Source organism: Vibrio harveyi NBRC 15634 = ATCC 14126 = KCTC 12724 (genome assembly GCF_001591145.1).
In the GTDB taxonomy this organism is placed as follows: Bacteria; Pseudomonadota; Gammaproteobacteria; order Enterobacterales; family Vibrionaceae; genus Vibrio; species Vibrio harveyi.
This window is the reverse complement of record NZ_BCUF01000029.1, coordinates 1-57,377: the sequence shown is the minus strand read 5'-3', so window position 1 is coordinate 57,377 and position 57,377 is coordinate 1. Positions and strand designations below refer to the sequence as shown.

Genomic DNA, 57,377 nt, shown 5'->3' with positions numbered 1-57,377 from the left:
TGATGGGTGAACCAACAGAGACTCGCCATATTTTGGTTCACAACGAGCAAGCGATTATCTCACCGAGTTGGTCTATCCACTCTGGCGTGGGGACCAAAAACTACAGCTTTATTTGGGGAATGGTTGGTGAGAACCAAACGTTCGACGACATGGACCACATTAAAACCACGGATCTTCGCTAGGAGCAATACATGGAATTTAAACTGACAGATAAAGTCGCGATTGTGACAGGTTGCGATACAGGCTTAGGGCAAGGCATGGCTTTAGGGCTAGCCCAAGCGGGGTGTGACATTGTTGGTGTGAATATTGTTGAGCCGACAGAAACCATCGAAAAAATCCAAACAACAGGTCGCCGATTCATCGATATCCGAGCGAACTTGATGAAAACGGATGACATTAGCTCGATTGTGGATCGTGCTGTGACAGAGTTTGGTCGTGTCGATATCTTGGTTAACAATGCAGGCATTATTCGTCGCAATGACGCGTTGGAATTCTCTGAGCAAGATTGGGACGACGTAATGGACATTAACGTTAAGTCGGTGTTCTTCTTGTCTCAAGCGGTTGCGAAACAATTTATCGCACAAGGCACCGGCGGGAAGATCATCAACGTGGCGTCTATGCTCTCTTTCCAAGGCGGTATTCGAGTGCCTTCTTATACAGCATCGAAAAGTGGCGTTATGGGGATTACCCGCTTAATGGCGAACGAGTGGGCAGCACACAACATTAATGTGAATGCGATTGCCCCAGGCTACATGGCGACCAATAACACCGCTGCATTGCGCGCCGATGCAGATCGAAACCAAGCGATCTTAGAGCGTATCCCTGCACAACGTTGGGGTTTGCCTGAAGACTTGGCGGGTCCTGTGATTTTCCTTGCGTCACCAGCGTCTGATTACGTGAACGGTTATACGTTAGCTGTCGATGGTGGCTGGCTCGCTCGCTAATACCGATACTCCCAAAATGCCTGCATTCGCAGGCATTTTCTTTCTGATTTTATTCCCGAGCTTCTTTCGGAATTGTTACGTTACTTTCGGTGTTTTCGATGAAAAAAATAGCCTTGATCGGCGAATGTATGATCGAGCTCAGTGGGCAGCCTTTTGGGCAAATGACTCAGAGCTATGGTGGTGACACATTAAATACTGCGGTTTATCTCAGTCGCCTAAATCCTGATTTAAAGCCAGCCTATATCACGGCGCTAGGTGAAGATTCGATTTCTCAACACATGGCAGAAAAATGGCAAGTAGAAGGGATTGATACTCAATATGTATTGATTGACCCAGCACATCCAACCGGGCTTTACATGATCCAATTAGATGATGCTGGAGAGCGCAGTTTCGCTTATTGGCGACATCAATCGGCGGCGTCTCAATTACTCAAGCATGAGCAATTTTCAAAGATTGAACAAGCGCTTATGTCCTTTGATTTTCTTTATCTATCGGGCATTTCTCTTGCCATTTTAGATGACGAGGACCGCGCCAAACTTATCTCGATTTTGACAGATGCTCGCCACCGTGGGGCTCGAGTTATTTTCGATAGCAATTATCGTCCGAGTTTATGGAGCAGTAGGCTCGATGCTCAACATTGGTATCAAGCCATCGTCAACATCAGCGATTACTTATTGCTAACCAGCGATGATGAACAGGCACTGTGGGGCGATAAAAGCCTCGAGAGCACCATTCAACGACTCAATCAGCAAAGCAAAGCGGTCGTCGTTATCAAGCAAGGAGCGGACGGTTGCAGTGTCGGATCTTTAGCAAACTGGAACAATTCTGTGATCCATCATCCTGCTAGCTCGGTGGAAAAAGTGATTGATACCACCTCAGCTGGTGACTCGTTCAATGCAGGCTTTATTTGGGGAATAAGCGAAGGTTTAGAGCTCGGCACGTCATGTCAAATTGGCAACTTATTGGCTAGCAAAGTCATTCAATATAAAGGTGCCATTGTACCGTCACCAATAACTGATCTATTAAGAGACAAATTGTATGAATAATTTAGGTGCAAAACTTGCGTCTTATAAAGTAATTCCTGTAGTCGCGATTGAGCGCGCTGAAGATGTACTCTCGTTAGGCAAAGCCTTATCTGACAATGGCTTGAACGTCATTGAAATCACGTTTAGAACCCCAGCTGCGGCGGAGGCTATTGCACTACTGAGCGTTGCTCAGCCTGATATGTATATTGGTGCTGGTACAGTTTTGGATGCAGAGCAAGTCGAGCAAGCGACTCTAGCTGGGGCGTCATTTATTGTAGCGCCGGGCTTTAACCCAGATACTTTGCAAGCGTGTGCTGCTAAAGGCATTCCATTTATTCCAGGCGTTTGTACTCCGAGCGAGTTGGAGCAAGCACGACAGCAAGGCGTTCGTTTAATGAAGTTTTTCCCTGCAGAGGCTGCAGGTGGTGTTGCCATGCTCAAAGCCCTTTCTGGTCCTTATAAAGATGTGCAGTTCATGCCAACTGGCGGGGTGAACGAAGGCAATATCAATCAGTACTTAACGTTACCGAATACGGTGGCATGTGGTGGTACATGGATGGTGCCCCAATCATTAATTGAAAACCAAGACTGGGAAGAAATAGGGCGCTTAACGAGAGAAGCCGTGAAGGTGGTTAATCAACAGGAGAAGCAGTAATGGCGGAGACTAAACGTGTTGCCGTTTTATTAGCGGATGGTTTTGAAGAGGCAGAAGCGGTGGTCTTTATTGATATTATGCGCCGACTCAAAATTGAAGTGGACGTATTATCAATCCACGATCGCAAACCATTGAGCTCCTATTTCAAAACGTTGATTTCTGCAGACTACTTGCTGTCAGAAAAAAGTGCAGAGCTGTACGATGCGGTGATGATGCCGGGCGGTCCAATGGGCACGGACAATTTGACGTGCAGCAGCAAAGTGATTGAGTTTCTAAAAATACATATCGCAGAAGATAAGTGGATCTGTGCACTGTGTTCATCCGGTGCCAAAGTACTGGCAGCAAACAAGCTTCTAGGGCAGCACCATTACACAACGGGTGGTGGTCTAGAGAAGAACTTTTCTGATGGCGTATATGTTGATCAGCCTGTGGTTGTCGACGCTCCTTTCATCAGTGCGAAAGGGTTAGGGGTGAGCTTTGAGTTTGCTTTTACGGTTGCTGCGAAGCTGTTCCAAGACAACAAAGACGTTGATTGGCAAGCGGATCATATTTATTTCTCAAACTGGCCACTAAACCATTAGTGTCTGTTGACCTTTCGAATAGCCCCTAGTCATCCACGGTTAAGAGCTTAATACTCCACAAAACCTTTGCCCATCAGACTTCGTTTGCTTTTGATGGGCAAACACCAAACTGTTTTTTAAACGCGCGACTGAAATGGAAACTGTCGTTGAAGCCGAGTTCGAAAGCGACGCGTTTTACATTGGTTCCGGAGCGTTTGAGCATCATCATGCTCGCGTCGAGTTTCAGCTTCAGGTAGTACTGCTTTGGGGTCACGTTGAGGTATTTTAGGAAGAGTTTTCTTAAGTACTGTTCTGTATAGCCTGCTTCCTGCGCAAACTGCTTTATCGCAATATTCTCACCGATATTTTCACTCATTTTTGCCACGATTTCATGGACCGTTTTTTCTTGACTGGTCATAGATTTCGATTGGTCAATTAAGGTGAGCCATTTATAGAAAACAAACCCAAAGCCTGCGACTGCGGCATTGAGTTTTATCGGTGACTTAGAGGCAATAAGCGCTTTCACTTCCGAAAGAATGCTTGGGTAATCGTCGTTCTTTAATGCGATAGGCTCTTCAAAAGGAATCGGGGTTACGCCCTGCATCAAAAACTCGAACCAGTTTAGATTCCAAACGATTCCATTTGTCCAGTAACTATCGATGTTTCTACTGTCGATGAAGGTCACACTTGGTGCAGAAACCGTGAGAATTTTTCCGCTCTTCATCTTGATGCATCCACTGCCTTGGATGGTGTATACCGCCACAATAGCATTCGGAAGCATAGGCAACATACGGTCTCTTGGCCATTTGATGTGGTAGTTCATGTCGGCATGTACATCCCACATTGAGCGCAGCGTAATGCCACATGAATCTGCAGATTGTTCGATAAGGAGCGGCTGATTTTTCATTGTTTCGCTTTTTACATTCAACAGGGATTTTTACTATGGTTTATAGTACCAATCACGACTAACTTTAGGAATCAGTAGTCCGTGATAAGGCTTGAATAATAGAGCTCTATCACCTTTGCATATTTTTGAGGCCTAGATGATTTCTGATTTCTTAAACCCAAAAGAAAGAAAGGGCGCTTTCTATAGAAACGACCAACAACAGCCCAATATCGTGTTCATTACTGTCGATATGATTTCTGCGGATTGTTATCACCCCCAACGTCCGCTTTCTGGCGTGATCAATACGCCAAACATCGAGTCCATTGCCACGGAAGGTACTTCATTTAGTTCGGCATTTACTCCCAGCCCTTTATGCGGCCCGGCAAGGGCCGCTATTTTTACTGGCATGCACCCTCCCTATCTTTCAAACGGTGAACGTACCCCGGTAGGAATGAAGGTGGATCTCGAACTCGATGACATCATTTTCCAAGATTACCTAAAACGTGTCGGTTACTCCCTCAAACACTCAGGTAAATGTCACGTAGGTGTAGAGAAATTCGTTCGCACCTTTGGTGAAAACGTGCATGCTTGGGATCGCTGGGGACCACCAGTAGAAGACGATGATCGCTACCTAGCATACCTCGCGAATATGGGCGTACAGTTACCAAGATACCGCAAAGAGCTCCGTGGTTTACAGATTGATAAGTTGTCTCCTGCAAATTCATTTGGCGGTTGGATTGAACAGCAAGATGGCAGCGATTTCCCGTTAGATGCGCATTACTCAGTGTTCTTGGCGAAGTTGGCTGTGGAGCAAATAAAAGCATCGAAAATCCAAGCGCCAGCTAAGCCAATTTTCACTCAATTAGAATTCTTCGACCCTCATCAGCCTTATTCTGTGCCAAGTGGTTTAGAGGCGCGTTACGAGCAAATCAAAGCCGCCATTACCTTGCCTGACAGCTTTACCATGCAAGAAGAGGGCAACCCAATTTATGCACTCTACCAGCAATATTGGGGCATGTATGATGCTGAAGTGGCGAAGGACTATATTGCTTGTCATTTATTGCAAGTTGAGGTGGTGGATCACGCTATCGGTCACTTAACACGCTTCCTCAAAGAAGAAGGGCTATGGGATGAAACTGCAATTGTGTTCTCTGCTGATCATGGTGATATGAATGGTCGTATGGCGATGGCGGATAAAGGCTCGTATTTTCAGCCAGATATCTTCCGTATTCCATTGATGATTAAGCCACCTAAATCTCAGCAAACCATGTTGAAGCAATCCGATGAGACTGTTTCTGCGATTGATGTTGCGCCAACTATCCTCGGATTTGCAGGTATTGAAATTCCATCACAAATGGAAGGAGATAACTTGCTGAACGTGATGCAAGGTAAGGCTCGCCGTCCATTAACGCAGGTTTACCAAACGGGTGTACATGTCGGGTGTAATTACGGCTTCGGTTTTCAGGTAATGCTAGAAGGTAAACCTTATTTCTACGGTTATAACGCAACCACGGGTTTTGAAGAATTGCATCATTTGGATAAAGATGATCAGTCCAACTTGTTCGATTTGGATGAGTATCAAATCCATAAAGAAGCGATTGTGTTGCAAGCGGCTCAGTTGTTGCAATCTGACCCTCGTTGGTCTGGCTACTGGTCGTCATATCGTCTGCATAACGCCCGTTACCTGCCATCAGCTGGTGGCGATATGCAAATGCTGAAACCACAATAAATAACTAAATGAGTGAGAGAGTGAGGAGGTACTCACTCTCTCTGATGCTTTGAGTATGTCTTGGAAAAAACAGGGGGAAGACCCCGACTATCGTTTTACACTTGCCAATGAGCGAACGTTTTTGGCTTGGGTACGCACCGCACTTGGCTTTTTTACCGCAGCTATTGCCGTAGACCAACTAGCCACAAGCCTTAACGATACCCTGTATAAGCCACTAATTTGCTTATCTTTATTGACGATTTCTATTCTTTGCTCAATTTTCGCTTACGCAAATTGGCGAGGGAATGAAATCGCCATGCGGCTAAATAATAACCTGTCTTATTCTCATGCCATTAAAGTAATACCGATCTTAATGGTGGTGGTGATTACCTTCTTGCTGAGCAGTATCTATCACGATGTCTTTGTTGGATGAGACCCAATTAAAAAGCGATGCCGGCCTGCAAGTTGAAAGAACGGTTTTATCTTGGCTGCGCACTTTGTTTGTGTCGGCTTTGATCGTGTTGTCGATCGCTAAGATATTGCATGGCTCAATTTCTTGGTTATTGGCAGTTTCTTTGGTTTGTGCCTGTTTAGCTTGCCGTTATGTCTATGCATCTGGTCTTTGCGTCGCGACTAGAGGAACTATTTGGAAAGCGGGAAAGCATAAAGTGATTGCCACTTCTTTAGTTTTATCGGCGTTTTTCTATGGGCTCCATTTGCTTGAATTGATCTAACCTTTGCTGTCCTTTCAATGTTGAAAACAATCAAAAATGCCACTCGATGTTGAGTGGCACTCTTTAACGGGTATTCTTGAGGTACTTATTCCAGTGTGACTGCCTCGGCATCATGTGCACTATTTCGTTGAGCATGACAGCAATGGGCGTGGTGTTCCTCATAACCATCATAAGCGCATTCACCGATACTGTTTCTCGGACACACAGAATATTGGCTTCGACCAATGAGCTCTGTTTGACATATTGGACAGTACTTTTCCATAGCAACCTCCCACAACTAACGATTGAAAATTTCGTTCGTAGACACGAGTACAAGAGTAATTTTAGACCCTAGATTATGACCGTGATGTGAAGGTTTTGTGTGCGGATGAGAGAGTATTCGCTGTCCTGACAGCACTCTGACAGAGTGCTGCGTAAGGTAAATTTTCATTTTTTGCCCAGGATTCTGATTTCAAAAGAGAAAAGGCAATTTGAACTATGCTTATATACTTGATGCTTGGCTGTATGCCGCTCTATTTTTGCAGTGACTTTTAGAAGCCATATCACAAACATAATTATCCTCGTTCTGAACCAACCAGTTGGGTTATTTTCGCTGCTTATACTTAAGCTTCAATCCGTTGGTTGAACTAGTGAATATGGAGATAATAATATGCCAATGAAGGTACCTAAAAACGCGACATTTAAGAAACACGGTATTGGTAATCACCTTTACTTATGGTCAAAAGAGAAGGGAAAGCCAACCTCGGAACATTTGATCATTAGTGCCCATGGACGCACCTTTAGTAAGAGCCCAATCAAATTAGCCGCCAATGAGAATCTCCAGTTCTACTGTGAACATGGATACACGCAAGGCGGCAGCATGGATATTCGCAGGCTCGCTTCGGGTTATGTGAAGCCAAGGCAAATTATTACCAGCACTGATCTGGATAAAGATTATGACCTGACCAAGTATCAAAGTGCGGACGAGGCGGAAACTTACGCTTACATTGCGCAAGGCATGCATGACCTTGAATCGTATTATCGTGACGTGTTAAAGCTGAACGATGAGGTCGTTGAGCAATTTCTGATGCAGCACAAAGGCACCGTTCAAATGGATGTATTGACCATTCGTAACCGTAGCTGCGGCACTCCACCAACCTTATTTGAAGCTCTCAAATTGCTCCAAGATAATGACATCAAATACAGCACCATCCATTGCTCGTTTTGTCGTGGATTACAAAACGGAACCAATTTTGGGCAGCAAAACCCTGTTCCTTTGGGTAAGTCGATCTTTGATTAGAGCCAAACAAGGTTTTGATAAACGTAAGGTCAGCTGTAGAGCTGACCTTTTTTCTGGATAATTTTATGAGGCTCAGTAGCTAAGCTCTTCTTTTGGAAATGTGCCTTCACCATTAGAAACGATCGCGTCTATTTGGATAGAAGCGTCCATAAAGATTTCTGATACACCGATAACAGTGCACGCTGGAAGCTCTTTATCAAAGTAGCTTGCTAAAATATCCTCCACGACTTGCAAGTCGTTGATATCTTTTAGCTGAATATTCAGCTTCACGATGTCGTCCATTATATGGTGTACGCTTTTGATGATGGCTTTGATGTTGTCTAAGCATTGCATGGTTTGCTCGCCTACGTCATTAGCAATGACTTCGCCACTCGACGGATGGATTGGCAGTTGTGCAGAAACGTTATTGTAATGCGAGAAAGCGACAGTTTGAGTTGAGAACTTGCTGATTGGTGCCGTCTCTGTGTTGTGGGCGCGAATCACAATCCCATGTCGATCTTCAACGGCTTGTGGTGGCGTTCCGTCTCCATGAGAAACCGTCGCGTCTATTTGCACTAAGGCGTCCATTGGTAACCCATCAGCTTTGATGATAGTACGAGCGGGCACGTAGGCTACGCTTCTTGCTATCGCCGAGTCTGGAAAAAATGTGCTGTAGACTTGATTGACAGCAAAGGCGTCGTCGAGACTTCTCAGATGGATATTGAGTTTAACAATGTCATCAAAAGGGACATCAATACTGTTCAGTATGCTCTTGATGTTTTTTAAACATTGTCGAGTTTGCGCTTTGATCCCGCCTTCAGCAATATTGCCTGTTTCTGGTTCAATCGGCAGTTGGGCTGAAATGTGGTTGTAATGTGAGAACGAAACACTTTGGCTCGACAGCAAACTGGCAGGGGCTTTTGCTGTGTTTCTTACCAGCTTGATCAGCTCGCAAGGTTCTTGAGGGTGTGTTCCTTCACCGTTCGAAATGAGCGCGTCGATTTGAACTAAAGCGCCTTCCAAAGGCAGTGCAGCAACGGCAATTACGGTTCGAGTTGGAAGGTGGCTGATGAAGTATTGTTTATAAACTTCATCGACAGCATCTAGATCGGTCATAGATTTAAGATAAATCGTGATTTTAACGACGTCATTTAAGCTGTGCTCGATGCTATCCACGATTGATCTAATATTGCTTAAGCATTGCTTAGTTTGCTCTTTGATGCCCCCTTCCACTAACTTTTGGCTTTCTGGGTTAATCGGCAGTTGCGCTGAGATATTGTTGTAATGGGAGAAAGCCACCGATTGAGTTGAGCCGTCGTTGATTGGTGCTTTTTCTGTATTTCTAGATACTTTGATGATTTCGCCGTGCATTTCGAATGTTCTCCAATTCTGGCTGCTATAGGACCGCTATGGGTGCATTCCTATAGGCAATAGATAGCCAGACCAACCGCTCAAAACAGAGGCAAGTCTGGCTATGTGTGCCGAATAAAAACGTTAGTTAGTGAATGAGATCGTTATAGGGTGCTGAGGAAGGTCAGGATTTTGTCTTCGTGACGCTTGATGGTTTCTTCGCTTGGTGTGATGGCATCTTTATGAGTGAAGTAAACCAAGATGGCCATTTGCGCCGTTAGACGGTTCTCTGCTTCGTCGAATGCCACAGAGTATTCACTTTCTAGCGCACCGCGAGTGACTTCCTCTTTGTCGTTTGCTGGTAAGCAGTGCAGAAGCATTGCACCTGGCTTCGCTTTTGCCATAAGTTCTTCCGTGATCACGTAATCAGGCATGAAGGCAGCTAAGCGCTCTTCTTTCTCATCCATTTGAGTGACCCAGTAGAAGCTGTCGCCGTAGACCACATCACAATCACTGATTCGCTCTACGTCATCGGTGATCTCAATATGACCGCCAGACTCTTTGCAGAACGATTCTGCAAGCTCGACCCATTCTGGTTCCATGTGGTATTTAACTGGCCCAATTTGTTTAAAGCCCATGCCGTATTTCGCACAAGTTAGCATCAATGAACGGCATACATCGGTAGCGTCACCCATGAATGCCAAAGTCAGTTCATTAAGCTGACGACCATCAGTGATGTGCTCGCGAATGGTAAATAAGTCAGCCAGCATTTGCGTTGGATGGAAACGGGTATCTAGGCCGTTGATTACCGGTACGGTAGACATGTTTAACAAACCATCTAGCGTTTCAGGGCTGTTAGTGCGAGCCATGATCACATCACACATGCGTGACAAAACACGTGAGGTATCATCAATCGATTCTTTGCCGCCAAGATGGATGTCTTTTGGCGATAGGAACAAAGCGTGACCACCAAGTAGCGTTGCGGCAACTTCAAATGAAACGCGTGTGCGAGTCGAGCCGGCTTCGAAAATCATCCCTACTGACTTTCCTTTGAACAGTTGTGGGACAGCATTGTCTTTTCGCGCTTGTTTTAGGTAGCTCATCAACTCCATCATGTTGTCCATTTCTCGGACTGAGAAATCTTTCATAGACACCATATGCTCAATGTTTGCTTTGTGTAGGTCAGTTGCACTTGAAGAAGGTAATTTCATAATCATTTTCCTATTTTCATTTGGGGCTTACTTAAGCTCGCCCCTTTTATTTTGAGTCGTTGGATTCGTATGGATTTAAACTTGAGGTACTTGTTGAGTAATGCAGTGGATATTGCCGCCACCGAGCAAAATCTCACGAGCAGGAACACCGTTTACTTCATAGCCTGGGTAGAGCTCCTCTAGGAGCGCAATCACCTCTGCGTCGTATCGCTTATCGAGTAGAGGTAGAACAATCTGGTTGTTCGTGATGAGATAGTTCGCGTACGAGGCGGCTAGACGCTCACCGGCTTCACGCTCCATCCCTTCTGCAATATCAATCCCTGCCGCTTCCTCTTTTGCCATGTACAAAGGTCCCGGCATTGGTAGCTTATGGACCTTGATTTTCCGGTCTTTCGCATCCCTTTGATTTGTTAGGCAGTCGTAGGCTTCGCGACTGATTTCGTACTGAGGGTCATTCGGGTCATCACACCAAGTCAAAACCACTTCTCCGGGTTTGACGATGTGGAGAATGTTATCGACGTGACCATTGGTTTCATCGTTGTATAAGCCACGAGGTAACCAAACTATTTTCTCCACATTAAGGTGCTCACGGAGAATTTTGCTCAGTTCTTCCTTACTTAGATCTGGGTTACGGCTCTCGTCCAGTAGGCATTCTTCTGTGGTGTACAAGGTGCCTTCACCATCGATGTGAATTGAGCCGCCTTCAAGAATTATCGGTGCTCTGTAACGTGAATCAGCCGTAATTTCACACATCTTCTGAGCCACTTGATCATCGCGCTTCCATGGCCAATACAGACCATCAACAAACCCACCCCAAGCATTAAACTCCCAGTCGACACCGCGACGCTCACCGTTGTCATTTACGACGTAGCTTGCGCCGATATCCCGCATCCAAGAGTCATCGGTCGACACTTCCAAAACGCGAATATCATCAGGTAAGCGTGATACGGCATTATCATATTGCTCTGCGCTTACCAACATGGTGACAGGTGTGGTTTTGTTGATTTGCTTGGCTACTTCGGCAAACACTTTTTGGGCGGGCTTCGCACCGTTACGCCAGTTATCCGTGCGCTCTGGCCAAGCCATCCAAATTTCACTTTGGGGTTCGTGCTCACCAGGCATTCTGAACCCGTCTTGTTTTGGTGTGGTTTCTAATAGCTTTTTCATTGTCTATCTCCTGAACTAAGCCTCAGCTTTTTGTTCCACTTGTTGATTTTTGCGTTTCAAGGCACCGAGTAAGATCCACTCGCCAATTAATATCGTGGTGATGACGCCGATTAATACCGGAGCTGTGTAGTTCCAATCGGCAACGGTTAGGTCAAGTGCTTCTGGGAAGATGAAAAGCACCACCGCTTGTAAAATCACGAAGAAGCACACAATGGACATCACAAACTGCAACCCCATGCCGCCAGGGACTTTAAATGGGCGTTCGCGTTCACCATCTACCAAGCGCAGTTTCAGATAAGCAGGGAACATAAACAGATAAGGCAATAAGAAAATGCAGCTTGAAAAGGCAAAGATGGACCAAAACAAGTCGTCATTACCTTGAGCAAATAGGGCGTAAGACAAGATCACCACGGTAGAAACCGTGCCAGTAATATTGTTTGCACCTACTGGAGAGCCTTTATCCGATACCTTTGCAACAACTGCCGGTAGTTCGCCTTCTTGCGCTGCTTCTGCGGCGGCACGGCTTGCGCCCATTGTCCAACTCACCATGTTGCCGATGAGCGTTAATAGAGCGCAGACACCAAAGAAATACACCATGGCATTGCCCAGCGGACCATCACCAAACAGGGTTTTGAAGGTATCGATTAAGCCTGCAACCAAGCCGATGCTCTCAACAGGTAACGCCATCAGAATGCCAATGGTGCCGAAGATGTAGAGGAATGCAGTGATACCAATAGAAAGGAATACGGCTTTTGGCATATCGCGTACGTCTTTCATCTCTTTGGTCATAGTTGCAACCAATTCGAATCCCATTAGGTTGAATACAATGGCAGGAAGAAATGCCACTGCTGAATCAAGCGTAGGAACCATTGCTGCAAGCGTGAATTCATTCGCCACGCCGTGTTTCATCGCATAGATAAAACCGCCTACACCCAATGTGCCAATCACCAAGATTTTTAGAATTGCACCGATGTTGGTGACCCAAACCCCAATGTCTGCTGAGACGTTACAGATCCAAACGGTAAGCCATGTGAGCGCAATACAAATCGCAATTTGTCCCCACAATGAAAGGCCGGGCATAAACAGCTCGGCGAACATACCTGCGAACATGATGTATACCGCTGGCATCCAGAGACCGACGTTGATCCAATAGAACCAAGTGGTACGAACTGCCCATTTAAAATTGAACGCCTCTTTTACCCAGTCATAAATACCGCCGTCACCAGGGTAGGTAGTGCTTAGTTCCGAGGTGATGAATCCATAGGGAATGACAAAAAAGATCAGCATTACAACCCACCACCCGATTGAGCTGACCCCGATACTGGCGGATGCCGTAAGTGTGTCGACCACAAGTACTGCACATAAAGTAAATAGTGCAATACTCATGACCCCCATTTTTCCTTGAGTTTCGTTGCTCATTGTTTCGCTCCTTAACTACCGAATATGGCAATTATTAAAAGTGAAATTTATGTAACGAACCTTGATGCGAATTTAATATCGGCTTTGGAGAGGTTAATTGCGTTGTAAATTAAAAGAAGTTAGGCATTTTTAGGGAAAAAAAACGTAATTATCGAAATACTTGTTCTTGATCAATTTATGAAATTCAGATTTTTCTTACTTAGCTAAGCACAAAAATATATACGAGATCACATATCGAGTTTCAGTGCGCTAGTAATAATGAGTTCGTGATATCAATAAGGTTTTCTAAGCCAAAATTTGGATAGGAATCGAATTGTGATTTTTATCTCCAATCCTTTGCTGTGAATTCAATACAGTGAATTGAGTCTATTCTGACGTCACTTATTTGGAGATTTAGATATGTCAAAACCTATTATTGTTGTAGCTGTTGGGGGTAATGCTCTATTGCAACGTGGAGAGGTGATGAGTTGTGAAAACCAACAGAAAAGTATCGCGCAAACCGCGACCTCATTGGCTGAGCTGAGTAAAAACTACCGTTTAGTCATTGTGCATGGCAATGGCCCTCAAGTCGGTCTGCTTTCTTTGCAAAATAACGCTTACAAAGATTGTCCTCCTTATCCTTTCGATGTTCTTGGAGCAGAGACGCAAGGCATGATTGGGTATTTGATTCAACAAGGTCTTAATGCTGCGATTGAAGACCGCTATACCACGACAATACTGACGCGAATTGTCGTCGATGAAAACGATCCTGCCGTTGCTGACCCTTCTAAGTTCATTGGTCCAGTTTATACCGAGGAGCAAGCGAAACAACTTGCTGAGGCAAATCATTGGGTTGTGAAACCTGATGGCTCGCATTGGCGCCGTGTCGTCCCTTCTCCTAAACCACAAGAGATCTTAGAAATCAAAGCAATCAAAGACTTACTTGAGAAAGAACACCTGATTATTTGTGGTGGCGGTGGGGGTGCTCCAGTGATCGAAAAAGACGGGGCATATGTCGGTTTTGAAGCGGTTATTGATAAGGACATGACAGCCGCATTAATTGCAGAACAAATTGGGGCGGAGCATTTACTGATTCTGACTGATGGCACCCACGTTTGTCTTAACTGGGGAACACCACAAGAGCAAAGGCTAGAGAATGTGACTATTGAGCAAATGAAGCAATATTCTTTCCCAGCAGGATCGATGGGACCGAAAGTCGATGCATGCTGCCAGTTTGTTGAAAAAACAGGACAAAGTGGTCATATTGGCGATTTATCTTTTGCGTTAGAAATCATTGAAGGGAAGTCTGGTACACATATACAGCCATAATATGCAAATACGTTAATTCACAAATCAATAAGGTCGCATGTCAAAGTTACGGTCGCTTTTGGCGGACATTGATAGTGTGACCTTATATATTAGGTTTCAATTAAAATTTGGAAGGACAACATCACGATGCGAAAAGTTAGTACGGAAACAAAATTGTTGAAAATTAACAAAGCAGTTGTCCGCTTGATGGAAAGGCGAGAAGCGACAGATATTTCGATGTACGACGTTGCTAAAGAGTGCGGAATGGCAACTTCAACGGTTTATCATCATTATCCGAATATAGAAAACTTATTTCATAGCTTATTGGAGAATGTTTTTGTCGATTTTGACTTACTATTAAAGCAATGTATTGATGAAGAACAAGTTCTACATTGGACCGATATTAATCGAATGATAGAAACCGCTTATGTGAATTATTACAATAACAATCCAATTGCCAAAAAGTTGATATTGGGACGCCACACGTTTGCAGAGTTAGGTCATGCAGATACAGAGCATGATCTTGAGTTAGGACATCAAGTTGAGATGATTTATCGCCAGTTCTTCGATATTCCTCAGCTACCTCAACCGATTAATATTTTTGCTATATCCCTGCAAGTTGCCGACAAAATCTATTCTCTCTCTTACCGCAAATATGGCTACATCACCCCAGAACTGGCAAAAGAAGCCCTTCGCCTGTCTGAGTCCTATCTTCAACTCTACATCCCCCCAATTTGTCAGAAGGTCAATTTTCATTCGGCGTAAGTTGGTTAGCTCTTGTGAATTAGCATATTTAACAAGTTTCATTCTGATTCGTCTTAGTTTGATACAAGCGATATATGGTCAGTAAGTTGGTGATGATAAATGTACTCTCGACCAATGAACCTCCGATAGAACCAAGCCAAATATTGTGGCTGACCCAGCAGAAGGAATTAAACAAAATTAGGCTGCGTAGAGTGATGCCTTGTTTGGAAAAGAGCGCCCAAGTGGCGACGGACGATCCGATTACCGTGAGTAGCTCAAAAAAGTGGGTGATGTTTGGTAGGGTCATCAGCCACATAAGTGCAATGAAGAACCACATTACTCTACGTGATTGAGTTTTGATTGAGGCGAAACTGCGAATGCCATTAGTGATCACGCCAATGGCAGCAACGGTTGCGCCCATTAGGGTAAAGTGAATACCCATGATGAAACAAAACGCCATCATCTGATAGCGAAAGCGCATGTCGTCTTTTTGCCAGAATGCCATCACGCCAACCATAAACGCGATGCCACCAATGCCTTGTGCTAACCAGTTTTCCATTTATTTCCCTAGAGTGTTGCAAAGTCATCTCGTTAAGTGAGTAAGCTAATGAGCATCCTTCAAAGTTGCCGCCCTTATAGAGTTTGGTTCGCTCTGTGAGTAGATCCTGAATCACGCTCGTGCCTCGCTTTTCAGGATGACGAATAGGGAGATATTTGTCATATCGTCATTCCGACGAGCCTAGGCGAGATCAGGAATCTACTTACCGTGATAACCCAATCAATTGAGCCATGCTTTGAATGAATCAGCCCTCCACAAAGGGAGGGCTGGGCACTTTATCTAAATTGCTAAGGGGTAACCCAAGAGCCTTGAGATTACTAACCAATCATTACTCATTCACAAGCGCTACTGCTTCGCGAGTTAGGCGAGCAAGCTCTTCCCAGTTGCCCGCTTCGATCAGTTTCTTATCTACCATCCACGTACCGCCACATGCTAATACGCGTGGGATAGCTAAGTAATCTTTGATGTTCGCAGGGTTAATGCCACCAGTAGGCATCAGTTCGATGTCGGTGTATGGCGCGAGCAGTGATTTCACCATGTTGATGCCGCCAGAAGCTTCGGCAGGGAAGAACTTCAAGGTGGTTAATCCCATTTCCAGTGCGGCTTCAACTGTGCTTGGGTTGTTCACACCCGGTACGATATCAATCCCGATTTCTTGGCACGCTTTAACGGTATTTGGGTTAAAGCCAGGCGATACGATAAAGGTTGCGCCTGCTTCTTTTGCTGCAATTGCTTGCTCGCGGTTCAGCACCGTACCTGCACCAATCAGCATGTCTGGCTGGGTTTCACGCAATAGGCGAATTGCTTCTGCAGCCGCTGCTGAACGGAAGGTGATTTCAGCTGCTGGTAGTCCGTTCTCTGCCAGTACTTTACCCAATGGGATAATGTCTTCTGCTTTATCAATGGCGATAACAGGGATGACTTTCAGAGCTTTCAATTGTTCTTTAATACTAGACATGAGTGTTCCTTAAACGACGCCAAGCGCCGGTTGTGTGAATGCTTTGGGAATGATGGCACCGCGATGTTGAATCACAGCACCTGCCAGTGCGTTACCTCTTTGACATGAGGTCGCGAGATCGGCACCAGCAAGGTATGCTGATAAAAAGCCACCATTGAATGAGTCGCCCGCCGATGTGGTGTCCACCACTTGAGCGACAGGTTGGGTTGGCACGGCTTGTGGAGCCAGAGCCGCGCTCGACCCCTGATTTGTTGAGTCTTGAACCAAGCAGCCATCTGCGCCGAGCTTGACGATGCATTTGCCTACGCCAAGAGAGGTAAGGCGTTCAATGGTTTGCTCTGGTGTTTCGTCACCCCAGATCAATTGCTCATCATCAAAAGTCACCAAGGCAACGTCCGTCAGTTGATAGATGGCTTGGTAAACGTTTTTGACGGTTTGATTATTGTCTTGAGGCCATAGTGCTGGGCGGAAGTTACTATCAAAAGCGATTTCAACACCTTGGGCTTTAAGTTCGACCAATAAGTTGAGCAGTGAAATTCGGTCTTCTTCTGGCAAGATGGCTAAAGAGATACCGCTGAGAAACACCGCATCCACTTGAGTTAATGCTTGCTTAACCAGGCCAAAGTTAGGATGTTGAAGTAAGTAACGTGCTGCTGATTGATTGCGCCAATATAGAAACGTACGCTCGCCTTGGTCATCAAGTTGAATCAAATATAAACCCGGCGTGCGAGTCTCATCGCGCAGCACTAAATCTGTTGAGACGCCTTCGTCTTCCCAGCGAGTCAGCATGCCTGTACTGATCGGGTCATTGCCAAGCGCCGTAACGTAAGAGACTTTAACTTCATCAGGTTTGCTATTGGCTTCGCAGCCGCGGCTCAAATAAACCGCAGCGTTGAGCGTATCCCCACCAAATGTTTGATGCATTGAGCCGAACGGTTTGCCATTCAGCTCAATCATACATTCACCAATAATGGCGATGTGCTTCATTGGTTACGCCCTCTCTTCAAAGTAGCGTTTTGCGTTACCAAAACAGATGTCTTCGACCATAGGACCAAGCAACGATAGGTCATTTGGAACTTCGCCGTTCTCTGCCCAACGACCGACCATGTCACACAAGATGCGGCGGAAGTATTCGTGACGAGTGTAAGACAAGAAGCTGCGCGAGTCCGTTAACATGCCGACGAATTGGCTGAGCAAACCAAGTTGAGAAAGCTGTTCCATTTGGCGTTGCATGCCATCTTTCTGATCGTTGAACCACCAACCCGAGCCAAACTGCACTTTGCCCGCGATGCCGCCACCTTGGAAGTTGCCAATCATGGTCGCCATCATTTCGTTATCACGAGGGTTCAAACAGTAAAGGATGGTGCGAGGCAGCTCATTGGTTTGGTCCATTTCATCCAATAGATGTGCTAGTTCAAAAGCAAATGGGCGATCGCCAATCGAATCAAAGCCAGCATCAGCACCTAGTAGTTGGAACATGCGTGTGCTGTTGTTGCGTTGTGCGCCAATATGAAGCTGCATGACCCAGCCCAATTGTGCGTAGCGTTTGCCGAGCCAAACTTGAACTGCGGTAGAGAATTGCGCACATTCAAGCTCTGACAGTACTTCGCCACTCAAACGACGGGTCAGCAACGCATCTAAATCAGCTTCGCTTGGAATTGGCGCGTAACGGACGATCTCAATGCCGTGGTCTGCCGCACGACAGCCATGTGCATCGAAGTGTGCCAAACGTTTATCAAGCGCACTCAATAAATCATCAAAGCGGCGAATTTCAATGTCTGCTACTTCGCCCAGTTTGTGCATGTAATCCGCAAACACGTCCAATTCAATCTTGAACGCTTTATCCGGACGCCAACTCGGCAGTACTTTAACGTTAAAGGTGTCGTCTTCTGCGATCGCTTTGTGGTGTTCTAGTGAATCGATAGGGTCATCGGTCGTGCCCGCCATTACGACGTTCATTTGCTGCATGATGCCGCGAGCTGTGAACTCAGGTGTCGCAAGCAGCTCATTACATTGATGCCAAATTTGGTCTGCTGTGTCTGGGCTAAACAGCGTATTGGTAATGCCGAATGGGCGACGCAGTTCTAGGTGCGTCCAGTGGTAAAGCGGGTTGCCCAAGGTTTGAGGAACCGTCTTCGCCCACGCCATGTATTTGTCGTAATCGCTCGCATCACCCGTAATCAAGCGCTCTTCAATGCCTGCCGAGCGCATGCCACGCCATTTGTAGTGATCGCCTTCAAGCCAGATTTGACCCAAGTTATCGAACTGACGATTTTGCGCCACTTCCGCTGGGTTTAGGTGGCAGTGGTAATCATAAATTGGCTGGTGGAACGCATGCTCATGGTACAAGCGACGTGCAGTTTCGTTTGAGAGTAAAAAGTCTTCACACAAGAAATTCTTCATCGTTAACTCCTATTACAACGCAGCGACAGTGGCACGAGCACCGTTATCGATTAGCGATTGGTAAGCACTGCTCACTGCATCAATCACTTGTGGGTTTTGACCAAGCTCTGCAGGGAAGATGGCTTCAACCGCGAGCAATGCAGGCACAACAGAAACGTTCAAGCCGTGCTGGTCGCAGATCTGACGTAGTGTCTCTGCCATCGGATCGCGAACATCAATATCGTTGCCTTGCTCGTCCACGCCAGATACGTAGCGCATCCAACCTGCAATTGCTGTTGCCAACCAAGAGTAGTTAGAGCCTTGAGCAAGATGGAATCGTAAGCTGCCGCCCATGCGTTGTGGGATCTTCTGGCTGCCATCCATCGCGATTTGCCATGTTTTGTGTTTCAAGCTCGGGTTAGTGAAGCGCTCGATAAGCAGCTTGGCGTAGCCTTCTAAATCGGTGCCTTCTGGCATGGTCAGCGAAGGGGCTTGCGCTTGCATCATCATGTCGAATGCCGCTTTGCGGTAGCCTTCATCTGTCATGGTGTCAGAGATGTGCGCGTAACCGCCAAGGTAACCTAGGTAGGCTAGGAACGAGTGGCTACCATTTAGCATGCGCAGCTTCATTTCTTCGTAAGGCACAACGTCGGCAACGAATTCTGCGCCAGCCACGTTCCAATCCGGGCGACCTGCCACGAAGTTATCCTCGATAACCCATTGGCGGAAAGGTTCACAAGCGATGCCACACGGGTCTTCACAGCCAAGTAGCTCAGCGATTTCAGTCAGTGTCTCTTCGGTTGCTGCTGGCACAATGCGGTCAACCATGGTGCAAGGGAAGGTAACGTTGGTTTCAATCCAGTCACACAATTCTGGGTCGAGCAGTTGAGCGAACTCAAGTACCGCTGCTTTTGCTACGTGACCGTTCTCTTGCACGTTATCGCAAGACATCACGGTAAATGGCGTCAGACCGCGTTCACGGCGCATCTTCAGTGCTTGCACGATGTAACCCAATGCTGATTTTGGCTCAGTTGGGTTGGCAAGGTCAGCAATGACTAGCGGATTGTTTTTATCAAGCGTGCCCGTCGCTGGGTCAGCGCAGTAGCCTTTCTCGGTAATCGTCATTGAAACGATCGCCACTTGTGGCTCTGTCATTTTTTCTAACACCGCTTGAATGCTGTCGAGGCTTGGGTGGAGTGATTCGGTCACTGAGCCAATCACTTTTACCTCAGTCGATCCTGCGCCTTTTTCTGCCACTGTATAGAGGTGGTCTTGTGCGCGCAGCGATTGAATTAACTCTTCACCACCAAATAGGTTGATTTCGCAAATGCCCCAATCCGAGTCTGTTTTGCTTAGCATTTCATTAGTGAATAGAGCTTGGTGCGCTCGGTGGAATGCACCAAAACCAAGGTGAACAATACGGCTTTTAAGCGTTGAGCGGTCGTAGTCCGGAAGCAGAACGTGGTCATTCAGAGTGGAATTCGAAATAGTCTTCATTTTGGTATCCCTTTTCCCGCAGGCGAACCTGCGGGATGGTTTATTTTAATCATTCGAATCTAGAGATCGTAACTCTAGAGCTTGTCACTAAGCGCTTAGTAGCCAAGAACAAGGTTAGGCAAGAACAGGCTTAGTTCAGGAATAAAGGTCACTGCCATTAGTGCCGCAATCAGTGCAACGTAGAATGGAAGTAGAGGCTTAATCACTTTGTCGATGGCAACGTTCGCCACAGAACAACCGATGAACAACGCGCTACCTACTGGTGGGGTACAGATGCCGATAGCCAAGTTGAACGTCATCATGATGCCGAAGTGCACTGGGTCGATGCCCATATCCAGCGCGATTGGTAGGAAAATTGGCGTAAAGATCAGTACCGCTGGTGTCATATCCATGAAGATACCAACAATCAGCAGAATGATGTTGATGATCAGAAGAATCATCAGTGGGTTATCTGAAATAGCCAGTAGAGCGTCCGCGATCATGTAAGGAATATCAGCGTTTGCCATTGCCCAAGACATACCCATAGATGCGCCAACCAACAGCAATACGATAGAGGTGGTGACTGCAGATTCTAGGATGATCTTAGGAAGGTCTCGCCATTTCACTTCACGGTAAATCAGTACTGCAAGAGCGAAGGTGTACACCACCGCGATAGCTGAGGCTTCTGTTGCGGTGAAGATACCGCCGATAATGCCACCCATGATGATCACAATCAGTGCCAGAGATGGGGCTGCTTTTAAGAACGTATCCCAAACCATTGCAAGAGAAGGGCGTGCTGCGATTGGGTAACCACGACGTTTCGCAATAATGCCTGCCACTACCATGATGCTCAGACCCATCAAGATGCCAGGAATGTAACCTGCTAGGAACAATGCTGCGATAGACGTACCACCAGACACTAATGAGAACACGATCAGTGTGTTACTTGGTGGGATCAACAAACCAGAAGGACAAGACGTAATGTTTACTGCGGCAGAGAAGTTTTCATCGTAACCGTCTTTCTTTTGCAGGGGAGACATAGTACCGCCAACCGCTGCAGCAGACGCAACCGCTGAGCCAGAAATAGAGCCAAACATCATGTTCGCCATCACGTTTACGTGCGCTAGAGAACCAGGAAGACGACCACCTAAAACTTTAGCAAAGTTAATCAGGCGAAGTGCGATACCGCCTTGGTTCATGATGTTGCCCGCCAAGATAAAGAACGGGATTGCCAATAGGGCGAAGTTATCAAGACCCGCCGCCATACGCTGCGCCACAACGGCGATAGCAGGCTCTAACGGTAAGCTCATTAAAATGGTCGCTAACGACGACAAACCGATAGCAAAAGAGACCGGTACACCAATCGCAAGCAGGACTGCGAAGCTACCGAATAGGGTAAGAATTAATTGCCATTCCATTGTGGAACCCTCTATTGATCAAGTTGGGTGTCGGTGAGTAGGGCTTTACCAGACGTCAATTGTTTGATGCGGTCAAAAGCAAATACCGCCGAGTAGAAGATCATCAGTGCGCCACTAATTGGAAGGCAGAAGTAGATGTAGCCCATTTCCAAGCCTAGTGCTGGCGTTAACTGACCCGTAGCCAGTGTTTTCATCGCCAGTTGAGTACCGCCGTGAACCAATACCACGTAAGAGAACAGGGCAATGGCAATTTGGATGACGATTTCATTGATGAGTTTGCGTTTGCCTTGCAGCTTCATTGTCAGCAAGTCGATAGCAAGGTGACGTTTCAGACCAGTGGTGTATGCGGCACCAATAAGGGCTACCCACATAAAGAGATAACGAGCAAGTTCATCGGTCACGGTACTTGGTCTACCAATAACGTAACGAGATAGCACTTGCCAGACCACGCAAAAAACGAGGAAGGTCGACAGAGAGATGGTAAAGGCGGCCAACCCTCTATTTATGTATTTGACCAATTTATTCATTTTAGTTTCCTTTCAGTAAATACGCGTATCTCATAACAATTGGTTTACCAATGTAAGAATGTGTTTCTGTGTAGGGCAGTAACATACGCTAATCTTTCTGGTCGGATTATAAGTTAGCCGATTTGGTTGTCACGTGAGCAGGTTCACAAATGGATTGGTTGACCAATTTAAGGGTTCTTATTGTGATTTTGGTCAATCAATTTGCTTTTTTGTTTTGACGATAGGTTTTTCGATCGCCAATAATGACCTCGAAACAAGAAATACCGTGAAAAATTAAAACTACCCTACATATTGGACAACCAATCCAAGGAGAATAGAACAATGATGACGCGTAAGACTCTTTTAAGCGCTGTAGTAGGTGCTGCAATGACCTTCGGCGCCACTGCTTCTGCTTATGCTGCGACCACTTTGAAGCTAAGTCACAACCACCCTCGTGACCATGCAGTACATAAAGCAATGGACTTTATGGCAAAAGAAGTTCGTGAAATGACAGACGGTGAAGTTCGTATCCGTATCTACCCTGATGCGCAGCTAGGCACTCAGCGTGAATCGATGGAGCTAATGCAAAACGGTGCTCTGGATATGGTGAAGAGTAACGCGGCAGAATTGGAAGCTTTCTCCCCAGCTTATGCGGCATTCAACATGCCTTACTTGTTCCGCGATAAAGACCACTACTACAAAGTGACCGACGGTGAAGTAGGTCGTGAAATCCTGAATTCTTCAGCAGACAGCGGCTTTATTGGTGTGACTTACTACGATGCTGGTGCTCGTAGCTTTTACACCAACAAGCCAATCAATACGCCTGAAGATCTAAAAGGTCTGAAAGTGCGTGTACAGCCGAGCCCATCTGCGATTGCGATGGTAAAAGCGTTAGGTGGTAACCCAACACCATTGGCATACGGTGAGCTATACACTGCATTACAACAAGGCGTGGTGGATGCAGCGGAAAACAACATCCCATCATTTAGCTTGAGCCGTCACAGTGAGGTATCGAAATACTTCAGCCTAGACGAGCACACCATGGTGCCAGACGTATTGGTTATTTCGACTAAAACGTACGACAAGCTAACTCCTGAGCAGCAAAAAGCACTGATGAAAGCAGCTGCAGACTCTTCTGAATACATGAAGAAATTGTGGGCTGAGTCAGAAGCAAAAGAGCGTACAAAAGCTGAAAAGATGGGCGTAACTTTTGTTGAACCAAATAAAGCGGCATTCGTTGAAGCGGTTCAACCAATGTACGCGGACTTAGAAAAGACAAATCCTGAATTAAATGAACTGGTTGAGAAGATCAAAGCAGTTAAGTAATTCACAAAGTAATTAGTAATAAACAATCGAAAACAAGGTGTTACCACATTCTGGTACATAGAGGTTGACCAATTGTTATTGGTCGTTATGATGGCGTGAGAAGTTAGATGGAATATAGTGATAATATCATCATGATGCCTTTTGAACCGAAAAGACCGTATCAAGAGATCGGTTTAGTCCTTAGACAAGAACTTATCAATGGCCGTTACGTGGTCGGAGATAGGCTGCCGCCTGAGCGCGATATCGCAGAACGTCTCGACGTTAGCCGCACAGTAGTGCGTGAAGCGATCATCATGCTGGAGCTGGAAAACCTTGTCGAAGTGAAGAAAGGTTCTGGGGTGTATGTTATCAATATTCCATCTCAACCGAACTCCCGTGAGAACGTGATCAGCGATGATGCCGGTCCGTTTGAAATGCTCCAAGCTCGCCAGTTACTTGAAAGTAACATTGCGGAATTTGCAGCGATGCAAGTAACGCCAGGCGATATCGTGAAAATGCGTGCAGCCCTTGAGTTAGAACGAGAAGAACTCGCCAGCGGTACCGCAGATTGTAACGGTGATGAGAAGTTTCATATGTGCATTGCAGAGGCAACTCAAAACTCTGTGCTGGTGGACATGCTGAAGCAATCTTGGGAGCGACGTGAGAGCAGCCCAATGTGGAATAAACTTCATTCTCACATTGCTGGTCAAGACTACCGTGAAGAGTGGTTAGACGATCACGCCAAAATCCTTGCCGCATTGCAGCGTAAAGATCCAATCGCTGCAAAAAATGCCATGTGGCAACACCTTGAAAACGTTAAACAGCGCCTGTTGGAGCTGTCTGACATCGATGACCCGAATTTTGATGGTTACTTATTCAGTTCCAACCCTGTTGTTCTGCAGGGCGCTGAAAACGGTTAACCACATTGCCGGCTTCGGTCGGCTCTAGTCAGCGCAGCTGCATTATCGTGGCTGCATATTAAGAAGTCGTTGTGCACTTAGCTTGATAAATTCGAGCGGGCTGAGTGCGTCTTAAAAAAGGTGAGTGTCATGGAACAAACTTGGCGTTGGTACGGTCCGAATGACCCTGTGTCGCTAGACGATATTCGTCAAGCAGGCGCAACAGGCATTGTGAATGCCTTGCATCACATTCCAAATGGTGAAGTGTGGTCTAAAGAAGAGATTTTAAAACGTAAAGCCATCATCGAAGAGAAAGGCTTAACGTGGTCGGTGGTTGAAAGTGTTCCTGTTCACGAAGAAATCAAAACTCAGACGGGCAACTTCCAACAATGGATCGACAACTACAAACAAACGCTGCGTAATCTTGCTGAGTGCGGCGTAGATACGGTCTGCTACAACTTTATGCCAGTACTCGACTGGACGCGTACAGACCTCGAATTTGAAATGCCGGATGGCTCTAAAGCACTACGTTTTGACCAAATCGCTTTTGCGGCATTTGAGCTGCATATCCTTAAGCGTCCGGGCGCAGAAGCGGATTACACCGAATCTGAACAAGCGCAAGCCCTTGAATACTTCAACAGCATGACGGCGGATCAAATTCAACAGCTGACAAGCAACATCATTGCTGGTTTGCCGGGCGCAGAAGAAGGTTACACGCTAGAAGAGTTCCAAGCACAATTGGACCGTTACTCGGGCATCAGCAAAGACAAACTCCGTGAGCACATGGCGCACTTCTTGGCAGAACTCATGCCAGTGTGTGAAGCGCATGGTTTGAAATTGGCGGTACACCCAGACGATCCACCGCGCCCAATTCTTGGTCTGCCACGCATTGTGTCAACCATCGAAGATATTGATTGGTTGACTGAAAAAGTACCAAGCAAAATGAATGGTTTAACCATGTGTACCGGCTCTTACGGTGTTCGTGGTGACAACGACCTAGTGAAAATGATTAAAAAGCACGGTGACCGTGTTTACTTCACTCACTTGCGTTCAACCAAACGTGAAGAAAGCAACCCGATGACATTCCACGAAGCGGCGCACCTTGATGGCGATGTAGATATGTACAATGTGGTGATGGCAATTTTGGATGAAGAACAACGCCGCGCAGAAGTGGGCGATCACCGTTTAATTCCTATGCGTCCTGACCATGGTCACCAAATGCTGGATGATTTGAAGAAGAAGACCAACCCAGGCTACTCAGCCATCGGTCGCTTGAAAGGTCTTGCGGAAGTGCGTGGACTAGAGATGGCACTAAAACGCGCTTTCTACACTAAGTAATTGAATTTATTAAGCACACCAGAGAGTGTCATCAAACCATATAAATAAAAGCAAAAAACCGAAGCGTAATGCTTCGGTTTTTATTTAAGTTGATTAGGGATGAAGGGTGTTAATCGTCGTCATCCGGCACAAACTCTAAAATATCACCTGGTTGGCAATTTAAATGTGTACATATGGCTTCCAAAGTGGCTAACTTAACCGCCTTAGCACGACCATTTTTGAGTACCGATAAGTTTTGTTCAGTAATACCAATGAGCTTCGCTAGTTCATTAGAGCGCATCTTCCGTTTTGCCAGCATTACATCCAAGTTGATTACAATCGCCATATACCATTCACTTAAATTGTCAGCTCACTTTCTTCTTGTAGCTCGACTGCTCTATCCATCACTACAGCGATGACTCGGACAATAAAACCGATGACCATCATAGTAATGTCGCTGTCGTCTACTTCCGCTGACACATTCCAATTCCCGTCATTGTACGACAAAGCCAAGCTAAGAAGCACGTCCATCGTGACTTCAATAAACGGTGTTGCGATCAGTAAGTAGCTGAGTTTCTTGAAACACTCCGTATTTTGGCGTTCAAAAATCTGCCCTTTCTCATACAAACGGAAAAGGACGATGAGCTGCCACAGTAAGGCCACTGTCAGTAGTGTTGAGATCATGCTTGGGAAGTAGCCAATTATAGAACGCGTAACGGAAAGAGGGAGCGCCACTTCAATAGGAAAGGTGGCGTGAAACCACTCCGCATCAAACATAGTTGCCCCAAACCAAAAGACGGTATTGAGCACAACCGTGAAGATCATAGAAAACCAAAATAGGATAAGTAGCTTACGACTAAAGTTGCTTATGGAATGTTGAGACATGACAAACCTCATATCAGATTTAATTTTCGCTCATCCTAATCAGTTAAAAATAATATCGCAATAAAAACTTATCGTTTTACGATAATTTTTTATTGCTTTTCTTAATGCAAGTATTTAATGTTGCCAAGTGGATTTATAAAATTGATGAATAAAGGTATGGGGAATGAATAAGGCGATTTTTTTTACAACGACGTTGCTAACGGTATCTGCTCCTAGCTTAGCTGAGGGTATTTTTTTGGATGATGTGGGCAAAGACTACAATCTCGAAGAGAGCAATACATGGGAGAGTTCTCCATACGCGCTGGATACAACGCCAAAACATGACGCGTTTACCGATGATAAATGTACGCGAGGGACAGAAGAGCAATTCACATCTCTTGCCGATGCGAACAAAAAGAAAAACGTCGAGTGCTACATCACGCATTTTCCAAACAGCAACATTAAAACTCGCATGCAGTCGAACGACGATGGCGATGTTAGTGTTGGCTTCTCATGGGACTTTGATTAACCACAGTTATTTATTGTGAATTTTTGCTCTTTAACACTATGATTCTTGGCGTAAAAAGTGATCGAAAGTCACTTTTATAATGAAGAGTTGCAAATAATCTGCGTCTTTTTCTTTGCGATGTCGTCTTATTAGACACAACTATTTTGACCGGAGAATTCCATGTTCAAGCCGCAACCAACGCGTTCAGACATTAAAGATAAATTCATCAAGCACGATAGCCAAATGCTCAACCAAGTGTACGGAACAGACCAAGTCGTACCGTATTGGATTGCGGATATGGACTTTCCTATTGCATCACCTATTTCGCAAGCGATGCAGCAACTTGTCAGCCGTGAAACCTTCTCATACGAGTTTGATAGCAAGACGGTCTTTCAGTCCATTGCTGATTGGAATAAGGATTTGCATGGTCTTGAGCTTAGCACTGATAACTTTGTTCAAGTGCCGGGCGTACTGAGTGCGATTGCGCTACTGATTCGCGAGTTCACCAAAGAAGGTGAGGGCGTTCTGATCCAGACACCGGTTTATCATCAATTCCGACGTTTAATTGAATCTGCGGGTCGTACTGTTGTGGGCAACACAATGAAAATTGAAAACGACTACTACGTGATGGACTTTGAGCTGCTTGAAAATCAGTTGAAAAGTGGTGAAGTGCAAATGATTTTGCTGTGCAACCCTCATAACCCAGTGGGGCGTGTTTGGACGAAAGCAGAACTAGAGCGCATGGTGGCGTTAGCTGAGAAATACAAGGTGATGATCATCAGCGATGAAGTGCATGCCGACATTGTGTTTGAAGGTTCCACCTTTACCAGTATGACTTCATTAGGTTATGAAAACAGCCTGACGATCATTGGCTCGCCGGCGAAAAATTTTGGTTTGAACAGCATCTCTAACGGTTATATTTACAGCGATAACCAAGCACTTTTCGAGAAAATCAAAGCGACGTCAGCTTCACTGTCTATCGATCATGGCAATGCGTTTACCACTTACGCGACGATTGCGGGTTACCAACAAGGTAAAGAGTGGTTTGAAGGTTTTCATGCCTACACGCAAAACAATCGTAACTGGATTATTGAGTTTATTGAGCACAACTTGCCACTGGTGAAAGCGTTCCCGCCACAAGGAACCAACCAAATTTGGTTGGATTTTTCTGGTTTAGAATTAGAACCTTCTCAGTTAAAAACCTTGCTGACAGAAGAAGCCAAAATGGCGCTAACGCCAGGTACTTGGTTTGGTGAACCCAATGAAAACTACTACCGCATGAACTTCGCTTGTTCTTTAGAGCAAATTCAAACCTCGTTTGAGTTGCTTAAAGCCGCTGTCGATAAACGTAAATAAGTGAAGTGGTAGGAGAATAAAACGATGACACAAACCATCACTAAAGGTATCAAAGCGCTAGCAGATGGCGTGGTTGAGTCTGAGTCTTAGCGGTCTATGTCATACTTGCCATACGGTTATATTTCGATTAATATCGAATTATCTTTTTATGTATAGAGACCGTCGTATGTTAGCAGAGTGGTTGACGCACAAAGAGCAGCTCAAAAACTACATTGTCAAACAGACCAGTGATCCAGATTTAGCCGATGACATTTTGCAAGAGGTGTACATCAAGGCGAGTCAAAAGATCGACCAGTTAGAAGCGCGAAGTAAAATTAAAAGTTGGTTATATCGCATCACGCACAACGCGATCATGGATCACTATCGTACGCAGCAAAGTTATGAAGAGCTGATAGACAATCAGATTGAAGAGGAAATGCCGATAGAGCTGGAGAATCTACAAACCATGGGGCATTGTTTGCGCCCAATGTTTGAGTGCCTACCAGAGAAATATCGCCAAGCCATGATTTTGTCTGAACTCGATGGTTTGCCTCAACAAACGGTAGCGGATCAGTTGGGGCTTTCGCTTTCTGCGACGAAAAGCCGAATTCAGCGCGGTCGAGTTAAGCTCAAAGCCTTGTTAGTTGAGTACTGCAATGTTGAAGCCGGGCGAGGAGGTATCGTTGATTTCTCACCAGAACCGCAGTGCCTTCACATGGCTCAAATGTATAGTTCTGAAGTGGCATAAAGCTAAAATATCCGCTCGATTTACAATGTAAAAGCGCAGAGTTTTGGTTCTGCGTTCACATTTTTAAAAGTTGTGGTTATTGAACGTATTAATTCTGACAAATGTAACGAATACATTCGATGATAACTCCGGTCTCTTGATTAGGGCGCGACATGTGAGGGCAGCAATGCCCTCCACTCCAACCTGTGTCGCGCCCGCTTTACCGTGAACAATGTGAAGTAAATAGGACTGAATAATGACAACGACGAAATTTACCGCAGGTGATTTGTTTCCCTCTATCACTCTACCAACGTTAAATGGCGATACAATCGAGCTAGGTAAGCCTTCAGAGAATGTCGATTGGCGTTTAGTGGTGGTTTACCGTGGCAAACATTGCCCTTTGTGTACTCGCTATCTCAACCAACTAGAGACACTAAAAGCGCGATTCTTACAACTCGGGATGGATATCGTGGCGGTGTCCGCAGATAGCCAAGCACAGCTAGAGCAGCATATGGAGCAACTTACCGTCACGTTCCCAGTCGCTTATGGTCTGACAGTAGAGCAGATGCAAACGCTAGGTTTGTATATCTCGGAGCCTCGCTCAGAAAAAGAGACAGACCATCTCTTTGCAGAGCCAGGTTTGTTTGTGGTGAACAGTAAAGGACAAGTTCAGTTAGTCGATATTTCCAACGGTCCATTCGCTCGACCTGACCTAGAAGTCTTGCTCTCAGGGTTGGCGTTTATCCGTAACCCAGAAAATGATTACCCTATTCGTGGTACCTACCAAGCGGCAATCTAATCACTGTTTTGGTTTGAGGCATTAAAAACCAACAACGTTCGCAGACTTCCTCTTCTAAAATTGGATTGTTCGTCTCCTAGATTGTGGTAAAGTCCGCGCCTGCGATTTACCGCATCTTTTACTGCCTCTTCAATCAAAAGCACAAGGTTAAGCTAATGCCATTTTCTACTCTCTCTTTGAGTTCTGAGCTGATTCACGCACTGCCAAAAGACTTTAAGAAGCCAACTGATATTCAGGCTTTGGCTATTCCTGAGCTACTCAGTGGTAAAGATGTGTTGGCATTGGCAAATACAGGTAGTGGTAAAACCCTTGCGTATGGTTTGCCTTTGTTGGAAAAGCTAAGTGTAAATCCAGAGCAAAAAGCGCTGATTCTAGTACCTACACGTGAACTGGCGACACAAGTGAGCGAGGCGATTAACCAAGTTGGTCAATCTATTGGTCTCAACGCAGTGTGTTTGTGTGGTGGCGTTGACAAAGAGCAGCAACTACAAGCACTTGCGTCAAATCCCCACATTCTTGTGGCGACAACCGGTCGTTTAGTTGATCTGGCGAACAACGGTTTGGTCCTGGGTAATATCCATTATCTAGTGTTGGATGAAGCGGATCGTTTGCTGGATATGGGCTTTTGGCCAGACGTGCAAAATATTGCAGGGCAGATTTCAAACCAGCGTCAAACCGCGATGTTCTCAGCAACGTTTTCTGATGAGTTGAAGGGCAAAACCAAGCAGCTCATGCACGCACCAAAACAGGTAGCAGCGCATCAAGAAAACAGCACCAATCAAGATATTGCCGAAACGTTGTATCTCGTCAACAAAGGCAGCAAAACCAAAGCGTTGGTTGAACTGATCAAGCAAAATGCATGGGCGCAGGTATTGGTATTTATTGGTGCTAAAGAGAACGCTGATGGTTTGGCGAAGAAATTGAACAAAGCTGGAATTACAACCAATGCGCTGCACGGTAATAAGAGCCAAGCAGAGCGAGAAGAAGCGTTGGCGCAGTTTAAGTCCGGGCAAACACAGGTGTTGATCGCTACCGATCTATTAGCTCGCGGTATTCACATCGAGCAACTACCAGTAGTAATTAACTTTGAATTGCCAATGCATGCGGAAACATACGTTCACCGAGTTGGGCGCACAGCGCGTGCTGGCGAGCAAGGTGTCGCAATGTCGCTGGTCTGCCATGGAGAAACCGAAGCGCTTACAGCGATCCGTAACTTGACGCAACGTGAATTGCCAACGCAAGACCTTGAAGGTTTCCCTGTAACGGATAAGCCATCAACAGGCGAAAGCAAGCGTGCTCCACGTGATAAAAAAGCCAATCGCCGAACCAATGCCAAAAAGAGCATTAAGCAGTTTCAAGGTAAGCCGAAACGCCAAGCGCCTAAAGCTAAATGAGCAAAACCAAATAAAAAAAAGCCATCGTAATGATGGCTTTTTAATTAAATGGAGTGTGTGTCTAAATAGGGGGAGTGCTTAGAAGTTGTAAGAAACTGTCGCGCCTACTGCCCATTGGTTTGCACTGTCTACGATAGAAGAATCGCTGATGCCACTACCTAGACGAGTGTATTGTGATACTTGGCTGATTTGCCAGTGCTCAGTGATTGGCACTACCAGTTTGTAACCTAAACCGTAGTTTACGGTTGCATCGCCTTTGTATGCTTTGCGGTTTGCACGTGCTTCTTTGTCTGTTACACCGAAGTAGTAATCAACGTAATCTTTGCTTTGGTAAGACACGCTCGCAAATGGTACGAAATCAACATTACCGATATTCATGATATGGAAGTAAGTAGCACCACCTTGGAAGCCTTTGTAAGCACCTGATACATCATGTTGTAGGTAAGTTGAGATCACGTTGTTTGGATCAAGTCTGAAATCTGCGTTCAAACCTAGATCGATCGCAATATCACGTCGTTTCGTACCTTTTAGGCTTTTCGCTACATCGCTATCACGAGGTACACCGCTACCTACTACGTAAGCACTCATGTTAAGTAGTTCATCGTTGTCACCTAGGAAACGGTAGTTAATACCGCCTAAATCAGCGTTGAAGTCTTCACCATGGTAGCCACCGTTTAGAACTGGCGCAGTGTTGTGTTTTTGGTCTTTGAAAAGATCGCTCGCTTGTACTACGCCAGCTTCGACCATCCAGCCACCTTCGTTGTTGTAGATGTTACCGTTACGAATATAAGTATCACCCGCTGTTGCCGTGCCTGCAGCCGTCAACGTTAATAATGCAATAATTGTCTTGTTCATTGTTCTGTCCCAGTTGTTTGGTTTTGAACACTGTACAAAATAAAATTGTAACTCTCTATCAGCAGAGCGTATGGAAGTGTAATGATGACTTTAAGAAATGTATGGTTTCGCCTAAAAAAACGCTAAGAAGTAGAACCATGCCCGCTGTGAAGGCATGGTTGAGACATTGGTATAGATGATCTCTATTGCCGTTGAGATGGTTTAACTGGGTTTGCGGTGAAGGTACTTCATGACTTTCCCTTGCTTCCACATCATAACGCCTGTGATAGCAACGACGGGAACAAGTACAAATAACGTTAAAGTCATGAACATTTCATTTGCTTTCAGCGGTGAATAAAGCGCTGCACTCACCAACAGCGCACACAATATATGCATCCATCTTAAAACCAATCTTACTAACTGTCCGCTCATTGCCTTTCTCCTTTGCTTTGTTTCAATACACGATACAGAGCAAAGTGATGACGGTTTTGGCTTTGAGATAAAACGCCTAATAGCGTTCTAAGTGAACGTATAGGGTGATGAATGGTTTTTTAGGCTGAGCAGACAACTTTCGGAATGTATCTAAGACCCAACATAGAGCACCCATCTTCCAAGTAGCTATCGGTGACAACATCGAAGCCGAACTTGCCGTAGTAGTCTTTCAAGTGTGCTTGTGCGGATATAAAAATGCTGTCGGTCGGGTAGATCTTTCTTGTGGCATCGAAACTCACTTGCATCAATTGGTTACCGATGTTTTTCCCTCTGTAGTCCTCTGCGACGATAACGCGACCAATACACACGTCATTGGCATCAGAGTTCAGCAAGGGTAAAACGTCAACGGGATATCCGAGTTTCGGAGGCATAATACGACTATAAGCCACCAGACGTTCGTTATCATACCCCATCACGTGGTAGGTGTCGGGATGGTTATCTTTACCATCCAAATCACTGTATGGCGTGTTCATGTCTACGATGAAAATATTGACTCTTTGCTGCAAAAAATCGTAAAGCTCTTGAACAGACAGGTCTGCGAATTTCTTAATTCTCCATTCGAGCATCATGCTTCCCCTTGTATTATTTTGGGTACAACATAAAGAGTATTTGTGCGTGATTCATTAACCTTTGTTAATTGCTAAGCTCCAGCTTAAATACAGATTTGCTGTTTTGAACGGCTAAAAAGCAAAAGCCCCACTGAATTGGTTGTGGGGCGGATATCGGAAGGGATACGCTCCGATCTATCGGGGAGTCAAAACGGGAATTAACCCGCAGTCGGACCAACCAAACGCATCTCCCAATCTTCGACTTCACCGGTTTCTAGGCGGCGTTCAACAAGCTTGCCCCAAGATTCAACCAATGGAAGTTCCGCTAGTTGGCTTAGCTCTGTTTTATCTAGGCAACCAGTAAATACTGCGCCCATGATGCGAGCCAATGACCAGTCTGGGTGAGGTCTTTCGCACAGAATAATCTCGTCACCTGCACCGATATCGCCCTCTTGTAGCACTCGGAAGTACCAGCCTGTTCGAAGCGTATCTTGCAGTCTTCTCGCCATGTCGTTTTGCTCGAAGCGGACGTTGAGTTTCCAGCAAGGCATGCGCCCTTGGGATACTTCCAGCAAGGTTGAGCCGATGCGGATTTTATCTTTCAGGCAAATGGACGCTTCTGTTACGCCGCTTGAGCTTAAGTTCTCACCGAACGCGCCAGCTGATTGGAAAATCGCTTTGTCGCCCAACTCTTGTTGCCAAATCGGATAGTGCTCGCTTGGGTAAATATGAAGGGCTTTTTGAATCCCACCATGAAAGCGCGGATCGCCTTGTTCGTCGTTGGTAAAACCCAGTTCTGTTGCGTGCTGACGCTGAGGTAGAACCTGCTTGTTAATCGCACTTTTCGCACCATGTGCAAAGGCAACGGTTTTACCTGCTAATACGCTGTTAACTACGCCTAACTTCTTCATATTCTTTCCTTATCGCTAAAACTGATTTGCCAAACGGTGTGAGACAAAATCACGTTATCGCTCACCCAATGATTTGAATACCGGAATCGCTGCCAGTACTTCAATGCGCTTTTCTGTGCTTTTTAAGTAACGCGTTTCGCTATCTGAAACCAACACATGACGTTGATAACCTTCCGCTTTAGGAAACTTGGTTAACACGTTTTCAAGCGATGCTTCGCACTTGTCTTGGTTGATGTTATCAATATTGACTTTGAATAAGAGTTGGTTTTCTTTGGATATTTCAACTTGATATCGCATACGTCGCACCTCACGGCTTCATTCACTTTGCCGAGCATGATAGCCTAGTGAACTTGTGTCAGAGTAGGGATGTAAGGACAGTTAATGATGCCAACCCGCCAAATCGATTCTCACTCCGGTGTCATGACCTCCAATGAGATGATGGCTGCCAATCCTCACTCTCCAGCTTTGGTTAAGACCATCGACATGCCGAAAGGTTACATTGATGCGTTGCACCAACACACGTGGCATCAAGTCATTTTCCCGATCAAAGGGCTATTGCAAACCAAAACCGAGCACTACCAACACCTTGTGCCTCATACCTCTGCGCTGTTTGTACCTGCGGGTATTCAACATGAATCCATCGCGCTAAGCCATACGACATTTGTCGGTATCTATCTAAACCCTAAGTTTGGTACTGAGTACGAGCATCAAGTTAGAACCATCACTCTCACGCCGTTCTTAAACGAGCTGTTACAGGAAATACGCCGCCAATGCGAAGGGCTCGTGAGTGATGAGGAAGTATCACGATTGCTTGGCGTACTCCACGATCAAATCATGAAAGATAACGTGCAGACCTTTCAGTTACTGCTGCCAGAAGACAGGCGCTTAAAGCTGATATTTGAAGCGCTGACCGACACGCCAGCATTAGATTGGTCACTCAAACAGTGGGGAGAGACAGTAGGCGCATCTGAGCGAACATTGTCGCGCCTGTTCTCCAAAGAGTTCAACACCTCATTTCAACTTTGGCGGCAACAAATTCGGCTGATTTATTCGCTCTCTTTGCTAGATGAAGAGCTCTCGATCCAAAGCATTGCCGATCAAGTGGGGTATCAAAATGACTCTTCTTACATCAAAGCGTTTAAAGCCTATTTTGATGTCACCCCACAACAGTTCCGTGTGAATGGTCGACGGGGATAGTGAGTCCAATCTTGCCCACAAAATCAGTCTCGTCCATCACACTACTCTAACGGTAACTGGAAAGTACTCTTAATTTCCTTTACGGAGACGTTAGATTGAATGGCGCTGATGCCTTTCACGCGGCGAATAGCACTGATGCGGTCAAAGTATTCGTCTAAGTCTCGAGCCACCACTTGCACCATATAATCCGCGCTGCCTGCAATGCAGTGACACATTAAGATCCAATCGGTTTCTGCGACAAAGTCTTCAAAAGGCGTGGTGTTTTCTACCTCATGACTGCCTAGTGTCACCAGCGTAAAACCAGAAACTTGGAAACCGAGCTTTTTGCGGTTCAGCTTTGCTGCATAACCCTCAATGTAGCCTTCCTCTTCCATCTTTTTCCAGCGTCGCCAGCAGGGCGTTTCACTCAGGTTAACGGTCTCGGCAAGCTTAGAGTTACTCATGCGACCATCTTTCTGAATATGGTCAAGAATGGCGAAATCGGTACTATCCAATTCAAAGTTGGTGGATTCTTTCTTTTTCATGGTTACTCTGGAAATAGTCTGCTCAAATTTGCTTTTATCGTAGCTCAGATAGCAATTTTCTTTTTACCCAAATCGTTAGACTGTTCCCATATTCGTTGATTACTTTTTGGGAGAGAGTGCATGAGTGCTCAATTGTTGGCGGCATTTTTGTTGTTTGCCGTTTCTATTTCTTTAACGCCGGGAGCTGGTAACGTCGCGCTGTTAGGTATTTCAAGCCGATATGGGTTTTCTGCGACCGTACCGTTCGTATTGGGCAATGCAGTCGGGGTGATCATCATGTTGGTTGGTGCAAGTGTGGGGCTTGTCAGTTTGTTTACCCTTTACCCTGATTTGTACACGGCGTTAAAGTGGATTGGTGCGGCGTACCTGCTGTATCTCGCATGGTCGATTGCCACAATGGAACTCGACAATGATTCGAATGCGAAAAAGTCCGGCTTTTTATCTGGCGTTTGGGTGCAAATTCTTAATCCGAAAAGTTGGGTTGCGTCACTGACAGTGTTCTCTCAATTCATCTCACCAAACAATGATTACCTGACACAGGTGGTGATCATTATCAGCGTAATGGTGGGAACTGGTGTGCTGGGGATGTTTGCGTGGGCGTACTTTGGCACAGTATTGAACCGCTTTATTCAGTCACCACAAAAGGTGGTGTGGGTAAACCGATGCATGGGCAGCAGCCTAGCGTTAGTGGTGGTGTTTATGCTGAGTCAGCCCGTTTAAGCTCTTATCCAATTTGACGTGCGCGCCGAGAAAACGTTATATACCCGTTTCGCTATGGCGCGCCATATTCCCTCGAGCAATTCAATGGTATCAAGATGAGCTTAACTAAGACCAAGACAAACACTCGCGTTAATCAACTGAGCTTTGGTTCGCCAAGTGTATCATTGGTGTTGGAGTATGTTGAGCTAGAGCCACTGGCTTTGGATAAAGTGCGCGTGCAAATCGAAGCCACAAACATTAATCCGAGTGACCGATTGTCGATTCAGGGAGTAGGGCAGTATCGTCGTACCCACGTACCGCCGCGAGTGCCTGGGTTTGAAGCGGTTGGGCGAGTGGTTGAGATAAACGATCCGCATCAAACCGAATTTCAAATTGGGCAAAAGGTGCTGGTGGCACAGAGTGGGGCTTGGCAAAGCTATGTCGATGCGCCTGAGGAGAATGTCTTTGCAGTGCCGGAAGAGCTTGAGAATGGCTACGCTTGCCAGTTGTATATCAATGCCCTGACGGCTTGGGTGATCACCACTCACGTTGCCAAGTTAAGTAAAGATGACGTGGTGATCATCAACGCAGGCAATTCTGCGATTGGTAAGATCTTCGCTCAGTTGTCGCACTCACTTGGATTTACTTTGATTGCGATAAGCTCCGCGCCAGAGCGTTATCCATACGACGCCATTGCAGTGCTAAATAGCAAGCAAGATCTGCAATCTCAAATTGATGCCCGAGAGTTGCTGCAACCGAATGTCGCGTTTGATGCTATTGGCGGCAAAGTGGGAACAGAACTCATCCAAGTTTTGCGTCATTCGGGAACATACATCAATTACGGAACGCTTTCACTCACCCCTTATGAGTCTGCTTTCTTCGCTTATATGAAGCAGAACAATATCGATTTCAGCACGTTCTTTTTGCGTTATTGGGAAGAGTCGGTTGGTAAGACCGTTCGCAAACAAGTCTTTGCTGAGATGCTAGAACACTTTGTGGAACACCAGATACAACTTGATGTGGATTGCTACCTTCCGTTAGAACAGTTCCAGAGTGCCTTCGAGCTGATAGAAGATGAGGCAGTCACGCTGCAAGGCAAAATTATACTGACCATGTAGTAACAGTATTCAAACACCTTGAGGTTACTGGGTAAATTGAAGAACAAAAAAGGGATGGTATTCACCATCCCTTTTTTGTTTTTGTTTGGATTATCGGAACTGTGGCATGTAGTCGAGGTTAGCTTCAATCGTCTCTTCTAGAGCCTTTTCTAGAATCGTTCCAGTGGTCACGAGCGGGTTCAAAATCAATGCTCGATGCGCGGCATTGCGGTCGCCTGTGACAGCCGCTTCTACCGTGAGTGATTCAAAGTCTTTCATCAATTGAATCAAGCGCAGCGTATCGCTTGGGAATGGCGCGACGTTTAAAGCCACAGGTCCCGATTTTGTGATCATGCAGCTGACTTCCACCGCGCAATCGTCAGGTAAACCTGCAATGGCACCGTTGTTACGGGTGTTTACGTGCATGATGGTGCGCTTATCGTTGTAGATAGAGCTCATCAGCTCGCAGGCAGCTTCTGAGTAGTATTGACCACCACGCTTTTCGAGCTCTTTTGGTTTTTCGTTGAGCTCTGGATTGCGGTAGATATCGAACAGTCGTTTCTCCATAGCTTTGACCACTTCACCGCGTGTGCCTTCGCCGTTCGCTTCTTCAATCTCTTGGCTCATGATGTCTTCGCTGGTGTAGTAATAGCGCAGGTAAGCACACGGGATCATCCCCATATTACGCAGCAACTCTTGTGGCCAGTCGAATGGAGGAATATTTTGCGGCACCAAAGGATCGTTGCCGGATAGGATCTCTTCGACCACTTCTTGCAGTTTGTCACGACCTTCGTGCAGGATCTGACGTGCCCAGATAAAGTGGTTCAAACCCGCAACTTGCAGTACAAACTCTTGCTCGCTAGCACCTAGCATTTGGGCGATGCCTTTTTGCATGATCACTGGCACGTTACATAAACCGACCGCTTTCACTTTGGTGTGTTTGAGAATCGCTTCTGTAACCATGCCTGATGGGTTGGTAAAGTTTAGCAACCAAGCATCTGGACACAACACTTCCATCTCTTTACAGATTTCCAGCGCGATAGGAATGGTGCGACAGGCATTGGCAAAACCGCCTAGCCCATTGGTCTCCTGACCGATCATGCCGTACTTCAGCGAGATGCGTTCATCACGGATTCGACCTTCCAAGCAGCCAGCGCGAAATTGAGAACATACAAAGTCTGCGTCTTTCAAAGCAGGTTTGCGATCCAAGGTGACGTGCACATCAATATGCGACATGTCGTTTTTAGCCAACATGCGACGTGTTAAATCGCCAATGATGCTGACTTTCTCTGCGCCATCTTCGATATCAACCAACCACAGTTCGCCGATTGGCAGTTCATGATTGCGTTTGATCAGACCTTCGATCAGCTCTGGTGTGTAGCTAGAGCCTGCGCCAATGATGGTAATTTTAAGATTCTTTTTCATCGTGATGTTCTCGTTATGGATAAGACAGTTTGATTAAAATGCATCTTTATTGGCTTCACAAACCAAAAAAATCTTGCTATGGATTAGCACAGCTAATTTATAGAAGGTTGAGTAATGGACAGAAAGCAGCAGATGCTCTCCAATATGTACACTTTTGCGATTGCAGGTAAGTTTCTTAGCTTTACCAAAGCAGCGGAAGAGCTTTTCATTACCCAAGGGGCGGTGAGCCAGCGAATCAAATCGTTAGAGGAGCAACTGGGTTTCAGCTTGTTTGTGCGTATGACGAGACGATTAGAACTGACCAAAGAAGGTGAGCGATTACTGCATGCATTAAACCAATCGTTCGAAGTTATTTTCTCTGAGCTCGAAGACATCAAGTTTAATGAACTGCGCGGTGAGTTATATATCGGAGCAGCTCCGACGTTCGCCCAGAGTTGGCTTCTGCCAAGGTTGCCAGATTTCCAACGTTTGTACCCGCATCTCAATATAAAACTGAGGGTGAAAGCGAGCCGTTTGGACTTTCAACATGAGCCCGTCGATATCGCGATTTACTACAGCGATAGCGAACATCCGGGTTTTTACCATCAGCGTTTATTTGATGAAGTGCTGTTGCCGGTTTGTAGTCCCAAATACTTTAACGACCATTTTACTGAGCCAGCACCACTACTTGAGCAGTTGGCCGGCGTGACTTTTATTCATTGCTCTGAATCATTAGAGGCGAGTGAACCTAATCAAGAATGGGCGATGTGGTTGGACAAACAATCTAACCCGCTACTCAACACACTTAACGTGATGGACAGAACTTACTTATTTAATCACGCCGATATGGCAATGACAGCGGCTAAGAACGGAATGGGGTTGGGGATCGCTCGCGAATCTTTAGTGAAAAGCAGCCTAGAAAACGGTGAACTAGTGGCACATTTTGAGCGCGTAAGTGCAGAGCGAGGCTACGATTTGATCTGTCTAAATGGGCAACAACACAGACCAAAGAATGCTGCATTTATTGAATGGCTTGAGACGCAGTTGCCAAAAAATGAATAAGGGGATGATAGGGTAGGTAAGCTTAGCTTCCTCCCTTTACTCTGTGAGAAGGGAGGAAGAACAAGTATTGTAATTAACTCGCGATAATTTCATCCATTAGGCGATCGATTTGTACTACGACTTGTTCGCTGGCGTCTTCCATGGCGTTAATTGCAGTCACCATGCCTGCCATGTTGCCAGATTTGGCTTGGCTCATTGCTTCACGTCCACCGTCATGCACGCCTTTGTGTGGTTCTTCAAGCAATGCATAGCTTCTTAAGTGGCTGTAAGCCTTGCCATCGCCACGGTAGTACCACTGACCCAAGCGACACTCAGAGTGGCTATTAACGGTTTCACCAAACGCGCCTTTTTGTAGGAGACGGTAGATATTGTTCTTCCAAATGGCGTGGTCGAGTTTGACCGTATCCAAGAAAGCGCGTGTGGAAGCAATATGGATCACCTGTTGCATGTGTTCCGATTTCACGACCACTTCGTTGACAATAGAACCAATCTGCGCAGAAGAGGCAGACACTTCCTCAGCACAAGTTTGGTTTTCATCAATCGAGGTTTTAATCGCGTTCACTTGCGTTAGTACTTGGTTCACCAAAGAATCAATCTGCTCACTGGCTTCGCTGGCTTTGCCGGCAAGGTTTCTTACCTCATCTGCTACCACGGCAAATCCGCGACCTGCTTCACCGGCTCGTGCTGCTTCAATCGCTGCATTTAATGCCAACAAATTCGTTTGGTCAGAAATCTCTTGAATAGTCGATACAAGAAGGGAAATAGAAGTGGCAGTTTTATCTAATATTTGAACCGATTCAATGCTTTGTGAGGCTTGCGTACTGATCTTCACGGCTCGATTATCAAGACGAGCAAGAGCTTGATGAGTCTGCTTAAACATTTCATCTAGTTGTTGCAGTTCTTGGTTTTCATGCGCCATAGATTGCGCACTCTCCACCATCTCTGTTCGAATGGTTTGGAGCATATCTCCACCTTTCAAACTGCTCGACATCAACTCATCACTATTGTGGTGTTCCTGTTGAGCGGAGCGAACAAGCTGCTGAGCCTCTTGGAGCTGATTTTCCAGAGCGGCAACGTCAGTTTGGTACTTCTGTTTGAGGTCTGCTAATTCTTGCTTTAGCAGCTCATTTTCTGATTTGATTCGTTTTAATCCAAACATAGGTTCTATAAATGTGACAGGATGTTAAAAAATCCATGCTAATCGAGTTGGATATCGAATACACGATCACTTTCATATCTTTGCTTGGTGTAATCACACTTTTTCGGTAGGGCTTTATACAAACAAGAGGTCTCAGATTTTGTTGCTTACTTGATAACCTCTGTTCTTTCTATCCGCTCATGAGCCGTTTTTAAAGCTCTTGCATCAATTGGATGTAGTTACCACAGGTATCGTCAAGTACCGCAATCATGACCGTGCCTGCTTCTCGTGGCTCAATTGAGAACTGCACGCCAAGCTCAGTTAATCTTGCATATTCTTTATTTAGGTCATCGACCGCAAACGACGTCCATGGGATTCCGGCTTCTTTCAACGCGTCTTGGTATATTTTTGCTGGACCAAATGCCATCGGTTCTAACAATAATTCCACGCCAGATTGCTCTTGTGGAGAGACCACTGTTAGCCATTTGTGCTCACCAATTGGTACTTCTGTTTTTTTAATGAAACCAAGGATATTGGTATAGAAATCGAGAGCTCTATCTTGATCGTTAACAGGAACGCTGGTTAGGGAAATTCTGAGCACGGGTATTCACCTTTACTGTTTTGGAATAAGTAAAAGATAGCGAAAGCTTGGCTCAAAAACTTATTCTAGATTGCTTTTATATATTTTGAAACGCTTTGGGGGAGTAACCTGTGCTCTTTCTAAAGACACTCGAAAATGTGGTTAAACTCTCATAGCCAACCTGAAAACAAGTATCCGTAATCGAGTGACCTTCCTTGAGCAGCACTTTGGCTTTTTTAATCCGCATATCCCTTAAATAGCTTCGCGGCGTGACACCATACATCTGTTTGAAAATCCGCACATAGTGAAAGCGTGACATAAAAGCCGCTTTGGCTAAGTCGTTTAGCTCGATGTTTTCTGAGTGATGCTTTTCCATAAATGCCTTGGACTGCCTGATCAGGAGGTACTGTTTCGGGCTCAACGGCATCTCGCTGTACACGCGATCGATTTCTTGTTCATAAAAGGTTTTTGGGCGAGATGGCATTGTGTTTCACAAAGCGAAAGAGAATGGTTTTAGTCTAACACTGGAAGCAGATTCGTGGAGGTTATCTACTTCTCACTTTACTCAAAACCGTCCAACACCCACTTCCTCACACTTTTTTGCTCTTTTCTGCTGAGTGATTTACTGACGATGCCTGGTTCATTCTGAATAAAAATAAATCACTCATTAACGTAAAGAATGTAAATGAGATTAATTATCATTAATGTTGTGTATTATGCTTCGCACCACGTTGTTGTTTATAAAATATAAGTAGTATTATGAAACTGAAGTCACTATCAGCAGCCATCACCGTTGCCATTGCCTCTTTTGCTGCTCACGCTTCCGATGAAAATATTGTTGTTGTCGGTTCTGCCCTTGATCAACTTGTTCAAACTGAGATTAACGCTGAAACGTTAGAGCTCAAACAAGCGTCGGATATTAAAGACGTATTGAACACCATGCCGAGTGTTACGGTTGACGGTAACGCTCGTTACTCCCGTAAAGTTTACATTCGCGGTATGGAAGACAAATTCTCTGTCGTAACCATTGATGGTGCGCGTCAAGAAGGTCAGTTATTCCACCACTCGGGCGACCAAACGTTCGATCCTGCGATGCTTAAGTTAGCTGAAATCACGCTAGGTGGTAACTCAGTACTGTCTGGTGCTGGTGCGATTAACGGCTCATTTAAATACGAAACGAAAGATCCCAGCGATCTACTTTCGGAAGGCGAAAGCGTCGGTGCTCGCGTTAAAACGGGGTATCAAACGGCTTATGAGCGCTTCACGACGAATGTTGCGGTTTACGCGCAGTTGAATGATGAACTTCAGTTGATGGGTATCATCAACTACTCAGAAGACGGCGATCTTTACATTCCTGGTAAAGATGACGTGACTTCTAAGCAAGGTGAACTGAAATCTGGCTTGGTGAAGCTAGTCTTTGTTCCAAACGATGCTAATGAATTTAAGCTTACTTTTAACACCTACCAAGATGGCGGTAAGCGTCAGCTATCGGGTGAAAAAGCAGGCGCACTTTACCTACATGATGATCACAACTACAACTCACTTAACCGTGATACCGTGACGTTCGAGCACCGTTTCGATAATGGAAGCGACTTGGTTAACCTAAAAACCAACTTGTACTACAACCGTCAATACATGGAACGCGACGCGTTAGTCGAAGAGTACGGCGATTGGAAGAAGGTGAACGGCGCTTGGGAATTCACCAAAGATGGTGACCTATCGATTCCTGATCGCGAATACAACGTGACGACCATTGGTGGTGATATCCGCAATATCTCTTGGGTTGGTGAACACGAGCTGACTTACGGCTTCGAAGGCTACAAAGCGGAGCAGTGGATCGACTCTGGTCTAGGTCACTACACCTCAGGTTCAAAGCAAGGTCAAACGAAGAACTACGACATGGATGGCGGTACTGTAACGGCTTACGGTATTTACGCTCAAGATGCGTTTGAGATTAATGACTTCCGTTTCGTAACTGGTCTTCGCTACGATGTTCATGAGCTGGGTGGCGTGTTTAAAGGTAAATACGATCAACTATCGCCTAAGTTCCAAGGTGAATACCAAACCACAGACAACCTAAAACTTCGTATTGGTTACGGTCGTCTATTCAAAGGGGCTTCATTGCCAGAAACGCTAACCATGAAAGCGGCGAGCGATGTTAAACAGTCTGATACCAAAGCGATGACGGGTAACAACTACGAAGCAGGCTTTGATTACGACATGTCTGGTTTGCTGATGGCAGACGATGCAATCCTTGGTTTTACTGCTTACCAGTATGATCTAGATAACCAAATGCACCCAACCAAAAACAACACAACTTTGGTAAACCAATACGATGTTGAAGTTTGGGGTGTAGAGACGGTATTCACCTACAGCATTGAAGACTTCGCGCTTTACGCAAACCACTCATACTCTGATGGCGAGCAAACGAGCCTGAAGAATGGCAAGAAGAGCCACATGAACAAAACTGGTATCCATAACATCAAGGCGGGCTTCAAGTACGATCTAACCAGCGAGTTTGTGTTCGGCTGGGATTCACGTTTCGTTCCGGGTAATGATTACAAAGACGAAGATGGTGACAAGATTGAACGTGCAGGTTTTGCAACGCACAACCTATGGGCGGCTTACGTACCAGATTTTGCAAAAGACCTGTCACTTAACCTAGCGGTAGACAACCTATTCAACAAGCAGTACGCAGAGCATACAGGCTTTGGTATTTCTTGGGGTTCAGATAAGTACACTAGCTACGAAGCTGGTCGTAACTTCAAAGCGTCAGTGGCTTATAGCTTCTAAGTGATAAGTTACTCTTAAAAACAAAACCCCGATAATTGGTTATCAATTATCGGGGTTCTTTTTATCTAACTTTGCCTATCAAGGTGCAACAAGCATTACTTGGTATGGAAGATCTGCTCGGTTTCTAGCGACGTCATCGCACGAACTTGACGCCAGATGTAGTAGAAAATACCAAACATCATCAACATACTTGGGATAGCAATCATTGGGTAGCTGTAAAGGGTGAGCTTACCCAACTCTTCATTGAACGCCGCTGTGCCCGATGGACTAGTCACAATCCAAGTTGCTAGAAAATAGTTCATCGCAGATGAGAAAGCGAAGGTGCTAGCGAACAGATAGTTCGACGACATCAGGCAACGCTCAAATGCTTGCGTTTTACCATTCTGCTCTAAACGTTCGTTAATCAGTTGTAGGTTCAAGATGGTATCGTTCAATACAAGCTTTTGCATTAGCGGATAACGAGTGAAGGTTGAGCCTAACACTGCAATACCTATCAGACCTGGAATCAACGCCTCTTTTAACGCTAACCAACGTGTGTCTAGCTCTAACAACCCAATACCACCGGTTAACAGCACACTGATAAAACCAAGTGCAGAAATGAAGTTGAATTTCTTGTTGCGGATAAGATCCATGCCGCCATAAACCAATGGGAACGCCAAGGCAACAACGAGTGCCATTGCTGTACCTAGGTGTTCTTCACCGCTGAACTTCATCAAAATGAAGGAAGGGATGATGACGTTAAACAGGACTTCGAATAATGGATTCGACTTTTTCGCCGTGGTGTTACTCATAATTTTACTGACTCTACTATGTCGGCTTGGGTTTTACTTTGTGAGAAGTGTTCTACTCCTTGCGCCAGATGTAAAGTCTTAAAGCCCCGAGTTGTGTAACGACTTATGAAATGGGACGGTAATATTGCTTTATTTCCGTAAGTTGTGTTTGGCGGGGCAAATATGTGCTGCATCGTGATCTCAAAACCGCCGTGCGCTTAAAACGCTAAATTTGGCAGTGTTCACAAATTCTCATCTTCCTTACTATTTACCGTGAATCATTCTTAGTTCGTTTAACGCGCATTACGTTGTAATTGATTCTATCAATGCTTTTAAAATCCATCTCAAACCGCTCTGATATAAAAAATAACAATATCATCGTCAATTAAATCAATTTTTAGCCGCTTATTTTTCACTCCATCATACGTCATAGAAACAGCAATGCTTTCCGCAAGAGAAGCACACGAATTTAGTTGTCCGTATCGGAGTTTAGAATGAAAAAAGTAAGTGCAGTGGCTGCCGCAATTACATCTGTTTTAATGACAGGTGCCGTCTTTGCTGAGACCGAAGTGGCGTTAGATGTGATCGCTGGTGATGAAGCCGCACCCGTTGTTGAAAAAGTAAATGGTACCGATGTTATCGCTGATGGTTGGGAAATCTTCGGCTATGCGTCAATGAACTTTAGAACTGTTGATGGCAAATCAGTGGATACTGAATTTGGCAAACCAGATTACAAAACAGCAGGTACACACGGTAAGAGTACCAACCAAGTTGAATTCATCATCAAAAAGCATACTGAGCACGCGAACGGTGTTTGGTCTGACTTTGTTGTTCGCTCTGAATATGGCAACGGCAACTCTTATGCCTACTCTTCTGCGGGTAGCCAAAAAGACAATACCACTGCACAGTTTGAAGTGAAGGAAGCGTTTGTTGAAATCGGTGCGCTGCCTTACTTTGGGGAAGACACCTCGATTTGGGGTGGTCAACGCTTCCTAAATCGTGCGTCTGGTCTGTTATCTGGTGAGTTCTGGAAGCAGTCATCAGGTGTTGGTGCCGGTATTCAAACTAAGCTCGCTGGCAACACCGCAGGTATCGCGTATGTGATTGCCGATCCAGACGCAGGCGCACCAGATGTGTTGGTGTGTGAAGACAACAGCAATGCGTCGACGTGTGAGATTGTTAAAGCCAATGCTGAGCGCACTACCGTTTCTACTTTGGATTTCTACTACTATGGCGTAGATGTGGGCTTCGGTAGCGTAGATTTCGACTTTAAATACATGCAGCAAGAAGGCAAAGACAATTCTTCAGATGATGGCTTTGGCGCTGCAATTACTTTGAACACGAGTTACTACGGCTTAGACGGTTGGACGCAAAACGCACTTGCCTACGGTAAAGGTGTCGCGCAAAACCGTGGCGTGAACTTTGGTGGTTGGTCTGGCGGTGACGATAAAGCTGAATCTCTATTCTTCACTTCTTACGGTGTGCTAAACATCTCTGAAAACTGGCAGATGGGTTCTGAAATTACCTATATCGGTGCACTCGACCAACTGTTTGGTGCTGATGACTTAAAACGCTACCTTGTGGCTGTCCGTCCTTCTTATAAAGTGAACGATAACCTTCGTCTTGAGATGACGGCGTCTTATGGTCATGAAGAAGGGGCTGAAGGCTACTGGGGACGTACAGGGGATGATGTCGAAAGTGATATTTACAACATCGAACTCGCGGCGGCGTTTACTGTAAACGCAGACTACTTTGGTCGTCCTCAAATCAAACCTTACGTGAGCTACATTACCGCTGATGATGAAGCGAGCGCGCGTCAGATTGGCATCGAGGATGGTAAAAATGAAACCGTGATTGGTGTTCACACCGAAATTTGGTTCTAACCACACTTTGCAAAAGGCAGCGAATAGCGCTGCCTTGTTTGCTTTTGAATGATTGTTTAGCAGATCTGTTTTACCTTGAGAAAGAGAGATAAATCATGCAGAAAAACCGTGTAATCCTTGCCCTCATGTTGAGCTCGGCGTTAACCGCATGTGCGGCTTCTCCAACATTGGAAGCGACGACGTTGCAATCGGTGCCGGAAGCGGCAGTTTGCTGCAATAACTTCTCTGAATTTCCATGGTTAGAGCTCGGCACTAATGAGCAAATTGAGTTTTCGATTAATGCGGATTCGCCGGTAGGTCGCTTCGCTGAAGGGAACAGCTATTTTGTTGCGTTTAAGTTGCCAGCGCGTTCAAGCAAAGTGAATATTCAGCTTGCCAGCCATATGGTCAATGGCGAGGTTTTCGCGCCTAAGCTGATCACTTTAGATAAAGCGTTCAATATCGTGAATATCAATGATCATGATAGCTTTGATATCGAAACCACGGGCATGCTTACACGCACTCAATACCAGCTGAGCTTTACGCTCGACGTTGAGAAAACGCCTTACTTTATTGTTTATACTGATGAAAGCGAGCTAGGTGATTCGATTCAAATTCCTCATCCTGCCAAAGAGCGTGCTGTGGAGTTGGGTCAGCCAATGCCGATGGTGACCGACCCGAAATATACTTATGAAGCTTTTGGCTCTTTGGAAGTGGCGATCAAAACCTTATCGTTAGCCGCGCCTTCACGTACCACAGAGACACAGAAAGCGGCAGTTGTGGTGGCTCCGGTAAAATTGTCAGCGCCAGCATCAGCAACCATGCAAACATCGTCAGCAGTAAGTTCGAACACGAAATCGGCATCAATGAGTGTTCATGCTGATACACGAGCCTATTATTTTGAATCTATTCGAGCAGCAGTGAAGAACAACCAAACATCAAAAGCGATGACGCTGCTAGAAGAAGCCAACCGATTGGGTATCGACGGCGCACAGAAAGTGTTTGTTGACGCCGTAGATAACAAGTAACTCCATTATTAAAGTGTCTATTTTTGGACCTCAGAGAGCGCTTTCGCGCCCTCTGAGTTTTTTTAGTCTCTAGCAATACATAGCTTTTCTGCAGAACGCTTGTTGAGCAAGTAGTTCTCTTCCTCAAGCGCTCGGTGCGATAGTGCTGGGTTAGGTTGAGCGAAGGTTAATCCTTCCAACAAAGTAACTGGTGCTAATGGTTTTAATCTGGTTTTTACACCATCACGATTACACTTCATTTGCCCGGATTCTGGGTACCATTCGATCTCAATTGAACCGTCAATCACATCGGCTTCAATGCCGACCTCATATTCCTGACCGCGCAGTTTCACGATGAACTGAACTTCAGGTTGAGGGCGTTCAAACTCAAATGAGAATTTGGTTTTCTCAGCTTGTTCGACGTCAACATGCAGGGCGTTGTTATCACCAAACGGCAGTCGAGCGCTTAGGCGTTTCCAAGTTGATGGTAAGCTTGGGCAAAGCTTGATGGTGTTGCGCGAGAGCTGTGGCGTAAAGCCGAGATAGTCTTGCTGAGTGTTACGAGCAAATTCCGACACTGACCACGCTTGAGCATAAGTTCCGCTTTGAATGACGGACGTCGCAGACGCTTGGTAAGCATCCAAGTTTTCGCTCATGGTGCCGCGATGTCCCTGATATAAAATCTGATGGGCTAAGTTTTTGCTCAGTTGATACGCTAAATCCTGTTGCTGGTAACGGGTAAGTGCGCCCACAGTGAAGCCTGCGTTCCAACCCCAAATGGTCCCATTATGGTATGCCGCATCTTTGTGATACTCAGGGCGGTTGTCATGATAGGGGTGGAATTCTGGGTGCTCTTGTTGCAAAGAGCAGATGCCCCAAGGGAAAAGCAGATGCTCGACGCTGTTCTTCACAATGTGCTGCCCAATATACTCTGGAATTAAGGCTTGGCTGGTCGGAATGGTCAACGTCATTAGCTGGTTTGGGCGAATACTGATGTCTTTCACATCGTCTTGCTTGAGATGATCCGCTAAGCACATGGATTCGCTATCCCAGAACTTGTCGATAAAGCTGGCTTTCACTTTGTTCGCCAAAGTTTGGCAATGTTCCGCTAAGGCGTGGTCACCATTCCATTTTGCAAGTTGGTTTGCCACTTGTAGACTCTCAAACCACAATGCTTCGATGTCGTTGGCTTTCGGACCACGAGGTGACCATGGGATCTGACCGTTGATCTTGGCGTCCATCCAGGTATCGGGATCGCGATGTCGCATCAAGCCATCATCATCGAGATAGTGCTTTTCAACCCCTTCAATAAAGCGCTCTATGATGGGCAACATTTGCTGGGCGAACTGTGTATCACCGGAGTAGTTAATGTATTCGAAGATCTCGCGAATCATCCATGGTGTGCCGTCGGTCGTGTTGTAGATGATATTAGTCTCGCTGGTGACACGGTTTGGAATTCGACCATGATTTTTGTCTTTCAGATCATCTAACTGCATCGAAGCAAAGTTGGTGATGATGTCGCGAGCTTCGTCAAACTCGCCATTCACTAAACTGGTGCCGGGCAGCGCGATAAAGGTGTCTCTGCCCCAACAGTCTTTAAACCATGGCAACCCCGCCCAAATGCCGGTACCCAGCTCTTTATTGACGAAGGTTCGGCTGGCCAATCGTGCCCACATAACGGCGCGGTTGTATTCCAGATCGTCACACCAAAAATAGTTCTTGGTCAAAAACTCAAATACTGCGTTTTGATGTTTCAACTCTGCATGTTCGAGGGCTGCGTTTTGTGCTTGTTGGATAGCATCGGCTTTGTTGTTGGAGAAAGCAAAGTAGGCAGTGAAGCGGTTCGTTGTGGTCTCTGAACTGAGCTTAATTTGAATGTTTTGGCTGCCGGATAGAACGTTATCACTGACGTTCGAATCTCTCTCATTGAGCGTTTGTGCCCGGAAGCTTTGGTTTGCGCTGATCGCGATAAACAAGAGTGAGTCTTCAGGGCAGATGTCTGGATCGACAGAGATAAGCAGGCAATCTTCCAACGCTTCTACTTGGCAGTACGATGGATTGAGGTTGAGTTCAGGAACCAGTGCCAACATTTCGCTGCTGGTGGATTCCACATTCAGTGCAGCAAGGCGTTGCCCTGCAATCAAGGACAAGCCATCTTTACTGGCATTCTCATAATGATGCTCGATTCCATATGGCATTAAGCAGGCATACTGCGCCTGTGTTTTGTCGTTGAATACGTTGCCAATGCTTGAGGCGAAACCACCTAAATACCAACCTTGATGATGGCGATAACGTGCCGTGCCCAAAGCGCTGTGTGTGGTGCCTTCATAGTAGCCGTCGAGGTTATCACCAAACACAAATGGGAAAGGCGTTTCGCTCTTGATCGCCAACGCCTCGAACAACTCATCGAGCGGAAGGATTTTGGCTGTGCTTGGCAATGATTTAGCGGGGATAGGACCTGATTGCGAAGTGATGAGATGATCGAATTTCAATTGAGTGAGTAAGGAGGCGGTGTCTGCCATTTCGGGTTTGACGCTTAGACTTGGCGACGCTGTGCTGAAGTCGAGCGTCAGCAAATAACGACCTGATTGTTTTGGTTCAAACACCAAATCATTACCAATGCCTTGAGTTGGAATAAGCGAGAGCTTTTGATTCAAACTGATATTCACTGCTTTAATATCATCTGCGGCGAACGTCCATTCTTCGCTGCCATTCAAATCGGCGATTTTGAATTGGTGTCTATCGGCTGGGAAAACTACGCTAGCTTGTAGTTGGTGCTCATCAATTGGCTGGAAAGGCGTATCTAGCCCCCAACCATTTAGTGTGCCTTTCAGATATAACGTTGGGTATTGGGGCATATTCTAGAGTCTCATAAAATAAAAAAGGCACAGCGAACTGTGCCAAATACGAACATGAAAGAATTAGCGAACAATTTGTTTTGCTGCAGTGTCTAGGGCGTCTTTCACGGTTTGCTTGCCTTGCATCGCGTTATCGATAGCAGCACCTTCTGCAAAGAAGTAAGACGTCATTTGAGGGATGTTCGGCATGATCTCGCCGTTTTCTGCGTTGATCATGGTTGATTTAATGCGTTCGTCACTTTCCAGCACTTTCTGGAACGATTTTAGTGTCACGGCACCAAGTGGCTTGTCGTCATCCATGATCTTCAATGCGGCGTCTTGGTATAGGTAGTTTTCTAGAAACTCAACAGCCAGATCTTTGTTTGGGCTTGATGCGTTAATACCCGCACTCAAAATGCCAACGAATGGGTTACCTTTACCGCCGTTTAAGGTTGGCAACACGGCAACGCCGTAGTTCACATCCATTTTGTCTAGGTTGCCCCAAGACCACGGACCGTTGATGGTCATTGCCACTTCACCTTTGGTGAACGACGCTTCGGATACTGAGTAATCCATGTTTGGATCGACGATGCCTTTGTTGACCATGTCGACAAGGAATTGCAGACCAGCCACACCCGCTTCATTGTTTACACCCGTGTCTTTAGCATCGTAGCCTTCTGCTGTTTTACCAAAAGCATAAGCGCCGCCAGCTGAAATCATTGGCCAAGTGAAGTAAGCGTTTTTCACGTCCCACATGATCGCTTTCTTGCCTTGTTTTTGCATCGCTTGGTGGATGGACTCCAGCTCTTCCCAACTCTTAGGTGGGTTTGGCAACAGGTCTTTGTTGTAAATTAGAGAAGGGACTTCGATAGCCAGAGGGTAGCCAAAGATTTTGCCATCTACAGTGACTGCATCCCAACTGAAATCGACAAGCTTATCTTTAAACTCTTGGCTCGGTTTCACTTCTTGCAGTAAGCCCGCTTGAGCGTAGCCACCAAAACGGTCGTGTGCCCAGAAGATGATGTCAGGACCACCGCCTGTCGCGGCGTGTTGTTGGAACTTTTCTTCTAGAGAATCCGGGTGCTGAACATTAACCTTAATCCCCGTATCTTCTTCGAACTGTTGACCAATTTGGCTCAATCCTTGGTAAGACTTATCACCGTTGATCCAAATGATGATTTCACCTTCCTGCATTGCAGAAACAGAAGGCGCTAAAAGAACAGATAAAGTGCAAAGCGAAAGTGTTTTTAGAATAGGTTTCATTGCGATAGATTCCTTGTTTCAAACCTAGTGACTGGACGTCAGCTGTTGTTTCACGGTTTGATAATACGGGGATGCACTCTGCGGTTAAAATTGATTTCTTTGTCGTTGGTATTACATTTTTCTATATCAATGCGTTGGAATGTGATCGGGGAAGCGCATTGGCTTGGGTGATACCCAGTAGCCAATGCTTTGCGGTGGTTGATGTAGAGAAGGGACTTGGAAGGTTTTGACTGTTTTTGTGAACAGCAGCCAAATTTAATCTGCGATGGAAGTGTCTATATCTAGTGTGAAAGCACTAGCGCACTGTGGCTCGATATTCAGTTGGCATTTACCGACACCATTTTCGACGCGTAAGGTGAGTGGAGAAAGACGATTCATAGCGTCTTTTAAGATGTACTCGCCATCGCGCAGTTCGAGTTTTTTGATCAGCTCAGATGGCATGACCAACTCTATGTTTTGAGGTTGTTCTCCCCTTAATCGTGCGACTGCCAAAATCAATTGCTGACTCGAATAGCGAGCAAAGCAGAATGACTCTTCCCCCAAGGCTTGTTGATTACTTGGATACAGATCAAAGTAACCTCCCATTTTGGCTGGCGAGGTCAAAGCTAAGTTGAGTAAGCGTTGATAATAGGCTCTTACTTCTTTCTGTTGTTGCGATAACAAGCCCCCGTCGAACTTGCCATGATTCATCCACTTTTGGTGTTCTGGGACACCGATGTAATCAAAGATGGAGGTACGACTTGGTTGCCCAAAGCCTGCGTTTTCTCTTCCTGCTTCTCCCACTTCCTGTCCGAAATACACCATGGTTGGTGAGGTGCTAAGCAGGGTAGAAATCAACATAGCGGGCAAGCCGTTCTCTGCACTGCCAGCAAATTCAGGCGAGGCAAGACGCTGCTCATCGTGGTTATCAAGAAAGTGCAGCATGTGGTGTTCAATATCCATCATGCTTTCTTGAATCTCACTGATTTTGCTCACATGCTGTTTGCTGTGCATCACGTCTTTGAGGCAATCATAGAGGTCAACTTTGTCGTACAGATAGTCCATCTTGCCGAGATGAATGTAGTCGCGATAGAGATGCGGTTGATACACCTCTGCCATCAAAAACGCCTCTGGATTGACCGCTTTGATGCTGGAATTCATAAAGCTCCAAAACTCGACAGGCACCATTTCCGCCATGTCATAACGGAAGCCATCGACGCCTTTGTCTATCCAGTAAAGCGCTATGTCGCGGAACTTATACCAAGAGTTTGGCAGCGTTTTGTCTTGCCAGAATTGCAAATGCTCAGCATGGGATTTGTTTGCGTAATCGGCTGGCAGTTCTGGGAAATCTTTGCTGCCGTCTGGGCGCACGCCGTAATTGATTTTGGCGGTTTCATACCAATCATCAAATTGCGGCTGAGCAAGCCTGGAGCCGTTGCCGGTCCATTTGGCGGGAAACTCTTCAAAGGCAGGCAATTTTTCAAAATTAGAAAGGTTCCTAATCAGCGTCGGGTCACCTAGCGGGGAAAATTGCTCAGGAATGTTAGGCAACTCAAACGCTTGATTAGGAACGTAATAGAAATTGTTGTCACGATGGTACTCAACGTTCGTATCGTCATCGGCACCAAAATCTCGTACACCGACAGGGTTGTTCAAACCTTGGTAACGTCTGGCAACGTGGTTTGGCACAATATCGATGATGACCTTCATGTTGTGCGCATGCGTACGCTCGATAAGGGCTTCAAACTCTTCTAATCGATATGCTGGATCATCTGCCAAATCTGGGTTCACTGAGTAATAATCTTTCACCGCATAAGGCGAGCCTGCACGTCCTTTCACCACCGCTGGATGGTCGTTCTCAATGCCAATGGCACTGTAATCGCGGATCACCGCATGGTGTGGTACTCCAGTGTACCAAATATGCGTAATGCCAAGCTGTTGAATGACAGTGAGCGCCTTTTCGTTAAAGTCACTGAACTTACCGACGCCGTTTTGCTCAATGGTTCCCCAAGGTTGATTGGTGGTGTTGGTGTTGCCAAATAGTCGGGTGAAAACTTGATAAACGTTCGCTGCGGAATTCATAGATATTTAAGGGAGCTCGTGGCTCCCATATCCTCCAAAAGTTATTTCAGTTTGACTGCGAAAGACTCGTAAGGTGCGAGGGTTATCGTCGCTGCAATCGCGCAAGGCGTCGCATAGTTACTGATTAAGCACTCTACCTGATCGGCTTGATATTGGGTTGGAACTTGCAGTGTTTGCTCGTGCTCTGAGAAGTTACTCACGATAAACAACAGTTCACCTTGGTATTCGCGCACGTAGCCAAACACGTGTTGATGCTCTTGCCATACTGGAGTGAAGCTTCCGTAGACGATGGTTTCATGACGTTTACGCAGCTCAATGAGCTTTTTGTAGTGGTAGAAGAGCGAGCTCGAATCGTTAAGCGCCGCTTCCACGTTAATCTGTGGGTAGTTCGGGTTGACCGCAATCCAAGGTGCTCCGCTGGTAAAGCCCGCGTGCTCTGATGCGTTCCAGTGCATTGGTGTACGCGCATTATCACGACTGTTCTTGTGAATCGCATCCATCATGTGCTCGTGGCTGATACCGGCAGCGGTTTTCACATCGTAGAATTGTCGCGTTTCGATATCGCGGTAATCGCTTAGTTGGTCGAACGCCACGTTGGTCATGCCAATCTCTTCGCCTTGATAGATGTATGGCGTGCCTTTCAAAAAGTGCAGCGTTGTTGCTAGCATCTTGGCTGACTCGACTCGATAGGCTTTGTCATTGCCAAACTTCGACACTGCACGAGGCAAATCGTGGTTGTTCCAAAATAGGGAGTTCCAACCCGTGTCTTGCAGCTCGACTTGCCACTTGGTTAGCACGTCTTTGAATTCTTTAAGGTCGAGCGGAATCGGCTGCCATTTGTCGCCACCTTGCCAGGTTAGGGTAATGTGTTCAAATTGGAACACCATCGACAGCTCATGACGCTCTGGCGCACTGTACAGCTTAGCGATCTCAGGCGTTGCCCCCCAAGTTTCACCGACCGTTAATACATCTTTGCCACCGAAGGTTTCTTTGTTCATTTGTTGCAGCAGCGGGTGCAGGCGATCGCCATTGCCCGTGATGCCTTTGTCGACTTCTTTTCCTATCAGATCAATCACATCCAATCGGAAACCGCCGATGCCTTTTTCAATCCACCAGTTCATCATCTTGAATACTTCTTGATGAACTTTCGGGTTCTCCCAGTTCAAATCTGGCTGGCGTTTTGAAAAGAGGTGGAAGTAGTACTGCTCGGTTTTCTCGTCCCATTGCCAAGCATCGCCACCAAAAATCGATTCGATGTTATTTGGTAGATTGCCTTCTGAGTCTGCATCACGCCAGATGTAGTAATCGCGGTACGGGCTATCCTTAGATTCACGCGCAGAAACGAACCAAGGGTGCTCATCCGAAGTGTGGTTAACCACCAAATCCATAACGATTTTGATATCACGCTCGCCAGCTTCTTTGAATAGCTGTTCCATGTCTTCCATGGTGCCGAACTCACGTGCGATGGCTTGATAGTCTGAAATGTCGTAACCATTGTCATCCATTGGCGATTGGTAAACAGGAGAGAGCCAAATCACGTTGATGCCAAGGTTTTTTAAGTAATCCAGTTTGCTGATGACACCTTTTAGATCACCGATGCCATCATTGTTGGAGTCGTAAAAACTGCGTGGGTAAATCTGATAAACGACTGCATTATGCCACCACGTTTTTTCCATGTTATTTGTGCCTTTTCAATCAAAAATCTAAGACAAAATATAGTGGCTTTTCCCCGCTAGTAGAAATTGAACTTTTTGCTTATGATATAGGAAAAATTGATACCTAAATAAGTGGGCGATGATGAATCGAGTGAATCGATATTTTCTGACCGTAGCCAGAACCGGAAACATCAAGAAGGCGTCTGAGCTGCTGCATGTAACACAACCAACCCTGACAACGGCGATCAAGAAGCTAGAAAGCGATATGGGTGTATCGCTATTAATACGTCGTTCTAAAGGCGTAGAGCTGACAGAATACGGGCAAGTATTTCTCCGTTATGTCGAGGAACAGCAAGAAAAACATCTCGATTTGATGCACAAAATTCAAGACATGCATCAAAGGGAACATGGCAAACTGAAGATCGGTGTTGGTGAAGCGTGGTGGGAGCTTTTTGTGCGACATGGGATCACCAAATACCAAGAAGCGCATCCTCATAGCTCACTCTATATTGAATTTGGCAACAACCTTTCTTTGATGCAGCACCTGATTCAAGGTGATATAGATTTATTTATTGGTCACGAAATCGGCGGATTGAAAGATCTTATGCCGGTGGTGTTCAGACCGCTGTTCCAAGATCAAGAGTCTTTCTTTGTTCATCGAGACCACCCTCTACTTAATGACAAAATGTTTTTGGAATCACCATCCGAGGCGATGTCTGCTTATCCACTGATCCGCGTAACGCCGGGGCATTCTCGATACAGCTCGGTGCTCAACAACGCATTCGAGTACGATCAAATCTTCAACCAATCCAATGAAACTGCACTTGTGGTTTATGAAGTCGGTTCTCTGCTTGCTAGCTTGGATTTGCTCGAAACGACCAATGCTATTATGCCTTACAGCGATAAGATGAACGGTTGGATGGAGAAAAACGGCGTGAAGTGTTTGCACACAGATACCAGTAAAATCGGTAACGTCGGTATCTATCACAAACGCCAGTTAGATAACGACAAAGCTCAGTTCCTTATCAATGAAATCCTGACCATGACGACAGAGATTTAGTAGGGTCTTACATACCCTCATAGTAAGCACGAATCGATTCTAAAGAGATAATTTTATGACCAACAACATAAATTTCAGAGCCTTCCTACCAAGTGATAAAGAGGATTGCCTGCGCATCTTCGATGAAAACTGCCCTGAATATACCCAAGTGACTTCAAGATGCAGGATTCAGAGCGTTGTCATTGATT

Annotated in this window: 55 protein-coding genes and 1 pseudogene (1 of these 56 running past the window's edge); 27 read left to right on the top strand and 29 right to left on the bottom strand. The window is 45.7% G+C overall.

The annotated features are described in order from the left end of the window. The 5 genes from kduI to VHA02S_RS15665 form a co-directional block, all read left to right on the top strand. Positions 1-182 carry the final stretch of a 5-dehydro-4-deoxy-D-glucuronate isomerase gene (gene kduI / locus VHA02S_RS15685; RefSeq protein ID WP_005449922.1) on the top strand. It extends 652 nt beyond the left edge of the window, so the window shows 182 of its 834 coding nt (coding positions 653-834); the start codon falls outside the window, past its left edge; the stop codon is at positions 180-182. A gap of 9 nt (positions 183-191) precedes the next feature. Beyond that, positions 192-944: a 2-dehydro-3-deoxy-D-gluconate 5-dehydrogenase KduD gene (gene kduD / locus VHA02S_RS15680; protein WP_017448220.1), complete on the top strand. Its 753-nt coding sequence runs from the start codon at positions 192-194 to the stop codon at positions 942-944. 98 nt (positions 945-1,042) lie between these two features. After that, positions 1,043-1,990: a sugar kinase gene (locus tag VHA02S_RS15675; protein ID WP_038897644.1), complete on the top strand. Its 948-nt coding sequence runs from the start codon at positions 1,043-1,045 to the stop codon at positions 1,988-1,990. Next, entirely contained in the window at positions 1,983-2,624 is a 642-nt protein-coding gene (locus tag VHA02S_RS15670; protein ID WP_038897645.1) for a bifunctional 4-hydroxy-2-oxoglutarate aldolase/2-dehydro-3-deoxy-phosphogluconate aldolase, read from the top strand. Before VHA02S_RS15675 ends, VHA02S_RS15670 begins: the two co-directional genes overlap by 8 nt. Continuing rightward, positions 2,624-3,205: a DJ-1/PfpI family protein gene (locus tag VHA02S_RS15665; protein ID WP_005449929.1), complete on the top strand. Its 582-nt coding sequence runs from the start codon at positions 2,624-2,626 to the stop codon at positions 3,203-3,205. The genes VHA02S_RS15670 and VHA02S_RS15665 overlap by 1 nt, the downstream gene beginning before the upstream one ends. 73 nt (positions 3,206-3,278) lie before the next feature. Here VHA02S_RS15665 and VHA02S_RS15660 read toward each other — a convergent pair whose 3' ends face one another. Next, positions 3,279-4,091 (bottom strand): AraC family transcriptional regulator, encoded by an 813-nt coding sequence (locus tag VHA02S_RS15660; protein WP_005449931.1) that lies wholly within the window; start codon positions 4,089-4,091, stop codon positions 3,279-3,281. 136 nt (positions 4,092-4,227) lie between these two features. Between VHA02S_RS15660 and VHA02S_RS15655 the strand changes: the two genes are divergently transcribed. From VHA02S_RS15655 to VHA02S_RS15640, 4 genes are all read left to right on the top strand, one after another. Continuing rightward, complete coding sequence (locus tag VHA02S_RS15655) at positions 4,228-5,799, top strand: sulfatase-like hydrolase/transferase (protein ID WP_227740410.1); 1,572 nt, start codon at positions 4,228-4,230, stop codon at positions 5,797-5,799. Positions 5,800-5,854: 55 nt separating this feature from the next. Further along, entirely contained in the window at positions 5,855-6,211 is a 357-nt protein-coding gene (locus VHA02S_RS15650) for a YidH family protein (protein WP_005449936.1), read from the top strand. Further along, positions 6,195-6,512, top strand: coding sequence for a DUF202 domain-containing protein (locus tag VHA02S_RS15645; protein WP_005449939.1), 318 nt, complete (start codon positions 6,195-6,197; stop codon positions 6,510-6,512). The genes VHA02S_RS15650 and VHA02S_RS15645 overlap by 17 nt, the downstream gene beginning before the upstream one ends. Before the next feature lie 649 nt (positions 6,513-7,161). Then, on the top strand, positions 7,162-7,791 hold the full coding sequence (locus VHA02S_RS15640) for a putative adhesin (RefSeq protein ID WP_038897646.1): 630 nt from the start codon (positions 7,162-7,164) through the stop codon (positions 7,789-7,791). A 72-nt stretch (positions 7,792-7,863) separates the two neighbouring features. Here VHA02S_RS15640 and VHA02S_RS15635 read toward each other — a convergent pair whose 3' ends face one another. The 4 genes from VHA02S_RS15635 to VHA02S_RS15620 all read right to left on the bottom strand — a co-directional run bounded on the left by VHA02S_RS15635 (position 7,864) and on the right by VHA02S_RS15620 (position 12,917). Next, positions 7,864-9,141: a RidA family protein gene (locus VHA02S_RS15635; RefSeq protein ID WP_038897647.1), complete on the bottom strand. Its 1,278-nt coding sequence runs from the start codon at positions 9,139-9,141 to the stop codon at positions 7,864-7,866. A 143-nt stretch (positions 9,142-9,284) separates the two neighbouring features. Continuing rightward, complete coding sequence (argF, locus tag VHA02S_RS15630; protein ID WP_009706650.1) at positions 9,285-10,331, bottom strand: ornithine carbamoyltransferase; 1,047 nt, start codon at positions 10,329-10,331, stop codon at positions 9,285-9,287. 75 nt (positions 10,332-10,406) lie between these two features. Next, positions 10,407-11,498, bottom strand: coding sequence for an agmatine deiminase (gene aguA, locus VHA02S_RS15625; protein ID WP_005449946.1), 1,092 nt, complete (start codon positions 11,496-11,498; stop codon positions 10,407-10,409). Positions 11,499-11,513: 15 nt separating this feature from the next. Beyond that, complete coding sequence (locus VHA02S_RS15620; protein ID WP_038897648.1) at positions 11,514-12,917, bottom strand: APC family permease; 1,404 nt, start codon at positions 12,915-12,917, stop codon at positions 11,514-11,516. A gap of 399 nt (positions 12,918-13,316) precedes the next feature. On the opposite strand from VHA02S_RS15620, the gene arcC reads away from it, so the two are divergent. Both arcC and VHA02S_RS15610 read left to right on the top strand, forming a co-directional pair. Then, positions 13,317-14,225: a carbamate kinase gene (gene arcC, locus VHA02S_RS15615; protein WP_038897650.1), complete on the top strand. Its 909-nt coding sequence runs from the start codon at positions 13,317-13,319 to the stop codon at positions 14,223-14,225. Positions 14,226-14,351: 126 nt separating this feature from the next. Further along, on the top strand, positions 14,352-14,969 hold the full coding sequence (locus VHA02S_RS15610; RefSeq protein ID WP_029788392.1) for a TetR/AcrR family transcriptional regulator: 618 nt from the start codon (positions 14,352-14,354) through the stop codon (positions 14,967-14,969). A gap of 28 nt (positions 14,970-14,997) precedes the next feature. Here VHA02S_RS15610 and VHA02S_RS15605 read toward each other — a convergent pair whose 3' ends face one another. From VHA02S_RS15605 to VHA02S_RS15575, 7 genes are all read right to left on the bottom strand, one after another. Next, positions 14,998-15,507, bottom strand: a complete 510-nt coding sequence (locus VHA02S_RS15605; protein ID WP_038897651.1) for a YgjV family protein — start codon at positions 15,505-15,507, stop codon at positions 14,998-15,000. 328 nt (positions 15,508-15,835) lie between these two features. After that, a complete protein-coding gene (locus tag VHA02S_RS15600; RefSeq protein ID WP_005429019.1) occupies positions 15,836-16,465 on the bottom strand; it encodes a bifunctional 4-hydroxy-2-oxoglutarate aldolase/2-dehydro-3-deoxy-phosphogluconate aldolase in 630 nt (209 codons plus the stop codon). A 9-nt stretch (positions 16,466-16,474) separates the two neighbouring features. Continuing rightward, complete coding sequence (locus tag VHA02S_RS15595; RefSeq protein ID WP_038897653.1) at positions 16,475-17,452, bottom strand: sugar kinase; 978 nt, start codon at positions 17,450-17,452, stop codon at positions 16,475-16,477. Between the two features lie 3 nt (positions 17,453-17,455). Continuing rightward, entirely contained in the window at positions 17,456-18,868 is a 1,413-nt protein-coding gene (gene uxaC, locus VHA02S_RS15590; protein WP_005429022.1) for a glucuronate isomerase, read from the bottom strand. Between the two features lie 12 nt (positions 18,869-18,880). Further along, entirely contained in the window at positions 18,881-20,344 is a 1,464-nt protein-coding gene (locus VHA02S_RS15585; RefSeq protein ID WP_038897654.1) for a mannitol dehydrogenase family protein, read from the bottom strand. A gap of 95 nt (positions 20,345-20,439) precedes the next feature. Then, entirely contained in the window at positions 20,440-21,741 is a 1,302-nt protein-coding gene (locus VHA02S_RS15580) for a TRAP transporter large permease (protein WP_005449959.1), read from the bottom strand. 11 nt (positions 21,742-21,752) lie between these two features. Next, positions 21,753-22,268, bottom strand: coding sequence for a TRAP transporter small permease (locus VHA02S_RS15575; protein WP_038897655.1), 516 nt, complete (start codon positions 22,266-22,268; stop codon positions 21,753-21,755). Positions 22,269-22,589: 321 nt separating this feature from the next. Here VHA02S_RS15575 and VHA02S_RS15570 point away from each other — a divergent pair, with 321 nt between their 5' ends. From VHA02S_RS15570 to uxuA, 3 genes are all read left to right on the top strand, one after another. Further along, complete coding sequence (locus tag VHA02S_RS15570) at positions 22,590-23,573, top strand: TRAP transporter substrate-binding protein (RefSeq protein WP_005449968.1); 984 nt, start codon at positions 22,590-22,592, stop codon at positions 23,571-23,573. 107 nt (positions 23,574-23,680) lie between these two features. Further along, positions 23,681-24,472: an FCD domain-containing protein gene (locus VHA02S_RS15565; protein WP_005449971.1), complete on the top strand. Its 792-nt coding sequence runs from the start codon at positions 23,681-23,683 to the stop codon at positions 24,470-24,472. A 129-nt stretch (positions 24,473-24,601) separates the two neighbouring features. Beyond that, positions 24,602-25,789: a mannonate dehydratase gene (gene uxuA / locus VHA02S_RS15560; protein ID WP_038897656.1), complete on the top strand. Its 1,188-nt coding sequence runs from the start codon at positions 24,602-24,604 to the stop codon at positions 25,787-25,789. Between the two features lie 109 nt (positions 25,790-25,898). Here uxuA and VHA02S_RS15555 read toward each other — a convergent pair whose 3' ends face one another. After that, the gene (locus tag VHA02S_RS15555) at positions 25,899-26,114 is read right to left on the bottom strand and encodes a helix-turn-helix domain-containing protein (protein ID WP_005429033.1); all 216 of its coding nucleotides are present in this window, start codon (positions 26,112-26,114) and stop codon (positions 25,899-25,901) included. A gap of 11 nt (positions 26,115-26,125) precedes the next feature. Further along, complete coding sequence (locus VHA02S_RS15550; protein ID WP_005449975.1) at positions 26,126-26,653, bottom strand: DUF2975 domain-containing protein; 528 nt, start codon at positions 26,651-26,653, stop codon at positions 26,126-26,128. A 163-nt stretch (positions 26,654-26,816) separates the two neighbouring features. Here VHA02S_RS15550 and VHA02S_RS15545 point away from each other — a divergent pair, with 163 nt between their 5' ends. From VHA02S_RS15545 to VHA02S_RS15525, 5 genes are all read left to right on the top strand, one after another. Further along, positions 26,817-27,161, top strand: a complete 345-nt coding sequence (locus VHA02S_RS15545) for a hypothetical protein (RefSeq protein ID WP_038897657.1) — start codon at positions 26,817-26,819, stop codon at positions 27,159-27,161. A gap of 159 nt (positions 27,162-27,320) precedes the next feature. Then, the gene (locus VHA02S_RS15540) at positions 27,321-28,496 is read left to right on the top strand and encodes a MalY/PatB family protein (protein ID WP_038897658.1); all 1,176 of its coding nucleotides are present in this window, start codon (positions 27,321-27,323) and stop codon (positions 28,494-28,496) included. Between the two features lie 166 nt (positions 28,497-28,662). Next, a complete protein-coding gene (sigZ, locus tag VHA02S_RS15535; RefSeq protein ID WP_038897659.1) occupies positions 28,663-29,223 on the top strand; it encodes an RNA polymerase sigma factor SigZ in 561 nt (186 codons plus the stop codon). Positions 29,224-29,458: 235 nt separating this feature from the next. Beyond that, entirely contained in the window at positions 29,459-30,001 is a 543-nt protein-coding gene (locus VHA02S_RS15530) for a peroxiredoxin-like family protein (protein WP_038897660.1), read from the top strand. Between the two features lie 155 nt (positions 30,002-30,156). Next, positions 30,157-31,395, top strand: a complete 1,239-nt coding sequence (locus VHA02S_RS15525; RefSeq protein ID WP_038897662.1) for a DEAD/DEAH box helicase — start codon at positions 30,157-30,159, stop codon at positions 31,393-31,395. 78 nt (positions 31,396-31,473) lie between these two features. Here VHA02S_RS15525 and ompV read toward each other — a convergent pair whose 3' ends face one another. The 5 genes from ompV to VHA02S_RS15500 form a co-directional block, all read right to left on the bottom strand. Beyond that, positions 31,474-32,250 carry an outer membrane protein OmpV gene (gene ompV, locus VHA02S_RS15520; RefSeq protein ID WP_009695852.1) on the bottom strand — a complete coding sequence of 259 codons (777 nt, stop codon included), beginning with the start codon at positions 32,248-32,250 and terminating at the stop codon, positions 31,474-31,476. A gap of 201 nt (positions 32,251-32,451) precedes the next feature. Further along, complete coding sequence (locus VHA02S_RS15515; protein WP_038897663.1) at positions 32,452-32,661, bottom strand: hypothetical protein; 210 nt, start codon at positions 32,659-32,661, stop codon at positions 32,452-32,454. A 119-nt stretch (positions 32,662-32,780) separates the two neighbouring features. Next, complete coding sequence (locus tag VHA02S_RS15510) at positions 32,781-33,287, bottom strand: GNAT family N-acetyltransferase (RefSeq protein WP_017818270.1); 507 nt, start codon at positions 33,285-33,287, stop codon at positions 32,781-32,783. A gap of 200 nt (positions 33,288-33,487) precedes the next feature. Next, a complete protein-coding gene (locus VHA02S_RS15505; protein WP_038897664.1) occupies positions 33,488-34,180 on the bottom strand; it encodes an MOSC domain-containing protein in 693 nt (230 codons plus the stop codon). Positions 34,181-34,234: 54 nt separating this feature from the next. Then, positions 34,235-34,477: a hypothetical protein gene (locus VHA02S_RS15500; RefSeq protein ID WP_017189842.1), complete on the bottom strand. Its 243-nt coding sequence runs from the start codon at positions 34,475-34,477 to the stop codon at positions 34,235-34,237. Positions 34,478-34,561: 84 nt separating this feature from the next. Here VHA02S_RS15500 and VHA02S_RS15495 point away from each other — a divergent pair, with 84 nt between their 5' ends. Next, a complete protein-coding gene (locus tag VHA02S_RS15495) occupies positions 34,562-35,377 on the top strand; it encodes an AraC family transcriptional regulator (RefSeq protein WP_017818268.1) in 816 nt (271 codons plus the stop codon). 41 nt (positions 35,378-35,418) lie between these two features. Here the strand turns inward: VHA02S_RS15495 and VHA02S_RS15490 are convergent, their stop codons facing one another. Continuing rightward, positions 35,419-35,901 (bottom strand): Lrp/AsnC family transcriptional regulator, encoded by a 483-nt coding sequence (locus VHA02S_RS15490; protein WP_005450000.1) that lies wholly within the window; start codon positions 35,899-35,901, stop codon positions 35,419-35,421. A gap of 120 nt (positions 35,902-36,021) precedes the next feature. On the opposite strand from VHA02S_RS15490, the gene VHA02S_RS15485 reads away from it, so the two are divergent. Both VHA02S_RS15485 and VHA02S_RS15480 read left to right on the top strand, forming a co-directional pair. Further along, positions 36,022-36,621, top strand: coding sequence for a LysE family translocator (locus VHA02S_RS15485; RefSeq protein WP_005429054.1), 600 nt, complete (start codon positions 36,022-36,024; stop codon positions 36,619-36,621). Positions 36,622-36,716: 95 nt separating this feature from the next. Next, positions 36,717-37,718: a zinc-dependent alcohol dehydrogenase family protein gene (locus tag VHA02S_RS15480; RefSeq protein ID WP_038897665.1), complete on the top strand. Its 1,002-nt coding sequence runs from the start codon at positions 36,717-36,719 to the stop codon at positions 37,716-37,718. A gap of 90 nt (positions 37,719-37,808) precedes the next feature. On the opposite strand, the gene VHA02S_RS15475 is transcribed toward VHA02S_RS15480, so the two are convergent. Then, on the bottom strand, positions 37,809-39,122 hold the full coding sequence (locus VHA02S_RS15475) for a 6-phospho-beta-glucosidase (RefSeq protein WP_038897666.1): 1,314 nt from the start codon (positions 39,120-39,122) through the stop codon (positions 37,809-37,811). Between the two features lie 114 nt (positions 39,123-39,236). Between VHA02S_RS15475 and VHA02S_RS15470 the strand changes: the two genes are divergently transcribed. Then, positions 39,237-40,163 (top strand): LysR substrate-binding domain-containing protein, encoded by a 927-nt coding sequence (locus VHA02S_RS15470; RefSeq protein WP_038897667.1) that lies wholly within the window; start codon positions 39,237-39,239, stop codon positions 40,161-40,163. A gap of 73 nt (positions 40,164-40,236) precedes the next feature. Here VHA02S_RS15470 and VHA02S_RS15465 read toward each other — a convergent pair whose 3' ends face one another. The 3 genes and pseudogenes from VHA02S_RS15465 to VHA02S_RS15455 form a co-directional block, all read right to left on the bottom strand. Next, complete coding sequence (locus VHA02S_RS15465; protein ID WP_009695860.1) at positions 40,237-41,322, bottom strand: methyl-accepting chemotaxis protein; 1,086 nt, start codon at positions 41,320-41,322, stop codon at positions 40,237-40,239. Positions 41,323-41,512: 190 nt separating this feature from the next. Continuing rightward, entirely contained in the window at positions 41,513-41,902 is a 390-nt protein-coding gene (locus VHA02S_RS15460; protein ID WP_038897668.1) for a VOC family protein, read from the bottom strand. 60 nt (positions 41,903-41,962) lie between these two features. Beyond that, a pseudogene (locus VHA02S_RS15455) lies at positions 41,963-42,365 on the bottom strand (helix-turn-helix transcriptional regulator). Positions 42,366-42,640: 275 nt separating this feature from the next. Between VHA02S_RS15455 and VHA02S_RS15450 the strand changes: the two are divergent. Then, positions 42,641-44,674 (top strand): TonB-dependent receptor, encoded by a 2,034-nt coding sequence (locus VHA02S_RS15450; RefSeq protein WP_009695861.1) that lies wholly within the window; start codon positions 42,641-42,643, stop codon positions 44,672-44,674. A gap of 95 nt (positions 44,675-44,769) precedes the next feature. Here the strand turns inward: VHA02S_RS15450 and VHA02S_RS15445 are convergent, their stop codons facing one another. After that, positions 44,770-45,465 (bottom strand): VC0807 family protein, encoded by a 696-nt coding sequence (locus VHA02S_RS15445; RefSeq protein ID WP_005450007.1) that lies wholly within the window; start codon positions 45,463-45,465, stop codon positions 44,770-44,772. Between the two features lie 473 nt (positions 45,466-45,938). On the opposite strand from VHA02S_RS15445, the gene VHA02S_RS15440 reads away from it, so the two are divergent. Both VHA02S_RS15440 and VHA02S_RS15435 read left to right on the top strand, forming a co-directional pair. After that, complete coding sequence (locus VHA02S_RS15440; RefSeq protein WP_005450008.1) at positions 45,939-47,327, top strand: carbohydrate porin; 1,389 nt, start codon at positions 45,939-45,941, stop codon at positions 47,325-47,327. A gap of 95 nt (positions 47,328-47,422) precedes the next feature. Continuing rightward, positions 47,423-48,334: a MalM family protein gene (locus tag VHA02S_RS15435; RefSeq protein WP_038897670.1), complete on the top strand. Its 912-nt coding sequence runs from the start codon at positions 47,423-47,425 to the stop codon at positions 48,332-48,334. Positions 48,335-48,396: 62 nt separating this feature from the next. Here the strand turns inward: VHA02S_RS15435 and VHA02S_RS15430 are convergent, their stop codons facing one another. The 4 genes from VHA02S_RS15430 to VHA02S_RS15415 all read right to left on the bottom strand — a co-directional run bounded on the left by VHA02S_RS15430 (position 48,397) and on the right by VHA02S_RS15415 (position 56,150). Continuing rightward, the gene (locus tag VHA02S_RS15430) at positions 48,397-51,171 is read right to left on the bottom strand and encodes an amylo-alpha-1,6-glucosidase (RefSeq protein ID WP_038897671.1); all 2,775 of its coding nucleotides are present in this window, start codon (positions 51,169-51,171) and stop codon (positions 48,397-48,399) included. Between the two features lie 63 nt (positions 51,172-51,234). Continuing rightward, on the bottom strand, positions 51,235-52,413 hold the full coding sequence (malE, locus tag VHA02S_RS15425) for a maltose/maltodextrin ABC transporter substrate-binding protein MalE (RefSeq protein WP_005450011.1): 1,179 nt from the start codon (positions 52,411-52,413) through the stop codon (positions 51,235-51,237). 255 nt (positions 52,414-52,668) lie between these two features. Then, positions 52,669-54,474 carry an alpha-amylase family protein gene (locus VHA02S_RS15420; protein WP_038897672.1) on the bottom strand — a complete coding sequence of 602 codons (1,806 nt, stop codon included), beginning with the start codon at positions 54,472-54,474 and terminating at the stop codon, positions 52,669-52,671. A gap of 41 nt (positions 54,475-54,515) precedes the next feature. Further along, the gene (locus VHA02S_RS15415; protein ID WP_038897673.1) at positions 54,516-56,150 is read right to left on the bottom strand and encodes a glycoside hydrolase family 13 protein; all 1,635 of its coding nucleotides are present in this window, start codon (positions 56,148-56,150) and stop codon (positions 54,516-54,518) included. Positions 56,151-56,271: 121 nt separating this feature from the next. Here VHA02S_RS15415 and VHA02S_RS15410 point away from each other — a divergent pair, with 121 nt between their 5' ends. Beyond that, entirely contained in the window at positions 56,272-57,189 is a 918-nt protein-coding gene (locus VHA02S_RS15410) for a LysR family transcriptional regulator (protein ID WP_038897674.1), read from the top strand. Positions 57,190-57,377 lie beyond the last annotated feature (188 nt).

Bases quoted from the DNA above. Each gene is read 5' to 3' on its own strand.
- VHA02S_RS15595 (WP_038897653.1), bottom strand. From the start codon at position 17,452: ATGAAGCACATCGCCATTATTGGTGAATGTATGATTGAGCTGAATGGC.
- VHA02S_RS15445 (WP_005450007.1), bottom strand. From the start codon at position 45,465: ATGAGTAACACCACGGCGAAAAAGTCGAATCCATTATTCGAAGTCCTG.
- VHA02S_RS15675 (WP_038897644.1), top strand. From the start codon at position 1,043: ATGAAAAAAATAGCCTTGATCGGCGAATGTATGATCGAGCTCAGTGGG.
- VHA02S_RS15485 (WP_005429054.1), top strand. From the start codon at position 36,022: ATGAGTGCTCAATTGTTGGCGGCATTTTTGTTGTTTGCCGTTTCTATT.
- ompV (WP_009695852.1), bottom strand. From the start codon at position 32,250: ATGAACAAGACAATTATTGCATTATTAACGTTGACGGCTGCAGGCACG.
- VHA02S_RS15660 (WP_005449931.1), bottom strand. From the start codon at position 4,091: ATGAAAAATCAGCCGCTCCTTATCGAACAATCTGCAGATTCATGTGGC.
- VHA02S_RS15575 (WP_038897655.1), bottom strand. From the start codon at position 22,268: ATGAATAAATTGGTCAAATACATAAATAGAGGGTTGGCCGCCTTTACC.
- VHA02S_RS15450 (WP_009695861.1), top strand. From the start codon at position 42,641: ATGAAACTGAAGTCACTATCAGCAGCCATCACCGTTGCCATTGCCTCT.
- VHA02S_RS15500 (WP_017189842.1), bottom strand. From the start codon at position 34,477: ATGCGATATCAAGTTGAAATATCCAAAGAAAACCAACTCTTATTCAAA.
- VHA02S_RS15620 (WP_038897648.1), bottom strand. From the start codon at position 12,917: ATGAGCAACGAAACTCAAGGAAAAATGGGGGTCATGAGTATTGCACTA.
- sigZ (WP_038897659.1), top strand. From the start codon at position 28,663: ATGTTAGCAGAGTGGTTGACGCACAAAGAGCAGCTCAAAAACTACATT.
- argF (WP_009706650.1), bottom strand. From the start codon at position 10,331: ATGAAATTACCTTCTTCAAGTGCAACTGACCTACACAAAGCAAACATT.
- VHA02S_RS15585 (WP_038897654.1), bottom strand. From the start codon at position 20,344: ATGAAGACTATTTCGAATTCCACTCTGAATGACCACGTTCTGCTTCCG.
- VHA02S_RS15555 (WP_005429033.1), bottom strand. From the start codon at position 26,114: ATGGCGATTGTAATCAACTTGGATGTAATGCTGGCAAAACGGAAGATG.
- VHA02S_RS15525 (WP_038897662.1), top strand. From the start codon at position 30,157: ATGCCATTTTCTACTCTCTCTTTGAGTTCTGAGCTGATTCACGCACTG.
- aguA (WP_005449946.1), bottom strand. From the start codon at position 11,498: ATGAAAAAGCTATTAGAAACCACACCAAAACAAGACGGGTTCAGAATG.
- VHA02S_RS15510 (WP_017818270.1), bottom strand. From the start codon at position 33,287: ATGCTCGAATGGAGAATTAAGAAATTCGCAGACCTGTCTGTTCAAGAG.
- arcC (WP_038897650.1), top strand. From the start codon at position 13,317: ATGTCAAAACCTATTATTGTTGTAGCTGTTGGGGGTAATGCTCTATTG.
- VHA02S_RS15515 (WP_038897663.1), bottom strand. From the start codon at position 32,661: ATGAGCGGACAGTTAGTAAGATTGGTTTTAAGATGGATGCATATATTG.
- VHA02S_RS15490 (WP_005450000.1), bottom strand. From the start codon at position 35,901: ATGAAAAAGAAAGAATCCACCAACTTTGAATTGGATAGTACCGATTTC.
- VHA02S_RS15635 (WP_038897647.1), bottom strand. From the start codon at position 9,141: ATGCACGGCGAAATCATCAAAGTATCTAGAAATACAGAAAAAGCACCA.
- kduD (WP_017448220.1), top strand. From the start codon at position 192: ATGGAATTTAAACTGACAGATAAAGTCGCGATTGTGACAGGTTGCGAT.
- VHA02S_RS15545 (WP_038897657.1), top strand. From the start codon at position 26,817: ATGAATAAGGCGATTTTTTTTACAACGACGTTGCTAACGGTATCTGCT.
- VHA02S_RS15605 (WP_038897651.1), bottom strand. From the start codon at position 15,507: ATGGAAAACTGGTTAGCACAAGGCATTGGTGGCATCGCGTTTATGGTT.
- malE (WP_005450011.1), bottom strand. From the start codon at position 52,413: ATGAAACCTATTCTAAAAACACTTTCGCTTTGCACTTTATCTGTTCTT.
- VHA02S_RS15540 (WP_038897658.1), top strand. From the start codon at position 27,321: ATGTTCAAGCCGCAACCAACGCGTTCAGACATTAAAGATAAATTCATC.
- VHA02S_RS15435 (WP_038897670.1), top strand. From the start codon at position 47,423: ATGCAGAAAAACCGTGTAATCCTTGCCCTCATGTTGAGCTCGGCGTTA.
- VHA02S_RS15475 (WP_038897666.1), bottom strand. From the start codon at position 39,122: ATGAAAAAGAATCTTAAAATTACCATCATTGGCGCAGGCTCTAGCTAC.
- VHA02S_RS15530 (WP_038897660.1), top strand. From the start codon at position 29,459: ATGACAACGACGAAATTTACCGCAGGTGATTTGTTTCCCTCTATCACT.
- VHA02S_RS15415 (WP_038897673.1), bottom strand. From the start codon at position 56,150: ATGGAAAAAACGTGGTGGCATAATGCAGTCGTTTATCAGATTTACCCA.
- VHA02S_RS15650 (WP_005449936.1), top strand. From the start codon at position 5,855: ATGTCTTGGAAAAAACAGGGGGAAGACCCCGACTATCGTTTTACACTT.
- VHA02S_RS15665 (WP_005449929.1), top strand. From the start codon at position 2,624: ATGGCGGAGACTAAACGTGTTGCCGTTTTATTAGCGGATGGTTTTGAA.
- VHA02S_RS15465 (WP_009695860.1), bottom strand. From the start codon at position 41,322: ATGTTTGGATTAAAACGAATCAAATCAGAAAATGAGCTGCTAAAGCAA.
- VHA02S_RS15670 (WP_038897645.1), top strand. From the start codon at position 1,983: ATGAATAATTTAGGTGCAAAACTTGCGTCTTATAAAGTAATTCCTGTA.
- VHA02S_RS15505 (WP_038897664.1), bottom strand. From the start codon at position 34,180: ATGAAGAAGTTAGGCGTAGTTAACAGCGTATTAGCAGGTAAAACCGTT.
- VHA02S_RS15570 (WP_005449968.1), top strand. From the start codon at position 22,590: ATGATGACGCGTAAGACTCTTTTAAGCGCTGTAGTAGGTGCTGCAATG.
- VHA02S_RS15480 (WP_038897665.1), top strand. From the start codon at position 36,717: ATGAGCTTAACTAAGACCAAGACAAACACTCGCGTTAATCAACTGAGC.
- VHA02S_RS15440 (WP_005450008.1), top strand. From the start codon at position 45,939: ATGAAAAAAGTAAGTGCAGTGGCTGCCGCAATTACATCTGTTTTAATG.
- VHA02S_RS15645 (WP_005449939.1), top strand. From the start codon at position 6,195: ATGTCTTTGTTGGATGAGACCCAATTAAAAAGCGATGCCGGCCTGCAA.
- VHA02S_RS15580 (WP_005449959.1), bottom strand. From the start codon at position 21,741: ATGGAATGGCAATTAATTCTTACCCTATTCGGTAGCTTCGCAGTCCTG.
- VHA02S_RS15565 (WP_005449971.1), top strand. From the start codon at position 23,681: ATGGAATATAGTGATAATATCATCATGATGCCTTTTGAACCGAAAAGA.
- VHA02S_RS15640 (WP_038897646.1), top strand. From the start codon at position 7,162: ATGCCAATGAAGGTACCTAAAAACGCGACATTTAAGAAACACGGTATT.
- VHA02S_RS15610 (WP_029788392.1), top strand. From the start codon at position 14,352: ATGCGAAAAGTTAGTACGGAAACAAAATTGTTGAAAATTAACAAAGCA.
- VHA02S_RS15495 (WP_017818268.1), top strand. From the start codon at position 34,562: ATGATGCCAACCCGCCAAATCGATTCTCACTCCGGTGTCATGACCTCC.
- VHA02S_RS15550 (WP_005449975.1), bottom strand. From the start codon at position 26,653: ATGTCTCAACATTCCATAAGCAACTTTAGTCGTAAGCTACTTATCCTA.
- VHA02S_RS15655 (WP_227740410.1), top strand. From the start codon at position 4,228: ATGATTTCTGATTTCTTAAACCCAAAAGAAAGAAAGGGCGCTTTCTAT.
- uxaC (WP_005429022.1), bottom strand. From the start codon at position 18,868: ATGAAGAATTTCTTGTGTGAAGACTTTTTACTCTCAAACGAAACTGCA.
- VHA02S_RS15410 (WP_038897674.1), top strand. From the start codon at position 56,272: ATGAATCGAGTGAATCGATATTTTCTGACCGTAGCCAGAACCGGAAAC.
- VHA02S_RS15420 (WP_038897672.1), bottom strand. From the start codon at position 54,474: ATGAATTCCGCAGCGAACGTTTATCAAGTTTTCACCCGACTATTTGGC.
- VHA02S_RS15430 (WP_038897671.1), bottom strand. From the start codon at position 51,171: ATGCCCCAATACCCAACGTTATATCTGAAAGGCACACTAAATGGTTGG.
- uxuA (WP_038897656.1), top strand. From the start codon at position 24,602: ATGGAACAAACTTGGCGTTGGTACGGTCCGAATGACCCTGTGTCGCTA.
- VHA02S_RS15600 (WP_005429019.1), bottom strand. From the start codon at position 16,465: ATGTCTAGTATTAAAGAACAATTGAAAGCTCTGAAAGTCATCCCTGTT.
- VHA02S_RS15470 (WP_038897667.1), top strand. From the start codon at position 39,237: ATGGACAGAAAGCAGCAGATGCTCTCCAATATGTACACTTTTGCGATT.